General features: G+C 70.3%; 54 protein-coding genes (1 of these 54 cut by a window edge). 29 read left to right on the top strand and 25 right to left on the bottom strand.

The window, feature by feature from the left end:
* The first annotated feature begins 367 nt into the window (after window positions 1-367).
* Window positions 368-553: a 50S ribosomal protein L32 gene (gene rpmF / locus VP06_RS20510; RefSeq protein WP_048425702.1), complete on the top strand. Its 186-nt coding sequence runs from the start codon at window positions 368-370 to the stop codon at window positions 551-553.
* Between the two features lie 153 nt (window positions 554-706).
* On the opposite strand, the gene VP06_RS20515 is transcribed toward rpmF, so the two are convergent.
* Window positions 707-1,519, bottom strand: a complete 813-nt coding sequence (locus VP06_RS20515) for a transporter substrate-binding domain-containing protein (protein ID WP_245291251.1) — start codon at window positions 1,517-1,519, stop codon at window positions 707-709.
* 400 nt (window positions 1,520-1,919) lie between these two features.
* Between VP06_RS20515 and VP06_RS20520 the strand changes: the two genes are divergently transcribed.
* The 6 genes from VP06_RS20520 to dps all read left to right on the top strand — a co-directional run bounded on the left by VP06_RS20520 (window position 1,920) and on the right by dps (window position 8,977).
* Window positions 1,920-2,729: an FTR1 family iron permease gene (locus tag VP06_RS20520; protein ID WP_048465640.1), complete on the top strand. Its 810-nt coding sequence runs from the start codon at window positions 1,920-1,922 to the stop codon at window positions 2,727-2,729.
* A gap of 114 nt (window positions 2,730-2,843) precedes the next feature.
* Complete coding sequence (locus VP06_RS20525; protein ID WP_048465641.1) at window positions 2,844-3,491, top strand: glutathione S-transferase family protein; 648 nt, start codon at window positions 2,844-2,846, stop codon at window positions 3,489-3,491.
* A 237-nt stretch (window positions 3,492-3,728) separates the two neighbouring features.
* The gene (gene ilvC / locus VP06_RS20530; protein WP_048465642.1) at window positions 3,729-4,748 is read left to right on the top strand and encodes a ketol-acid reductoisomerase; all 1,020 of its coding nucleotides are present in this window, start codon (window positions 3,729-3,731) and stop codon (window positions 4,746-4,748) included.
* A gap of 515 nt (window positions 4,749-5,263) precedes the next feature.
* Window positions 5,264-6,667 (top strand): alpha/beta hydrolase, encoded by a 1,404-nt coding sequence (locus VP06_RS20535; RefSeq protein ID WP_048465643.1) that lies wholly within the window; start codon window positions 5,264-5,266, stop codon window positions 6,665-6,667.
* Window positions 6,664-8,223, top strand: coding sequence for a GMC family oxidoreductase (locus tag VP06_RS20540; protein ID WP_048465644.1), 1,560 nt, complete (start codon window positions 6,664-6,666; stop codon window positions 8,221-8,223). Before VP06_RS20535 ends, VP06_RS20540 begins: the two co-directional genes overlap by 4 nt.
* A gap of 199 nt (window positions 8,224-8,422) precedes the next feature.
* Entirely contained in the window at window positions 8,423-8,977 is a 555-nt protein-coding gene (dps, locus tag VP06_RS20545; RefSeq protein ID WP_048465645.1) for a DNA starvation/stationary phase protection protein Dps, read from the top strand.
* 508 nt (window positions 8,978-9,485) lie between these two features.
* On the opposite strand, the gene ilvN is transcribed toward dps, so the two are convergent.
* Entirely contained in the window at window positions 9,486-10,028 is a 543-nt protein-coding gene (gene ilvN / locus VP06_RS20550) for an acetolactate synthase small subunit (RefSeq protein WP_048465646.1), read from the bottom strand.
* An 18-nt stretch (window positions 10,029-10,046) separates the two neighbouring features.
* On the bottom strand, window positions 10,047-11,825 hold the full coding sequence (locus VP06_RS20555; protein ID WP_048465647.1) for an acetolactate synthase 3 large subunit: 1,779 nt from the start codon (window positions 11,823-11,825) through the stop codon (window positions 10,047-10,049).
* A 512-nt stretch (window positions 11,826-12,337) separates the two neighbouring features.
* Here VP06_RS20555 and VP06_RS20560 point away from each other — a divergent pair.
* Together VP06_RS20560 and VP06_RS36525 are read left to right on the top strand one after the other, a co-directional pair.
* Window positions 12,338-13,015 (top strand): LabA-like NYN domain-containing protein, encoded by a 678-nt coding sequence (locus tag VP06_RS20560; protein WP_048465679.1) that lies wholly within the window; start codon window positions 12,338-12,340, stop codon window positions 13,013-13,015.
* 82 nt (window positions 13,016-13,097) lie between these two features.
* Window positions 13,098-13,259 carry a hypothetical protein gene (locus tag VP06_RS36525; protein ID WP_156295696.1) on the top strand — a complete coding sequence of 54 codons (162 nt, stop codon included), beginning with the start codon at window positions 13,098-13,100 and terminating at the stop codon, window positions 13,257-13,259.
* A 134-nt stretch (window positions 13,260-13,393) separates the two neighbouring features.
* Here VP06_RS36525 and VP06_RS20565 read toward each other — a convergent pair whose 3' ends face one another.
* Window positions 13,394-14,317, bottom strand: a complete 924-nt coding sequence (locus VP06_RS20565; protein ID WP_048465648.1) for an NAD-dependent epimerase/dehydratase family protein — start codon at window positions 14,315-14,317, stop codon at window positions 13,394-13,396.
* The gene (locus VP06_RS20570; protein WP_048465649.1) at window positions 14,314-15,321 is read right to left on the bottom strand and encodes an MraY family glycosyltransferase; all 1,008 of its coding nucleotides are present in this window, start codon (window positions 15,319-15,321) and stop codon (window positions 14,314-14,316) included. The genes VP06_RS20565 and VP06_RS20570 overlap by 4 nt, the downstream gene beginning before the upstream one ends.
* 597 nt (window positions 15,322-15,918) lie before the next feature.
* On the opposite strand from VP06_RS20570, the gene VP06_RS20575 reads away from it, so the two are divergent.
* The gene (locus VP06_RS20575) at window positions 15,919-17,226 is read left to right on the top strand and encodes a substrate-binding domain-containing protein (RefSeq protein WP_048465650.1); all 1,308 of its coding nucleotides are present in this window, start codon (window positions 15,919-15,921) and stop codon (window positions 17,224-17,226) included.
* A gap of 127 nt (window positions 17,227-17,353) precedes the next feature.
* On the opposite strand, the gene VP06_RS20580 is transcribed toward VP06_RS20575, so the two are convergent.
* Together VP06_RS20580 and VP06_RS20585 are read right to left on the bottom strand one after the other, a co-directional pair.
* A complete protein-coding gene (locus VP06_RS20580; RefSeq protein ID WP_156295697.1) occupies window positions 17,354-18,244 on the bottom strand; it encodes a hypothetical protein in 891 nt (296 codons plus the stop codon).
* A 159-nt stretch (window positions 18,245-18,403) separates the two neighbouring features.
* Complete coding sequence (locus VP06_RS20585) at window positions 18,404-20,422, bottom strand: protein meaA (protein WP_048465652.1); 2,019 nt, start codon at window positions 20,420-20,422, stop codon at window positions 18,404-18,406.
* Between the two features lie 202 nt (window positions 20,423-20,624).
* On the opposite strand from VP06_RS20585, the gene ccrA reads away from it, so the two are divergent.
* From ccrA to VP06_RS20600, 3 genes are all read left to right on the top strand, one after another.
* Window positions 20,625-21,920, top strand: a complete 1,296-nt coding sequence (gene ccrA / locus VP06_RS20590; RefSeq protein ID WP_048465653.1) for a crotonyl-CoA carboxylase/reductase — start codon at window positions 20,625-20,627, stop codon at window positions 21,918-21,920.
* 104 nt (window positions 21,921-22,024) lie between these two features.
* Window positions 22,025-22,627 (top strand): 3-isopropylmalate dehydratase small subunit, encoded by a 603-nt coding sequence (gene leuD, locus VP06_RS20595; protein WP_048465654.1) that lies wholly within the window; start codon window positions 22,025-22,027, stop codon window positions 22,625-22,627.
* A 164-nt stretch (window positions 22,628-22,791) separates the two neighbouring features.
* Complete coding sequence (locus tag VP06_RS20600) at window positions 22,792-23,991, top strand: lytic murein transglycosylase (protein ID WP_048465655.1); 1,200 nt, start codon at window positions 22,792-22,794, stop codon at window positions 23,989-23,991.
* Window positions 23,992-24,034: 43 nt separating this feature from the next.
* Here the strand turns inward: VP06_RS20600 and VP06_RS20605 are convergent, their stop codons facing one another.
* The 12 genes from VP06_RS20605 to VP06_RS20660 form a co-directional block, all read right to left on the bottom strand.
* The gene (locus tag VP06_RS20605; protein WP_245291252.1) at window positions 24,035-25,255 is read right to left on the bottom strand and encodes a CynX/NimT family MFS transporter; all 1,221 of its coding nucleotides are present in this window, start codon (window positions 25,253-25,255) and stop codon (window positions 24,035-24,037) included.
* A gap of 141 nt (window positions 25,256-25,396) precedes the next feature.
* Entirely contained in the window at window positions 25,397-25,822 is a 426-nt protein-coding gene (locus VP06_RS20610) for a helix-turn-helix domain-containing protein (protein WP_048465656.1), read from the bottom strand.
* A complete protein-coding gene (lnt, locus tag VP06_RS20615; protein ID WP_048465681.1) occupies window positions 25,819-27,519 on the bottom strand; it encodes an apolipoprotein N-acyltransferase in 1,701 nt (566 codons plus the stop codon). The genes VP06_RS20610 and lnt overlap by 4 nt, the downstream gene beginning before the upstream one ends.
* Before the next feature lie 46 nt (window positions 27,520-27,565).
* Entirely contained in the window at window positions 27,566-28,606 is a 1,041-nt protein-coding gene (locus VP06_RS20620; RefSeq protein WP_048465657.1) for a hemolysin family protein, read from the bottom strand.
* Between the two features lie 33 nt (window positions 28,607-28,639).
* Window positions 28,640-29,107: an rRNA maturation RNase YbeY gene (ybeY, locus tag VP06_RS20625; RefSeq protein ID WP_048465682.1), complete on the bottom strand. Its 468-nt coding sequence runs from the start codon at window positions 29,105-29,107 to the stop codon at window positions 28,640-28,642.
* A gap of 83 nt (window positions 29,108-29,190) precedes the next feature.
* Window positions 29,191-30,321 (bottom strand): PhoH family protein, encoded by a 1,131-nt coding sequence (locus VP06_RS20630; protein ID WP_048465658.1) that lies wholly within the window; start codon window positions 30,319-30,321, stop codon window positions 29,191-29,193.
* 11 nt (window positions 30,322-30,332) lie between these two features.
* Window positions 30,333-31,727: a tRNA (N6-isopentenyl adenosine(37)-C2)-methylthiotransferase MiaB gene (gene miaB, locus VP06_RS20635; protein WP_048465659.1), complete on the bottom strand. Its 1,395-nt coding sequence runs from the start codon at window positions 31,725-31,727 to the stop codon at window positions 30,333-30,335.
* 68 nt (window positions 31,728-31,795) lie between these two features.
* Complete coding sequence (locus tag VP06_RS20640; RefSeq protein ID WP_048465660.1) at window positions 31,796-32,665, bottom strand: lysophospholipid acyltransferase family protein; 870 nt, start codon at window positions 32,663-32,665, stop codon at window positions 31,796-31,798.
* A 200-nt stretch (window positions 32,666-32,865) separates the two neighbouring features.
* Entirely contained in the window at window positions 32,866-33,348 is a 483-nt protein-coding gene (locus tag VP06_RS20645) for a GNAT family N-acetyltransferase (RefSeq protein WP_048465661.1), read from the bottom strand.
* Between the two features lie 11 nt (window positions 33,349-33,359).
* On the bottom strand, window positions 33,360-34,058 hold the full coding sequence (gene tsaB / locus VP06_RS20650; RefSeq protein ID WP_048465662.1) for a tRNA (adenosine(37)-N6)-threonylcarbamoyltransferase complex dimerization subunit type 1 TsaB: 699 nt from the start codon (window positions 34,056-34,058) through the stop codon (window positions 33,360-33,362).
* Window positions 34,059-34,327: 269 nt separating this feature from the next.
* Window positions 34,328-34,894, bottom strand: a complete 567-nt coding sequence (locus VP06_RS20655; protein ID WP_048465663.1) for a NifU family protein — start codon at window positions 34,892-34,894, stop codon at window positions 34,328-34,330.
* A gap of 132 nt (window positions 34,895-35,026) precedes the next feature.
* Window positions 35,027-35,530, bottom strand: a complete 504-nt coding sequence (locus VP06_RS20660) for a universal stress protein (RefSeq protein ID WP_048465664.1) — start codon at window positions 35,528-35,530, stop codon at window positions 35,027-35,029.
* A gap of 489 nt (window positions 35,531-36,019) precedes the next feature.
* Here VP06_RS20660 and VP06_RS20665 point away from each other — a divergent pair, with 489 nt between their 5' ends.
* Genes VP06_RS20665 through VP06_RS20680 form a run of 4 tightly spaced genes read left to right on the top strand, consistent with a single transcriptional unit; the run spans window position 36,020 to window position 39,544 of the window.
* Window positions 36,020-36,574, top strand: coding sequence for a SiaB family protein kinase (locus tag VP06_RS20665; RefSeq protein WP_048465665.1), 555 nt, complete (start codon window positions 36,020-36,022; stop codon window positions 36,572-36,574).
* Between the two features lie 11 nt (window positions 36,575-36,585).
* Window positions 36,586-36,972, top strand: coding sequence for a DUF1987 domain-containing protein (locus tag VP06_RS20670; RefSeq protein WP_048465666.1), 387 nt, complete (start codon window positions 36,586-36,588; stop codon window positions 36,970-36,972).
* Window positions 36,969-37,880: a GGDEF domain-containing protein gene (locus VP06_RS20675; RefSeq protein WP_245291253.1), complete on the top strand. Its 912-nt coding sequence runs from the start codon at window positions 36,969-36,971 to the stop codon at window positions 37,878-37,880. Before VP06_RS20670 ends, VP06_RS20675 begins: the two co-directional genes overlap by 4 nt.
* Entirely contained in the window at window positions 37,877-39,544 is a 1,668-nt protein-coding gene (locus VP06_RS20680; protein ID WP_197093244.1) for a SpoIIE family protein phosphatase, read from the top strand. The genes VP06_RS20675 and VP06_RS20680 overlap by 4 nt, the downstream gene beginning before the upstream one ends.
* 48 nt (window positions 39,545-39,592) lie before the next feature.
* Here VP06_RS20680 and VP06_RS20685 read toward each other — a convergent pair whose 3' ends face one another.
* Window positions 39,593-39,880, bottom strand: coding sequence for a GCG_CRPN prefix-to-repeats domain-containing protein (locus tag VP06_RS20685; RefSeq protein ID WP_197093245.1), 288 nt, complete (start codon window positions 39,878-39,880; stop codon window positions 39,593-39,595).
* A gap of 281 nt (window positions 39,881-40,161) precedes the next feature.
* On the opposite strand from VP06_RS20685, the gene rplS reads away from it, so the two are divergent.
* Window positions 40,162-40,563 (top strand): 50S ribosomal protein L19, encoded by a 402-nt coding sequence (gene rplS / locus VP06_RS20690; protein ID WP_048465667.1) that lies wholly within the window; start codon window positions 40,162-40,164, stop codon window positions 40,561-40,563.
* A gap of 117 nt (window positions 40,564-40,680) precedes the next feature.
* Here rplS and VP06_RS20695 read toward each other — a convergent pair whose 3' ends face one another.
* Entirely contained in the window at window positions 40,681-41,052 is a 372-nt protein-coding gene (locus VP06_RS20695; protein WP_245291254.1) for a hypothetical protein, read from the bottom strand.
* A gap of 122 nt (window positions 41,053-41,174) precedes the next feature.
* Here VP06_RS20695 and VP06_RS20700 point away from each other — a divergent pair, with 122 nt between their 5' ends.
* From VP06_RS20700 to VP06_RS20715, 4 genes are all read left to right on the top strand, one after another.
* Window positions 41,175-42,395, top strand: a complete 1,221-nt coding sequence (locus VP06_RS20700) for a GNAT family N-acetyltransferase (RefSeq protein ID WP_048465668.1) — start codon at window positions 41,175-41,177, stop codon at window positions 42,393-42,395.
* 85 nt (window positions 42,396-42,480) lie between these two features.
* Window positions 42,481-43,842: a serine hydrolase domain-containing protein gene (locus VP06_RS20705; protein ID WP_048465669.1), complete on the top strand. Its 1,362-nt coding sequence runs from the start codon at window positions 42,481-42,483 to the stop codon at window positions 43,840-43,842.
* 133 nt (window positions 43,843-43,975) lie between these two features.
* Window positions 43,976-45,145, top strand: coding sequence for a M20 aminoacylase family protein (locus tag VP06_RS20710; protein ID WP_048465670.1), 1,170 nt, complete (start codon window positions 43,976-43,978; stop codon window positions 45,143-45,145).
* A 203-nt stretch (window positions 45,146-45,348) separates the two neighbouring features.
* On the top strand, window positions 45,349-45,780 hold the full coding sequence (locus VP06_RS20715) for an HIT family protein (protein ID WP_048465671.1): 432 nt from the start codon (window positions 45,349-45,351) through the stop codon (window positions 45,778-45,780).
* A 125-nt stretch (window positions 45,781-45,905) separates the two neighbouring features.
* Here VP06_RS20715 and rpsD read toward each other — a convergent pair whose 3' ends face one another.
* The 3 genes from rpsD to murI all read right to left on the bottom strand — a co-directional run bounded on the left by rpsD (window position 45,906) and on the right by murI (window position 48,401).
* Window positions 45,906-46,523, bottom strand: coding sequence for a 30S ribosomal protein S4 (gene rpsD / locus VP06_RS20720; protein WP_048433566.1), 618 nt, complete (start codon window positions 46,521-46,523; stop codon window positions 45,906-45,908).
* 167 nt (window positions 46,524-46,690) lie between these two features.
* Window positions 46,691-47,512, bottom strand: a complete 822-nt coding sequence (locus VP06_RS20725) for an alpha/beta hydrolase (protein ID WP_048465687.1) — start codon at window positions 47,510-47,512, stop codon at window positions 46,691-46,693.
* A gap of 19 nt (window positions 47,513-47,531) precedes the next feature.
* A complete protein-coding gene (murI, locus tag VP06_RS20730; protein ID WP_048465672.1) occupies window positions 47,532-48,401 on the bottom strand; it encodes a glutamate racemase in 870 nt (289 codons plus the stop codon).
* A 196-nt stretch (window positions 48,402-48,597) separates the two neighbouring features.
* On the opposite strand from murI, the gene egtB reads away from it, so the two are divergent.
* The 4 genes from egtB (at window position 48,598) to VP06_RS20750 (ending at window position 52,407) form a co-directional block, all read left to right on the top strand.
* The gene (gene egtB / locus VP06_RS20735; RefSeq protein ID WP_048465673.1) at window positions 48,598-49,845 is read left to right on the top strand and encodes an ergothioneine biosynthesis protein EgtB; all 1,248 of its coding nucleotides are present in this window, start codon (window positions 48,598-48,600) and stop codon (window positions 49,843-49,845) included.
* Between the two features lie 65 nt (window positions 49,846-49,910).
* On the top strand, window positions 49,911-50,906 hold the full coding sequence (egtD, locus tag VP06_RS20740; protein ID WP_048465674.1) for an L-histidine N(alpha)-methyltransferase: 996 nt from the start codon (window positions 49,911-49,913) through the stop codon (window positions 50,904-50,906).
* A gap of 7 nt (window positions 50,907-50,913) precedes the next feature.
* Window positions 50,914-51,615 carry a vWA domain-containing protein gene (locus VP06_RS20745; RefSeq protein ID WP_048465675.1) on the top strand — a complete coding sequence of 234 codons (702 nt, stop codon included), beginning with the start codon at window positions 50,914-50,916 and terminating at the stop codon, window positions 51,613-51,615.
* A gap of 42 nt (window positions 51,616-51,657) precedes the next feature.
* The gene (locus VP06_RS20750; protein ID WP_048465676.1) at window positions 51,658-52,407 is read left to right on the top strand and encodes a DnaJ domain-containing protein; all 750 of its coding nucleotides are present in this window, start codon (window positions 51,658-51,660) and stop codon (window positions 52,405-52,407) included.
* Window positions 52,408-52,684: 277 nt separating this feature from the next.
* On the opposite strand, the gene VP06_RS20755 is transcribed toward VP06_RS20750, so the two are convergent.
* Window positions 52,685-54,172: a D-alanyl-D-alanine carboxypeptidase gene (locus VP06_RS20755; protein WP_048465688.1), complete on the bottom strand. Its 1,488-nt coding sequence runs from the start codon at window positions 54,170-54,172 to the stop codon at window positions 52,685-52,687.
* A gap of 329 nt (window positions 54,173-54,501) precedes the next feature.
* On the opposite strand from VP06_RS20755, the gene VP06_RS20760 reads away from it, so the two are divergent.
* The 3 genes from VP06_RS20760 to clpA all read left to right on the top strand — a co-directional run.
* Entirely contained in the window at window positions 54,502-54,894 is a 393-nt protein-coding gene (locus VP06_RS20760) for a phasin family protein (protein ID WP_082167525.1), read from the top strand.
* 479 nt (window positions 54,895-55,373) lie between these two features.
* Window positions 55,374-55,751: an ATP-dependent Clp protease adapter ClpS gene (gene clpS / locus VP06_RS20765; RefSeq protein WP_048433572.1), complete on the top strand. Its 378-nt coding sequence runs from the start codon at window positions 55,374-55,376 to the stop codon at window positions 55,749-55,751.
* A gap of 37 nt (window positions 55,752-55,788) precedes the next feature.
* A protein-coding gene (clpA, locus tag VP06_RS20770; protein WP_048465677.1) for an ATP-dependent Clp protease ATP-binding subunit ClpA crosses the window boundary here: on the top strand, window positions 55,789-56,245 show its beginning. The gene runs 2,021 nt beyond the window's last position; only the first 457 of its 2,478 coding nucleotides appear in the window; its start codon is at window positions 55,789-55,791; its stop codon lies beyond the right edge, outside the window.

The raw sequence follows: 56,245 nt of genomic DNA on the forward strand, positions 1-56,245 counted from the left end.
GTCTGGGCCAGGGCGGGACCGGCAGCCAGCACGGCGGCGAGGGCCAAAGCGCGCGGCAGGGCGCGGGTCAGGCGGGGAAAACGGGTCATCGGGACGCTCCGATCGTGCCGCCCAGGGGTCGGGCTTCGGTTCCCGAGCGGCAGGGCCATCATGCAGCCTCCGCCGTTGAACGGCGGCTTAATGGATGGAGGCGGGGCACGAGGTCTTGAGGAAAGGCTTTGCTTTGAGGTCAGGTTTCTTGCGCCGCTCCCCTAGCCAGGGCGGCGCGTCTCCTCTATAGACCGCGCTCCGATCAGGATCGCGACGCGCGCGGCGGCTCCGCCCGGGGCAGCCTCGCGCCTGTTTTGTTGCACGGGAAGTAGTTTCAATGGCCGTTCCGAAGCGAAAGACCTCTCCGTCGCGGCGCGGCATGCGCCGTTCCGCCGATGCCCTCAAGGCCCCGACCTATGTCGAGGACAAGGATTCCGGCGAGCTGCGCCGCCCGCACCACATCGACCTGAAGACCGGCATGTATCGCGGTCGCCAGGTGCTGAAGGTCAAGTCCGACGCGTGATCCGGCGTGGCGGCGCTCATGGCGCCGCCGATGACCGGCACGGGATGACGGCGCCCCTCGCGGGCGCCGTTCTCGTTTGGGCGACCGGATGAGGGGATCGCGGGCTCGATTGTCAACGGTTGTCCCCCGGACGGCCGTGAGGGCCGCCCGCCGTCACTTCATGTTGGCGTCGACGATCCGGCCGAACTCGCCCGAGGCTTTGGTCAGGTGGAGCCACTGGTCGACATAAGCCTTGAACACCGTGTCGCCGCGCGGCAGCAGGAAGCCCATCTCGCCGTACTGGAGCGGTTGGTCGGGATTCACCGCGCACAGGCCCGGATGCAGCTTCTCCTGGAGCTTCACCTCGACGGACTCGGCGACCATGACGTCGGCGCGCTTGTCCGCGATCTCCTGCCAGATGATCCGGTTGTCGGGGAAGAGCTGGATCTGCGCCTTGGCGAGGTTGGCGCGGGCAAACCGCTCATTCGTCCCGCCGGGATTGACGACGACGCGGGTCGAGGGCTGGTTGATCGCTTCCGTCGTCTGGTACTTGGCCACGTCCTCGCACCGCACGATCGGCGCCTTGCCGTTCACGAGGTACATCTCGCTGAAGAAGACCTCGCGCTGGCGCGGCAGCGTGACGGAGATGCCGCTCATCGCGATGTCGCACTGGCTCTTGAAGTCGGCGAGCAGATTCGACCACTTGGTCTGGATGAAGACCGCCTCGGCATCGAGCGACTTGGCGAGCGAGCGGCCGAGATCGATGTCGATGCCGACGAAGTCGTTGGCGCCATCGGCGCGATACGAGAACGGGCGGTAATCGCCGGTCGTGCAGACCTTCAGGACCTTGCGCTCGATGACCTGGTCGAGGCGTGACGGCCCCTCGGCGGCCAGGACCTGCGTCGCCGCGAGCGCCAGCACCGCGCCGGCCACCAGCCGCGCCATCGACGATACCCCATCCATGAATCCCGCCATGAATCCCGCCATGAATCCCGCTCCCCGTCACACGCATCCTGCGAGACGGAACCGTAAGGAGGCGGATGGCGACCGTCCAGATTGGCGCGCGGGCCCGTGCATGCAGGGCGAGGGTCGGGACGGGCCACGCCCAGGCAGCCCGGGTGCCGCCCGCCATCCGTGGCGCAGGACCGGGCGCGATCACGCCGCGGCCGCCTCCGCCCTCGAACCGCATCGGCAAACATCCAGGCATCATCGTCCAGATCACCGCTGAGGCGATACTTCCGGCGCAGGCGCAGTCGAGCGACCTGCGAGCGTTTCTGTTTGTTTCGACTCAGATTAGAATGATACAAAACAAGAAAATCGGGTTTGAAAGCCGCGCACGCCTCGCCTAAGACGGCGACCATCGGACGATGCGAGCGAGGACTCCCCCATGGCAGACGGATCCACCTTCGTGCAGGCGTTCACCATCCTGTTCCGGGAAGGGCTGGAGGCGCTGCTGGTGGTGGCGGCGCTCGCGGCGTTCCTGCGCCGGGCCGGCGCCGCGGAGAAGATCCGCCCGGTCTATGCCGGGGCCGGCCTCGCGGTGCTGGCGAGCTTCGGGATGGCCTGGGTGTTCGAGGCGTTCTTCGACGGGAACCACAACGACCTGATCGAGGCCGGCGTCATCATGGTCGCCGCCGTGCTGATGTTCACGATGAGCGGCTGGCTGTTCCTGCGCCAGGACCCGGCGGCCTGGAAGGCCGAGATCAACCGCATGGCCGCGCGGGCGATGACCGCCGGGACGCTCCTGTCGCTCGCCGGTATCGCCTTCCTGGCGGTCTTTCGCGAGGGCGCCGAGACGGTGCTGTTCCTGCACGCCCTGGCGCGCACCGCCGGCGGCTTCGATGCCTCGCTCCTCGGCGGCCTGACGGTCGCCGCGGCCGCGCTCGCGGTGGTGTTCGTGGCGATGCAGTGGCTGGCGCTCCGGCTGCCGCTGCGCCCGGTCTTCCTGCTCACCTCGGCCTTCCTGTTCGTCATGGGCCTGCGCATGGTCGGGGCGGCGATCCAGGAATTGCAGGAGCAGGTGCTGGTGCCGGTGCACAATGACGGCGTGCCGGATCTCGTCACCACCCTCGGCTTCAACGGCAGTTGGGAGGCCCTGGCCGTGCAGGGCGGGATCGTGCTCTGCGCCCTCGTCTGGCTCGTGATGCAGCGTGCCCGTCCGGCCGCCGCCGTGGGGCGCCCGCCCGTTTCCGCCTGAGGACCGCCCGAAATCCTGCATCCGCGGCGGTACCGCCCGGCTCCGGCCTGGCGTAAGGGACGAGGGCGCCCGCCCCGCAGGGCCGGGGCGGCGCGACCGCGCCGGGAGGCTCCCTTGTCCGACACCCTCACGCTCTACTACTCGCCGGGCGCCTGCTCGCTCGCGCCCCACATCGCGCTCGAAGAGACCGGCGTGCCGTTCGAGGCGGTGCGGGTCGATTTCGCCAGCGGGGAGCAGCGCGGCGGCCGCTACCTCGCGATCAACCAGAAGGGCCGGGTGCCGGCGCTCGCCGAAGGCGAGTGGGTGCTGACCGAGAACCCCGCCATCCTGCGCTACATCGCGCGCAAGCACCCGCAGGCGGGCCTGTGGCCGGAAGACCCGCGGGACGAGGCGCGGTGCGCCGAGTGGCTGGCCTGGATGTCCTCCACCATCCACCCGGCCTATGCCCATATCCGCCGGGCCGAGCGCTACGCCGGCGATCCGGCGGCGATCGAGGACGTGAAGGCCAGGGGCCACGAGACCTGCGCCGATCTGTGGACGATGATCGAGGTCGGGCTCTCCCGCGGTGGCTGGGCCGCCGGCGAGCCGTACAGCGTCGCCGATCCCTATCTGCTGGTGTTCTGGCACTGGGGCCGCGGCCAGGTGCTGGGCTACGACATGGCGCGCCAGTTCCCGTACTGGACCGATCACGCCCGCCGCATGGCCGAGCGTCCCGCTGTGCAGCGCGCCTTCGCCCGCGAGGGACTGCCGCTCCCGGCGTGAGGCGTCGGGCGGCGGCCGTCGCCCCATCCGGAGGCTGCCTCCGGGCGGGGATGCGCGGGCGCCCCTTCGGCACCCGCACCATTCGTTGCCGCGTCCGGAACGGACCAGTCATGTGCGCGTTCGCGCGCATCCCCCCTTCCTTGAGGCGAATCACGCCGCTACAAGCCGCCGGTCGCACGGCCGCTCCAGCGCCCGGAGCGTTCGCAATTCTCGCCATCTGTACAAGGGGGAGCCGCCATGCGGGTCTATTACGATCGTGACGCCGACATCAATCTGATCAAGGGCAAGAAGGTCGTCATCGTCGGCTACGGCAGCCAGGGCCATGCCCATGCGCTGAACCTGCGCGACTCGGGCGTCAAGGACGTGGTGATCGCGCTCCGCAAGGGCTCGGCCAGCGCCAGGAAGGCGGAGGCCGAAGGTTTCAAGGTGATGGAAGTCGCCGACGCCGCCCGCGAGGCCGACGTCGTCATGATGCTGACCCCCGACGAGTTGCAGGGCGAGATCTACCGCGACTCGCTCCAGGGCAACATGAAGCAGGGCGCCGCCCTGCTGTTCGCCCACGGCCTCAATGTCCACTTCAACCTGATCGAGCCGCGCGCCGACCTCGACGTGCTGATGGTCGCCCCGAAGGGCCCCGGCCACACCGTGCGCTCGGAATACCTGCGCGGCGGCGGCGTGCCGACCCTGATCGCCATCGCGCAGGACGCGAGCGGAAACGCCCACGATCTCGGCCTGTCCTACGCCTCGGCCAATGGCGGCGGCCGCGCCGGCATCATCGAGACCACCTTCAAGGAAGAGTGCGAGACCGACCTGTTCGGCGAGCAGGTCGTGCTCTGCGGCGGCCTCGTCGAGCTGATCAAGGCCGGCTTCGAGACCCTGGTCGAGGGCGGCTACGCCCCCGAGATGGCCTATTTCGAGTGCCTCCACGAGGTGAAGCTGATCGTCGACCTCATCTACGAGGGCGGCATCGCCAACATGAACTACTCGATCTCGAACACCGCCGAGTATGGCGAGTACGTGACCGGCCCGCGCATCATCACGCCCGAGACCAAGGCCGAGATGAAGCGGGTGCTCACCGACATCCAGAACGGCACCTTCACCCGCAACTGGATGCTGGAGAACAAGGTCAACCAGACCTCGTTCAAGGCGACCCGCGCCCGCAATGCCGCCCACCCGATCGAGGAAGTCGGCGAGCGCCTCCGCGGCATGATGCCGTGGATCAAGGAGAAGGCCCTGGTCGACAAGGCCAAGAACTAACCAGTCTCAACGCCGCGGCCCCTCGGACGGGCCGCGGCTCACCCTGCGGACGCCGCGCGGACAACGCCTTCCGCGCGGCGTTTCGCGCGTCCGGGTCTGCCGGACCGCGCAAGTGGATCCGGCAACCGGCGCAGAAGCGGCGGCGCTGCCGGCCGCTGTGGCGAGATCTGCCACCCATCGGCGCGGTTCTTTCTGCCGCCATCCAGGATGAGGCGACGATTCCTGGGCCCTGTTTGGGAAAATTTAACATAGATTAAATGGGCAGTGACGTCGCGAGCACTCACAATGCTCCGCGATGAACGAGACGAAGAGATCGTCATTTGGCCCCGCTCGGGACGAGCGATCGACTGTCGAACCCGCCTTTCGCCGTGTCTCCGACCGCATCGAGACGGTCCGGGAGGCGTTCCGGCGGCCGCTCGGGTGGATCGATGACTCGGCACATCATCCCGGGGTGCTGCAAGGCGCCGCGGGCAACGTGCCGTTGACGCAAGGCAGGGCCGCGCGATCTCGCCGGCATGATCGATCATCCCGTCCTCTTCTGCCTGCACGTCCTCGGCGGCAGCGCCCGCATGTGGCGCCCCCTCGCGGAGCGTCTCGGGCCTCACCGGCGCTGCGTCGCCATCGACCTGCCGGGCTTCGGCGACGAAGCCGCGTCTCCGGGCGGCCCCGTCGCCGCCATGGCCGACCACGTCGCCGCCCATGTCCAGGCCGAGGCTCCGCCCGGGCCGTGGCTCCTCGTGGGCAACAGCATGGGGGCGAAGATCGCCCTGGCGCTCGCCCGCCGCAGCGAGGACGGCGATCCGGCGCTCTCCGGCCTTGCCGGGCTGGTGCTGCTGGCGGGCTCGCCGCCCGCACCTGAGCCGATGGCGGAGGAGCGCCGGCAGGCGATGATCGCCTGGGTCGATGCCGATCCGGAGACCCGCCGGCGGGAGGCCGAGGCTTTCGTGTCGGCCAATGTCGGCGCGCCGCTGCCGCCCGAGGATCACGCCCGGATGGTCGAGGACGTGCTGCGGGCCAATCCCCAAGCCTGGAAAGCCTGGCTCGCGAGCGGCGCCGACGAGGATTGGCGCGGGCGCATCGGCACCCTCGGCACCCCGGCGCTCGTGGTGAGCGGGGCACAGGACGGCGATCTCGGGCCGGAGGCACAGGCGGCTCTCACCCTGCCCCATCTCGCCCGTCATCGCCACGTCGTGGCGCCCGGCGCCGGCCACCTGCTGCCGCTGGAGCGGCCGGAGGAGCTGGCGGCGCTGATCCACGCCTTCCTGGACAACCCTCCCGAGACCACCGAGTCCCCAACCCTGCCGCCGGCTTTCGCGGCGCTGATGGGGTCGGACCGGGTCAATACCCGCCTGCGCACGACCCTGCGCGAGCGGATGCGCGAGCCGGACGGCCCGTTCTGCCTCAGGCCCGGCGAGCGCGCGACGCTCGCCGCCTGCCTCGACCGGGTGCTGCCGCAGCCCGGGCCAGGACGGATCGACCTCGCCCGCCGCATCGATGCCCGGCTCGCGACCGGCACCGGCGACGGCTGGCGCTTCGCCGCCCTGCCGCCGGACGCCGAAGCCTATTCCCGCGCCCTGCGGACCCTCGATGCGGCGGCCCGCGCGGCCCAGGGGCGTCCCTTTTCGGATCTCGACGGGCCCGACCAGGACGCGCTTCTCGATCACGCCGCCGCCGGACGCCTGCCGGCGGTTCCGGACGGGATCGCGCCGGAGCTGATGACCTGCTGGTTCGAGGAGCTGCGGGCCGAGGCGGTCCGCACCTGGCTCGCCCACCCGGCCGGCCTTGCGGCGATCGGTTTCACCGGCATCGGCGCCGGGGGCGACGATGCCGATGCGCTGCCAGGGTACCGCCTGACCGGCCTGAACGCGCGCGAATCCTGGGAAGGCCCGATCCTTGCGGCTGCGGGAGACGCCCGATGAACCTCCTTGGGCAGAACCGCTACGGCCTCGACGAGGTCGTCGACGCGGTCGTGGTCGGCACCGGGGCCGGGGGCGCGCCGCTCCTCGCCGAGCTGGCCGCGGCAGGGCTGTCGGTCGTGGCGCTCGAAGCCGGCCCCAACGTCGATCCGGCCGGGTACGGCTTCGACGAGACGCTGGCCGACGAGATCTACTGGACCGAGGAGCGCCTGAGCGGCGGCTCGACGCCGGAAGCCTTCGGCGGCAACAACAGCGGCACCGGGGTGGGCGGCTCGACCCTGCATTGGGGCGCCTTCGTGCCCCGGGCCGATCCGCGCGACTTCCGCCTCCACAGCGAGAGCGGCGAGGGTTGCGACTGGCCGATCGCGCAGGCCGAGCTGGTGCCGTTCTACGACCGCGTCGAGGCGTTCATCGGCACATCGGGCCCGACGCCCTATCCGTGGGACGGGGCCCGCCGCTTCCCGCTGCCGCCGGTTTTGCGCAACGGCCCGGCCGAGCTGATGGCCGCGGCGTGCAAGACACTCGGCATCACCGCCACCGACGCGCCCGCTGCGGTCGTCTCGCGCGACTTCACGCCCGGCGCCGACGTGCCGGAGCGCCGGGCCTGCATCCATTGCGGCTTCTGCCACCAGGGCTGCCGCACCCGCGCCAAGGCCAGCATGGACGTGACCTACCTGCCGCTCGCGGTGGCGCGCGGCGCCGAGATCCGCGCGGAGGCCCGGATGCACGGGGTCGAGCGCGACAAGGCCGGGCGGATCACCGCCGTGATCTACCGCAAAGGCGGGCGCGACCATCGCCAGCGTTGCGCCAACCTGATCCTGTGCGCCGGCGCCGTCGAGACGCCGCGGCTCCTGCTCCATCTCGATCTCGCCACCGGCAGCGGAGAGGTCGGCCGGAACTATATCGGCCACGTCGCCACCCAGGTCTGGGGCACCTTCCCGGACGAGGTCGGCATGAACCGGGGCTATCCGTCCTCGCTCATCAGCGAGGATTACACCCGTCCGAAGGGCGCCGACTTTGCCGGCGGCTACCTGATCCAGAGCCTCGGCGTCGAGCCGCTGACCTGGGCCAATTCGGTCGCCCGCGGCCGCGGCCTGTGGGGAACGGCGCTGACCGACTATCTGCGCGGCTACAACCGCGTCGCCGGCATCGGCATCAACGGCGAGACGCTGCCCTGCGACGCCAACGTCCTGACCTTGTCGGACGAGACCGACGCGCTGGGAATGCGCAAGGCCCATATCAGCTTCGGCTACGGGTCGAACGAGCACCGCCTCAACGCCCACGCCACCGCGGTCATGCGCGAGATCTGGGAGGCGGCGGGGGCCAGTGACATCTGGGTGCTGGACCGGGTCGCCCATACGCTCGGCACCTGCCGGATGGGACGAAGCCCCGACGCCTCGGTGGTCGATCCCGTCGGCCGCAGCCACGAGGTCGAAAATCTCTGGATCTGTGACGGCTCGGTCTTCCCGAGCTCGCTCGCGGCGAACCCGGCCCTGACCATCATGGCGCTGTCGCTGCGCACCGCCGGGGCGTTCCTGGGTTCCCGGCCATCCCGCTGAAATGCCGCAAGGGAGGGTTGCCCCGGGCGGGCTGTCCGGCCCGACACCCGGCCCTAGCTTCTCCCCCATCGCGCGGTTCCAAGCGAAACCGCCAACCGCCCCGGCCACGACGCCGGGGTGGATCGACAAGCCCCACCGCGCCATCGGAACGGCCGTCCCCCGGCTCCGTTGTCGCGGGACATCGACGGAGTTGACCGACATGACGGAGTCCAAGGGCAAGACCGGCCAGCCGCGCCAGCATGGCACCCGCAACGGCACCGATTCGAACGCCAAGCGCGTCTCGATCGAGACGCTGAACGCGCGCCTCGCCGACGGCATCGACCTGGCGCTCGCCGTCAAGCAGGCGCATTGGAACCTGAAGGGCCCGCAATTCATCGGCATCCACGAGATGCTCGACGGGTTCCGCACCGAGCTCGACGACCTGAACGACAAGGTCGCGGAGCGGGCGGTACAGCTCGGCGCCACGGCGCTCGGCACCGCCTCGGTGGTCGCGGCCTCCTCGACGCTCAGCCCCTACCCGACCGACGTCTACGCCATCGCCGACCACATCTCGGCTCTGATCGACCGCTACGCGGCCTATGCCAACGCCGTGCGCGAGAATATCGACCAGACCGACGAGGCTGGCGATGCCGGCACCGCCGACCTGTTCACCGAGGTCTCCCGCGCCGTCGACAAGCAGCTGTGGTTCCTCGAGGCCCATGTCCAGGAGCCGACCGGGGCGATGCGCGACGGAGACGGCAAGGGCGCGCGCTGAGGCGGGCGGGTTCGGTTGCCGGGGCGGGTGGATTTGCCCACGCTCCGGCGGCTCTGAACGCCCACACCCCTCTGCCCGCATGGGGGACAGCACGTGTGGTTCGCCTCTCCCGCCATGGGGGAGGCATTTTTGTACGCCGAGACCGGTATCGACAGCGAAGCCGCGCTCGATGACGCGGGGTCATGAATCATACCAACGGTCCAAGATGCTGACGCATCGATTCGATCTCGGGCAAGCCCGAGATCGACGGGGCCGACAACTCATCTCGAATTGTCGATATCAAACCAAAGATTTTGCGGAAATTCGAGAACGGACCCAAAGGTCAGTTTCAACGACCGCTGGTATTCTGCGCCGGGCGGAGTGACGATGTCCGGCAATACCGCGCTGGTAATGCTCGGCTTTGCCTTGTTCGTCTCGGTGACGAGCATTGCCACACTGAGTGACGCCGCTGACCACTTCGAGCGTCGAGGCGGGGCGCACCGGCACCCCGCCCGTCGAGTCACCTGCGCTACATCGGCTCCGGGCCGCGCCCCATGGCGGCGACGCCGGTGCGCGAGACCTCGACCAGCCCCACCGACGCCATCAGCTTGACGAAGCGGTCGATCTCGTCGGTCGAGCCGGTCAGCTCGAACACGAACGAGGTCAGGGTCGCGTCGAGGGTGCGGGCCCCGAAGGCGGCGGCGAGCCGCATCGCCTCGACCCGGTGCTCGCCCTTGCCGGCCACCTTCACGAGAGCCAGCTCGCGCTCGAGCGAATCGCCCTGGAGCGTCAGGTCCACCACCCGGTGCACCGGCACCAGCCGGTCGAGCTGGGCCTTGATCTGCTCGATGACCGCGTTGGTGCCCGTCGTCACGATGGTGATGCGCGAGATGTGCCGAGCTTCCTCGGTCTCCGACACCGTCAGGCTCTCGATGTTGTAGCCGCGGCCCGAAAACAGGCCGGCGATGCGGGCGAGCACGCCGGGCTCGTTGTCGACGATGACCGCCAGGGTGTGGCGGTTCACCGGCTCGACGCGGACCGGATCGGGATAATGGGTGTTCATGGCGTTCATCGTCTCAACCCTGCCCGTTCAGACCAGCATCTTGCCTTCGTCGGAGATCACGTCGCCCAAGTCAGCCCCGGTCTCGCCGAGGTAGTCCGAAAGCAGCATCTCGTTATGGGCCTTGCCCGACGGGATCATCGGGAAGCAGTTCTCGGTCTTGTCGACGATGCAGTCGAAGATGACGGGGCCGTCATAGTCCAGCATCTCGGCGATCGCCGCGTCGAGGCTGCCCGGATCGGAGCAGCGGATGCCCTTGGCACCGTAGGCTTCGGCGAGCTTGACGAAGTCGGGCAGGCTCTCCGAATAGCTCTCGGAGTAGCGCGAGCCGTGCAGCAATTGCTGCCACTGGCGCACCATGCCCATGTATTCGTTGTTGAGGATGAAGATCTTGACCGGCAGGCGATACTGCACCGCGGTCGACATCTCCTGGATGTTCATCTGGATCGAGGCTTCGCCGGCGATGTCGATCACCAGGGCGTCGCGATGGGCAAGCTGGGCGCCGATCGCCGCCGGCAGACCGTAGCCCATGGTGCCGAGGCCCCCCGAGGTCATCCAGCGGTTCGGCTCGTCGAACTTGTAATACTGGGCCGCCCACATCTGGTGCTGGCCGACCTCCGTGGTGACGTAGGTCTCGCGCCCCTTGGTCGCCTCGTAGAGGCGCTGGACCGCGTATTGCGGCTTGATGGTGGTGCCCGACGGCCAGTAGCCGAGGCATTCGCGCGCCTTCCAGCCGCGGATCTTCGACAGCCACTCGGTCAGGCGGCCCCTGTCGGGCTCCGGCGTCACCGCCCGCCACTCGCGCAGCATGTCGCCGAGCACCGAGGCGCAGTCGCCGACGATGCCGATATCGGCCTTGACGGTCTTGTTGATCGAGGAGGCGTCGATGTCGACGTGGATCTTCTTGGAGAAGGGCGAGAAGGCGTCGAGCCGGCCGGTGATACGGTCGTCGAAGCGGGCGCCGATGCACACCATGACGTCGCATTCGTGCATCGCCAGGTTGGCCTCGTAGGTCCCGTGCATGCCGAGCATGCCGAGGAACTGCGGGTCCGAGCCCGGAAAGGCGCCGAGGCCCATCAGCGTCGAGGTGACCGGGAAGCCGGTGGCGCGGGCCAATTCCCGCAGCAATTCCGAGGCTTCCGGCCCCGAATTGATGACGCCGCCGCCGGTATAGAAGACCGGGCGGCGCGCGCCGGCCATCAGCGCCACCGCGGCGCGGATTTTTTCGGGGTCGCCTTGCGTCTGCGGGTTGTAGGTCTTGTGGCTGTTGTCGATCGGGCGGCGGTAGAGGCCGCTGGCGAACTGGATGTCCTTCGGCAGGTCGACGACCACCGGGCCGGGCCGGCCATGCGAGGCGACGTAGAACGCCTCGTGCAGGATGCGCGGCAGGTCGTCGATCGATTTGACCAGGTAATTGTGCTTGGTGCAGCTGCGGGTGATGCCGACCGTGTCGCATTCCTGGAATGCGTCGGAGCCGATCAGGTGGGTCGGCACCTGGCCGGTGATGCAGACGAGCGGGACCGAATCGAGCAGCGCGTCGGTGAGGCCCGTGACGATGTTGGTGGCGCCCGGCCCCGAGGTGACCAGCACGCAGCCGACCTTGCCCGACGAGCGGGCATAGCCCTCGGCCGCGTGGACCGCGCCCTGCTCGTGGCGGACCAGGATGTGCTTCACCGACTCCTGGTGGAAGAGCGCGTCGTAGATCGGCAGCACCGCGCCGCCCGGATAGCCGAACAGGGTGTCGACCCCCTGATCCTGAAACGCCCGGATCACCATCTCGGCGCCCGTCATGACCTCGCCCGCACTCATCGTCACGCTCCCGCTCTTTGCTCTCGTCCGCGCTCTCGGGTTCGTTTCGGCAACAAAAAAGGGCCCCGAAGGACCCTTGCATGCGCCACCCTTGGGATGCCGGGCTGTCTTAAGCCCGCCCCGTCGGTGGCGCTTCCGCTACAATCAGGACTGCACGCATGCTGTCGAAAGCCTGCCCTTGAGAGAGTGGCGCGGACCCTACGCCCCGCATCGGGCAGGGTCAACCGGTTTCAAACCGGCCTTTCGGGCCGCTCATCAGGAGGGCCGCGGTGGCCGGTCCCGGCGCGGCCACGTCCAGCGGTTGTCCTCGCCCATCGGCGCACACCGCCGATCGTGGCTTGACAGGCGCCGCGACGCATCCTTAGCTGCTGGCATTGCGACCGCTATGCGGTGTGCGGCACCCGCGCTGATTGCCCCATCCTTATACTTAAGGGGCAGTTGCCTCGTTCGTGGCGGCTTTTCTCGCAAGTGATTCTTTTCGTGCGGCCGTACCGCACCTTCAAGGATAAATGATGCCCAATCCCCCACGCAGCGCCCTGTTCATCGATGGCGCCAACATCTACGCCACCACCAAAGCCCTCGGCTTCGACATCGATTACCGCAAGCTGCTCGCCGATTTCCGGGCGCGCGAGAATCTGGTCCGCGCCTTCTATTACACGGCCCTGGTCGAGGACCAGGAATATTCCTCGATCCGGCCGCTGATCGACTGGCTCGATTACAACGGCTACCGCGTCGTGACGAAGCCGGTGAAGGAGTTCACCGATTCGACCGGCCGCCGCAAGATCAAGGGCAACATGGACATCGAACTGACGATCGATGCCATGGAGCTGAGCCCCTATATCGACCACATGGTGCTGTTTTCCGGCGATGGCGACTTCAAGCCGCTGGTGGCGGCGATGCAGCGTCGGGGCGTGCGGGTGACCGTGGTCTCGACGGTGCAGACCCAACCGCCGATGGTCGCCGACGAGCTGCGCCGCCAGGCCGACGACTTCGTCGACATCGTGCAGCTGATCCCGCGCATCGGCCGCGACCAGGGCGAGCGGCCGGCGCGCGCGCCGCGCGCCCTTGGGCCGGACGGCCCGCGCGATCTGGCTCCCCGGGATCCGGGCGAGCGGGCGCCGCGCGCGGCCGTGAACCTCGAGAACCGCTACGGCATCCGCCAGCCCGACGAGGACGACGCCGAGGATTGATCCCGGCCCCGGCGCGGACATCACCGATGGAGTCCGGCCCGACGGAGCCGCCGGGCCGCTTTCGTGACCGGGGAGACGGCCCGTGGCGGATGAGGATGGCGCGCAGGAACCATCGCAGGACGACCGCAAGGCGCGCGACGGCGTCTCCTGGTGGGATCTGCTGGATCTGGTCGAGATCGTGGTCTGGATCGGGCGCGGGATCTGGGCCCTCTGCGCGCTGATCGCGAGCGTATTCGTGGATTAGAGCATTTTCCGACGAAGTGGATACCGTTTGGTCGCAGAAAATGCGGCACAATCAAAGAGCTGGAGAAGCTTCGCGATTGCAACGCGATCGTGAAGCGCTCTACCGGGGGGCACCCGGCTGCTGGCGCCCCGGGCTCAGCCGCCGGCCCGGGCCAGGGCCGCGAGGCCGTTGCGGGTCTCGACCGGCGCAGTCCAGCCCAGGGCCTCGAGGCCCGCCGCGCGGACGACGAGGGAGCCGGTCAGGCGCTCGCGCAACGCGCCGCGTCCCGTCAGCGCCAGGGCCGCGTCGAGGAGCGCTTGCGGCACCGGAACTAGGCCCGGGCGGCGATCGAGGCCGGCGCGCAGGGCCGCGATCATCTCCGGCACGCGCAGCGGTTCGGCCTCGCCGACGACGAGCGGGCGGCGCAAGGTTCCGGGCGCCCGCAGGACCGCATCGACGGCATCGCTCAGGGACTCGACCGAGACCAGCGAGCGCCGCCCGGCGAGGCCGCCGAGGGGGAGCGGGTAGGGCGCCCGGGCGAGCCGCATCAGCGCCGCCATGTTGCCGGTCTGGCCAAGGCCATAGACCAGCACCGGCCGCAAGGAGACGTGATCGATGTCGATCCCCGCCAGCGCCTCCTCGGCGGCGAGCTTGGAGCGGCCATAGGCGTCGGTCGGGGCCGGGGCATCGGCCTCGGTGAGGATGCCGGCCGCGGAGGGGCCGGATTGGGCCCGGATCGAGGACAGGAACACGAAGCGGCGCACGCGCGCCCTCGCCGCCGCCTGGGCGAGGCCGCGCGTCGCCTCGGTGTTGAAGGTCCGGTAATCATCCTCCGGCGCCCCCGACATCGCGTGGGCGAGGCCGGCCGAATGCACCACCGCATCGGCGCCGGTGAGCGCCGCCGCCATGTTCTGGGGCCGGGCAAGATCGCCCACCACCGCGCCGCTGATCCCGGGCGGCAGCTCCACCGGCCGGCGCAGCAGCACCCGCACGCGGTAGCCCCGGGCGCCCAAGGCTGCCAGGAGATGGCGGCCGATGAAGCCGGTCGAGCCGGTGAGGGCGACGAGGGGAGCGGTCATGTGGCGGCGTTCCGGATCGCGGGCAGGGAAAAGAGCCGGAGCAGGCCGGCGACGAGCCCGCCGCCGAGGGCAAGCGCGACGAGGGAGGTCGTCCAGCCGGGCACCGCGAGCGTCGCGGCGGTGAGGAGCGCCAGGGCGAGGTTGAGGACGAAGACCGATCCGACCACGAAGGGCACGGAGCGGCCGTTCGCGGTGGCGCGCTGGTAGAAATGGCTGCGATGCGCCTGCCAGACCGGCTCGCCGGCAAGCGCACGACGGCCGAGGGTCAGGGTCGCGTCGGCGAGGGAGTAGAGCGGCAGCAGGATCGCGGCGGCCAGGCCTCCCTCGCCGCCCTGCCCGGCCAGCCGGTAGAGCAGCCAGGCGACGACGAGGCCGATCGGCAGCGATCCGACATCGCCGAGGAAGAGCCGCGCCACCGGCCGGTTGAACGGGGCAAATCCGAGAAGCCCGCCGAGGAGCGCCGCCGCCACCAGGGTCGCCTCCTCCGGAAGATGGCCGGCGAGACCGAAGGCCAGGAGAGCGCCGAGAATCGGCACCATCTCGGCCACGGTCATCCAATCGAGCCCGTCCATGAAATTCGTGAGGTTGACGAACCACAGGCCGGCCAGGATCGCGAGGGTGCGTTCGAGCCAGAGCGGGACGTCAGGCACCAGTTGCCCGCCGGTGGCTGTGAGCACCAGCACCACGCAGGCCGCCTGAAGCGGCAGGCGCGCAACCACCGAGAGCGGCCGGATGTCGTCGATGGCGCCGACGAGCGCCAGGGCGAGCGTGCCGATGGCGAGGGCGACGACTTGGGCCGGGGGCGTCCCGGCCAGCAGGAAGACGGCCGTGAGCGCCGCCGCCACGACGGCGATGCCGCCGCCCTGCGGAGTCGGGATCCGGTGGCTCGACCGGGCGTTCGGCCGGGCGAGGGCATAGCGCTGGAGCAGCGGGCGCAAGGCGACGATCAGCCCGGCCGACAGGGCGGTAGCGAGGGGAACGGCGACGAGGGGGGTGAGCGGCATGCGGCGGGTGCGGACGGGACGGTTGCGCCACCCCTACCCTACCCGCCGTGCGGCAGCCAGACGGCGGCGCGTGCTGGCGAGGCGAACGGCTTGCCGGCCGGCGATGGCGGAGCGCGAGCGCCCGGAGTCCGGGCGGAGCGGTCGCGGCCCCGGGATGACGGGGAGATAGAAGGATCTGTCCTTCCGGGAAACCACCTCCTGCATTGATCCCTCGAGAGCAAAACACGTCGTCGCGGGCGCCCATGTCACACAATATTCATACAAGACAGACAATAATGTTAAATATAAATTTCGCGATCGCGACTCGCCATGGCACAGCATCTCAGGGTCGGAGTCAAATGGATCGCGGCCTACAGCGCCGCCACGATCATCTCGATTTCACCGTCCTGGTCTGAATCCAGGATCACGACCCAGGACGGGATGGTGATTATGGGCGAGATTGAGAATTCGCAGTCGGATCCTTACGTTGTCCGGACCCGTTACGGCACCGTCCGGATTCCGCAATCGTCGGTCAGGCAAGTCGAGTCCGTCGCGTCACCTTTGGGGGCGGCCTGCACGGCGCCACGCTGCGATCCGTCGAATGCCGACGCACGGCCTTTGCGGATCGTCGGGTCGAACACCATCGGCGCGGAGCTGGTGCCGAGCCTGCTGGAAGCCTATGCGCGGGGCTTGCGCGTCGACGATGTCCAGTGGCTCGACGGGCGAACACCCGAAGACCGCACCCTCATCGCCAAGGGTGCGGCCGGACCGGTCCTGCGGGTGGAGGTGGCGTCGCACGGGTCCGGGACGGCGCCGACCGCCCTCGCGGAGGGCAAGGCCGATCTCGGCATGATGTCGCGCGAGATCAGCAAGGACGAGTTGGCCAAGACCGCCGCTGCGGGCCTTGGAGACCTGGGCGCGCCGACCCAGCAGCACGTCGTCGCTCTCGACGGGTTGCTGGTGCTCGTCCATCGCGACAATCCTCTCTCGCGTCTGACGCTCGAAGACATCGCCGCCATCTTCGCCGGCGAGAAGACCGATTGGTCGGCGTTCGGCGGCAAGCCGGGGCCGATCACCCTGTACCGGCGCGCCGACAAGTCCGGAACGCTCGACACCTTCACCGCGCTCGTGATGAAGAAGCGCAAGATCGCCGCAAGCGCCAAGGCGTTCGAGTCGTCGGTCGAGCTGTCGGACGCGGTCGCGGCCGATCCGGGTGGCATCGGCTTCGTGGGCATTGCGTATGGACGCAATGCCAAGACGGTCTCGATCTCCCTCGAATGCGGGCTCAACTACACGCCGAGCGAGTTCTTAGTGAAATCGGAGGAATATCCGCTGTCGCGCCGCCTCCTGCTCTACAACGCCGCGAGCGCCTCCCATCCGCACCTGACCGACTTCGTCGAATTCGCCCTGTCCGACAAGGCGCAGCCGATCATCTCCCGCAGCCAGTTCATCGATCTCAGGATCGACGAGTCCGAGGACAGCTATGCCGACCGGCGGGTGTCCGAGGCGGCGCGCGACGTCGCGCAGGACCACACCCGTCTCGGACGGTTCGCCCGGGACCTCACTGGTGCGCGGCGTCTGTCCGTGACCTATCGCTTCCGAACCGCGGGGGCCGACCTCGATTCGAAGGCCGTGCGCGACATCGATCGCCTCGCCGAGTACCTCAAGCGCCCGCGCAACCTCCGGCGTCGCATCCTCGTCCTCGGCTATGCCGACTCGCGGGGCACCACGCAGCGCAAGATCGCGCTGTCCGAGCGGCGCGCGGCGACGGTCGCACAGGCGCTCACCGCCCGCGGAGTCCCATCCACGCAGCTCGCCGTCAGTGGCCTCGGCTCCTTCGCGCCAGTCGCGTGCGACGGGTCGACCAACGTGCCGAACGAGGACGGTCTGCGCCGGAACCGGCGCGTCGAGATCTGGATCAAGTGAACGCGGCGCGTGCCTGAGATCCGCCGCGCGATCGGCCAGAGCCTCACCCGATCAGGGTGAGATCGAGCGCTCTGGTGTTGCAGCGATGTCGGCGACGAGCCGGTCTCCACGGCACTCGGACAATGCTCTAAGGAGCAAGCAAGATATCCCCGCGGGACACACGCCGTGCGGGCCCGCCTTCGCCACAGGCAATCGCCGAGAAGCCGCCCCGGCGCTCGACGCGGAACATGCCGCGGCGCACCGACCAGATCTCGAAGAGCGGTGCGGCACTCGCGCCGTCGCCGCAATAACGGTCGGCGTTCAGACCGGATCCGGAGGGGCCGGGATCGAACACGACGTGATACGGGAGGCGGCCGCGCGGCGGCAGCGCACCGAGGGCGACCGTGTAGAGATCGACGTTCCGGCCCGGACCTAGCGGCAGGGACGCGAACCGGCCGACGCCGCGGCACGACCCCGACCGCTCGATCCAGGTGCAGGTGGGCGGGCGATCGGGCAGGACGGCTTCGTCGATCTGGAGCGAGAGCGGCGCCTCGCCATTCCAGACCAGCACGACCTTGAGGACCTGCTGCAAGCCCGGGACGTCGACGCGGACCTCACGGTCGCGCCCGTCGCCCGCTTGCCACCGGATCGGCGCTGGATCGCTGAAGAGCGGCATGATCGTGCCGAGCCGCCCGTCGGCATCGAATTGCGCCACCCGCTCCAGATGGTCGGTCCGGAAACGCAAGGTTGCGCCGGCACGGCACGGGTTCCAGATACGGATCTCGACCAGGCCATCCTCGGCCCGGGAGGGGATCTCGACGCGCTCCTCGCAGGCCCGAGACGGCTTGTCGTCATCGTGGTCCGCGCTGCCCGACCGGACATCGAGCGACAGGCCGGCGACACGGTCGTGCGTCCGGATGGCGGCGGCCGGTCCCGCGCCGAGGAGCAGCGGCGCGGTCAGGACCAGGCCGCGCAGGGCACCGATCGATCGTCTGCCGTTCAGCGTGGCCGTCATCCGGGCCACGTGTCTGGTGACCATGCCGAGAGCCTTGCCGGTTTGCCAGGAGCGTGGTGCCGTCCAGACCACGCGGCGGGAGCGGGAGCCCTCCGCGTGGCTTCACGAGACGATAGCGCCCAACCGTGACGGCTCTAAGAGACTCGGCAGGACCAACCTGCGCGAGGCCCGCGAGTGCCGCCGTCAGAACACCTCTTCCCGCCGCGGTTCCGCGGCCGAAGCCTCACGCTTCGCGATCGACCGCTCGACCACCTTGGCAAGGCCGACCATGATCGTGTCGAGGGCGTAGTCCTTCGGGGTGTAGATCGCGGCCACGCCCATGTTCTTCAGCACCAGCTCGTCCTCCGGCGAGATGATGCCGCCGACGACGACCGGGATGTGGTCGAGCCCTTCCTGGCGCAGGCGCGCCCGGACCTCGCGCACCAGCGGCACGTGCGAGCCCGACAGGATCGACAGGCCGATGATGTGGGCATTGCGCTCGCGGGCCTTGGCGACGATCTCGGACGGGGTCTGGCGGATGCCGTCATAGGTCACGTCGAAGCCGACGTCGCGGGCGCGGAGCGCGATCTGCTCGGCGCCGTTCGAGTGGCCGTCGAGGCCGGGCTTGCCGACGACGAGCCGCGGCGTCTCGCCCAGCCGCTCGCCGAGATCGGCGATGAGCAGCCGGGCCTCCTCGGCGGCTCCCGAGGTGACGGTCTCGGGGGTGACGCCGGTGGGGGCGCGGTACTCGCCGAAGACCTGGCGCAGGCGCTCGCCCCATTCGCCGGTGGTCACGCCGGCCTTGGCGCAGGCGATCGAGGCCGGCATGACGTTGCGGCCCTCGCGGGCCGAGGCTTCCAGCGCGTCGAGCGCCGCCGCCACGGCCGCCGCATCGCGCTGCGAGCGCCAGGTCTTGATGCGGTTCTGCGCCTCCATCTCGACGGTCTCCGAGACGGTGAAGATGGCACCGTCGCCGGCGGTGAGCGGCGAGGGCTCGCCGTTCTGGAACTTGTTGACGCCGACCACCACCTGCTCGCCGCGCTCGATCGCGGCGATGCGCCGGGCGTTCGATTCGACCAGCGCCCGCTTCATCAGCCCGGTCTCGATCGCCGTCACGGCGCCGCCGAGCGCCCCGATCCGGGCCAGCTCCGCCCGGGTCTCGCTTTTCAGCGCCTCGACCTTGGCGTCGATGACGACCGAGCCGTCGAAGATGTCGTCGTATTCGAGCAGGTCGGTCTCGAAGGCGAGGATCTGCTGCATCCGCATCGACCATTGCTGGTCCCAGGGGCGCGGCAGGCCGAGCGCCTCGTTCCAGGCCGGCAGCTGCACCGCGCGGGCGCGGGCGCGCTTGGACAGCGTGACGGCCAGCATCTCGATCAGGATACGGTGAACGTTGTTCTCGGGCTGCTGCTCGGTCAGCCCGAGCGAGTTCACCTGCACGCCGTAGCGAAAGATGCGCTTGCGGGCGTCGGTGATGCCGTAGCGGTCGCGGGTGATCTCGTCCCAGAGATCGCAGAACGCCCGCATCTTGCAGATCTCGGTGACGAACCGCATGCCGGCATTCACGAAGAACGAGATGCGGCCGACCACGTCGGCGAAGCTCTCCTCGTCGAAATCGGGATCGTCCCGCACCGTGTCGAGCACCGCGATGGCCACCGCCAGCGCGTAGGACAGTTCCTGGACCGGCGTCGCCCCCGCCTCCTGGAGGTGGTAGGAGCAGACGTTCATCGGGTTCCACTTCGGAACCTGGCTCGTCGTGAACAGGATCACGTCCTTGGTGAGCCGCAACGACGGCCCGGGCGGGAACACGTAGGTGCCCCGCGACAGGTATTCCTTGATGATGTCGTTCTGGGTCGTGCCCTGGAGGGCCGAGAACGGCGCCCCCTGCTCCTCGGCCACTGCGAGGTACAAGGCCAGCAGCCAGGGGGCCGTGGCGTTGATGGTCATCGAGGTGTTCATCTGGGACAGCGGGATGTCCTGGAACAGGGTCCGCATGTCGCCGAGATGCGCGATCGACACGCCGACCTTGCCGACCTCGCCGCGGGCGAGTTCGTGGTCGGGGTCGTAGCCGGTCTGGGTCGGCAGGTCGAAGGCGACCGAGAGGCCGGTCTGCCCCTTGGCGAGGTTGCCGCGGTAGAGCGCGTTCGACTCCGCCGCCGTCGAATGGCCCGCATAGGTGCGGATGATCCACGGCTTGTCCCGCTTGACGTCCGGCTCGCCCATCTGCGCCCTCGTCCCTCGTTGTCCGGCTGTGCCCGCGGGCCCGGATGCCCGCCGCAAGCCAGAATGGTAACCGTACCCGGCTTGACCGTCACCCATGACGTAAGGCCGACAAGTCTGCCACGTCGCCAAAAGGGCTATTGAGGCCCTTTGGAACGGCGCTAGAATCCACGGTGCAGTGCATCATACCAAGGGAGGGTCCGCAATGGCCGCGAGCGCCGCGCTGGAACCGGTGGCAAAGAGTGGGCCCGAGCTGAAGGATCTCTACGAGATCGGCGAGATTCCGCCGCTCGGCCACGTCCCGGCGAAGATGTATGCCTGGGCGATCCGCCGCGAGCGCCACGGGCCGCCGGAAACCTCGATGCAGATCGAGGTCCTGCCGACCTGGTCGATCGGCGACGACGAGGTGCTCGTCCTGGTGATGGCTGCCGGCGTCAACTACAACGGCGTCTGGGCCGGCCTCGGAGAGCCGATCTCGCCGTTCGACGTCCACAAGGCCGATTTCCACGTCGCCGGCTCCGACGCCTCGGGCATCGTCTGGGCGGTCGGCGCCAAGGTGAAGCGCTGGAAGGTCGGCGACGAGGTCATCGTCCACTGCAACCAGGACGACGGCGACGACGAGGAGTGCAACGGCGGCGACCCGATGTTCTCGCCGTCCCAGCGCATCTGGGGCTACGAGACCCCGGACGGCTCCTTCGGCCAGTTCTGCCGGGTGCAGTCGCGCCAGCTGATGAAGCGGCCCCAGCACCTGACCTGGGAGGAGAGCGCCTGCTACACGCTCACGCTCGCCACCGCCTACCGGATGCTGTTCGGCCACGCGCCGCACACGATCAAGCCGGGCCAGAACGTGCTGATCTGGGGCGCCTCGGGCGGCCTCGGCGTGTTCGGCGTGCAGCTCTGCGCGGCGGCCGGCGCCAACGCCATCGCGGTGATCTCCGACGAGTCGAAGCGCGACTACGTCATGAGCCTGGGCGCCAAGGGCGTCATCAACCGCAAGGAGTTCAACTGCTGGGGCCAGCTGCCCAAGGTCAACTCGCCCGAGTTCAACGAGTGGACCAAGGAAGCCCGCAAGTTCGGCAAGGCGATCTGGGACATCACCGGCAAGGGCAACGACGTCGACATCGTATTCGAGCATCCGGGCGAGGCGACCTTCCCGGTCTCGGCTCTGGTGGTGAAGCGCGGCGGCATGGTGGTGTTCTGCGCCGGCACGACCGGCTTCAACATCACCTTCGACGCCCGCTACGTCTGGATGCGGCAGAAGCGCATCCAGGGCTCGCACTTCGCCCACCTGAAGCAGGCGGCGGCCGCCAACCAGTTCGTGATCGACCGCCGGGTCGATCCCTGCATGAGCGAGCTCTTTCCCTGGGACAAGATCCCGGAGGCCCACACCAAGATGTGGAAGAACCAGCACGCGCCGGGCAACATGGCGGTGCTGGTGAATTCGCCGCGGGCCGGCCTGCGGACCTTCGAGGACGTGCTGGAACTGTCGGGGTCGCGCTGACGCCGCGCACGCTTCCCGCCGGTTCGGCGACTTGCTAGAACACCTCCGAACTGACGCCGCGCGGGACCATACCCCGCGCGGCGCGCATCGCGGACGACGCATCAATGGAAAAGTTCACCGTGCTGGAGGGCGTCGCGGCGCCGCTGCCGATCGTCAACGTCGACACCGACCGAATCATTCCCAAGCAGTACCTCAAGACGATCAAGCGCACCGGCCTCGGCAAGGGCCTCTTCTCCGAGATGCGCTACCGCGACGACGGCTCGGAAAACCCCGACTTCGTCCTCAACCAGCCGGCCTACCGCAACGCCAAGATCCTGGTGGCGGGCGACAATTTCGGTTGCGGCTCCTCGCGCGAGCACGCGCCCTGGGCGCTCGCCGATTTCGGCATCCGCTGCATCATCTCGACCAGCTTCGCCGACATCTTCTTCAACAACAGCGCCAAGAACGGCATCCTGCTGATTACCGTGAAGCCGGAGGATCTGGAGAAGCTCCTCGACGATGCGAATCGCGGCGCCAATGCGACGCTGACGATCGACCTCGAGAACCAGGTCATCAAGGGGCCGGACGGCGGCACCCTCGCCTTCGACATCGATCCGGCCCGCAAGCACAACCTGCTGAACGGTCTCGACGATATCGGCCTGACCCTCGAGAAGGCGCCGGCGATCGACGCCTACGAGAAGACGCTCGCCGAGCGGCCCTGGGCCTGACGCCGGAGCTGCCACGGCGGCCACGACGCGGTCATCCCGCGCGACCGGGAGGCGCTTCGCCGCGGCCGGCAATCCCCCGGCCTGCGATTCCATCAGGATTTTCTTAACCCTGATGCCGCCCCATTCGGGTGGTTGGATCGCAGAAACGGGAGAGACTTCTGCTCATGACGCGGCGCGCGACCCTCAAGGCCGCCACCCTGCTCTGCCTCGCCGGATTCGGCCTGCCGCAGGCGGCGCTGGCGGATTTCCGCTCCTGCCTGGCCGGGATCGGCCAGGATGCGGCAGCGGCCGGCGTGTCTCCGGCGGCGTTCCAGGCGGCGACGGCCGGCATCACCTTCGACGACAAGGTGATCGAACTCTCCCAGGCCCAGCCCGAATTCAAGACCCCGATCTGGGACTACATGGCGGCCCTCGTCGACGACGAGCGGGTCGAGGACGGCCGCGCCGCCATGCGCCAGCATGCGAATGCGCTCGCGCAGGCCGAGGCGCGCTATGGCGTCGACCGCTACACCATCGCGGCGGTATGGGGCGTCGAATCGAATTTCGGCAAGAATCTCGGCAAGATGCCGCTGGTGCAGTCGCTCGCGACCTTGGCCTGCGGCGGCACCCGCCGGCGCGAGTTCTTCCGCGGCGAGCTGATCGCCACCCTCAAGATCATCAACCGCGGCGACATCGCGCCCGAGCGCCTGAGCGGCTCCTGGGCCGGCGCCTTCGGCCAGACCCAGTTCATGCCGACCACCTACCAGCGCCTCGCCGTCGACCTCGACGGCGACGGGCGGCGCGACGTGGTCGATTCGGTGCCGGACGCGGTCGGCTCCACCGCCAACTTCCTGCGCGTCGCCAAGTGGCATAACGGCCAGCCCTGGGGCTACGAGGTGCGGCTTCCCCCCGGCTTCAACGTCTCGGCCGCGGGCCGCAAGAACAAGAAGCCGGTCGGGCATTGGGCCTCGCTCGGCGTCACCCGGATCGACGGCCGGCCGCTCTCGGGCGAGGGGCCGGTGGGCATCCTGGCCCCGGCCGGCGCCAACGGCCCGGCCTTCCTGGTGACGAAGAACTTCGACGCGATCTATTCCTACAACGCCGCCGAATCCTACGGTCTCGCCATCGCGGTCCTGTCGGACCGGCTGCGCGGCAAGGGCGGCGTGCAGACCGCCTGGCCGACCGACGACCCGCCGCTGTCGCGGGCGGAGCGGCGCAGCCTCCAGAGCGCGCTCACCGCCCGCGGCTACGATGTCGGCGAGCCGGACGGCAAGGTCGGCGCGAAGACCCGCCAGGCGATCAAGGACATCGAGCGCCAGCTCGGCATGCCGCAGACCGGGCGGCCCGGCGGCAAGGTCCTGGAAGCGCTGCTGCGCAGCAACTGAGCCCCTCGCGCCCCCGGCATCAATCCCCGGGGGCGCCGAACGATCAGATCCGCACCGTCCGGTCCCGCGCGGCCAGCCACCCGAAGCTCCCGGCCGCGAGGCACAGCCCGGCATAGAGCGCCGCCGGCAGGCCCCAGCCACCGCTCAGGTCGTGGGCGATGCCGACGAGGAACGGCCCGAGCGCCGCGCCGCAATAGCCGACACCCTGCGCCATCGCGGACAGCTCGGCCGCGGCGCGGGGATCGCCGGCCCGGAGCACGATCAGCGTCAGGGCGAGGCCGAAGCAGCCGCCGAGGCCGAGGCCCATCAGCAGCGCGAAGCCCCAGGCGAGCGCCAGCGGCCCGACGAGCAGCCCGGTGAAGCCGACGAGGGGAAGGCTGATGACCAGCACCACCCAGGGGCGCTGGTCCGGCCGCCGCGCGGCCAGGGTCGGCACCAGCAGCGCGAGCACGCCTTGCGCCAGGGCCGAGACCGAGGCGACGAGGCCCGCCGCCACGAGGTCGAAGCCCCGGTCGACCAGGGCGGCGGGCAGCCAGCCGAACACGATGTAGGCGAGCGACGATTGCAGGCCCATGAAGGCGGTGACCTGCCAGGCCAGCGGGTCGCGCCAGAGCCGGCCGGACGGGCGTGCGGCCGAGGCGTCGGGCAGCGGCCGGGCGCGCACGAAGGGCAGCCAGCAAGCGGCGGCCACCAGGGCAGGCGCCGCCCACAGCATCAGCGCTCCCTCCCAGCCGAGGCCGAGGGCATGGCGCGCCGGCACCGTGAAGCCGGCCCCGGCGGCGGCGCCGAGGCAGAGGAGCGCGGTGTAGAGGCCGGTCATCAGCCCGGCCTGATCGGGAAAATCGCGCTTCACGATGCCCGGCAGGATCACCCCGACGATCCCGATCGCTGCCGCCGCGACCACCGAGCCGAGGAAGAGCAGCGGCAGGCCGCCGAGACCGCGCAGGACGAGGCCGAGCGCCATGACGGCCAGCGCCGCCAGCACCCCGGCATCCGGCCCGATGCGCCGCACCACGGCCGGCGCCAGGCGGCCGAACACCCCGAGGCACAGGACCGGCAGGGTGACGAGGGCGCCCGCCAGGGCCCCGGAAAGGCTGGTCTCGGCCCGGATGCCCGGCAGGAGCGGGCCGACGCTCGACAGGGCGGGCCGGAGATTGAACGCCACCAGCATCAGCCCGAGGCCGATCAGGACCGGGTGGAAGCCCGCCTCCCTCCGGTCCGGCCGGGCGGTCCCGGCGCCGGGCTCCCGTTCGATGGTCCGCACGACTGTCCTCCCTGTCGCACTTGCGCGCGCGTTCGCGGCTGTTGCGCACGAGGTCGTCGCACGCTCGCATTCGGGAGGGTCATAGCGTCCTGGTCGCCTGAGGGGCACCGGATCCTTTGCAACCCCGGCCCCCCGGGATCGTCACACCGGTCCGTCAGTCGAAGACGGGGTAGCGCCGATCGCCTCGACAAGGCTGATGATGCGCCGGCGCAACTGGTTGTCGCCAATGCGCTGGAAAGCGCGCACCAGTTGCAGATCCTGGCTGGTCCAGAACAGGTCGTGGGCGGCGGCCTCGCCGGTGGGCTTCACGGCAGCGTCCTCGCTCGGTGTACCGTCCTGGCGCGGCGCGCCTTCATAGAAGAAGCTGACCGGCACGCCCAGCATATCGGCGATCTGGCGCAGCCGGCTCGCGCTGATCCGGTTGGTGCCCTTCTCGTATTTCTGGATCTGCTGGAAGGTCACGCCAAGGGCATCGCCCAGCTTCTCCTGGCTGACGCCGACGAGAAGCCGTCTGACTCGTACCCGATGCCCCACATGACGATCGACCGGATCCGGTGCCTTTTTCACATCGACGCTCCGCGGGGCGGTGGCGGCGCACGGCGATGGCGCGCCAGCAGGGCCAGGAGACCGCACCCTAGAAGCAGGACGGTGAAAAAGACATCGCCGAAACGTCCGTATGGCGGCCTTTCCCTAAGGTTTCTCGGAAGGTTGCGATCGAGCACCCCCTCGGTGCCGACCGACAACATGCCGGTCACCCTTCCGTAAGGATCGACCACGGCACTGATTCCGGTATTCGCGGCGCGCACCAGAGGAATGCCTTCCTCTACGGCCCGCAGACGGGCCTGGGCGAAGTGCTGGCGCGGGCCGGGCGTGTCGCCGAACCAGCCGTCATTGGTGACGTTGAGCAGGAGGCCGGGCCGCTCCCGATGCGAGGCGACGGCGCCGGGAAAGATCGCCTCGTAGCAGATCGAGGGCGCCACCGGCGGCAGGCCCGGCACCGCGAGGGGCAGCGGCTCCTCGCCCTCGCCCGGGGTGAAGCCGCCCGGAACCGCCACGAACTGCTTGAGACCGAGCGTGCGCAGCAGGCCGTCGACCGGCCCCGGCAGGTACTCGCCGAAGGGCACGAGGTGGAGCTTGTCGTAGCGGCCGCCGACGAAGCCGTCCTGCCCGATCATGAGGATGGAATTATAGAAGTGCAGCCGCTCGCCGGGCAGCGGCTCGTCGGCCCGCGCCGCGCCGGTGACGAGGAGCGTGCCAGGCGGCAGCGCGCTGCCGATCCGCCGCAGCGCCTGGGGATCGCGCTGGATCAGGAACGGGAACGAGGATTCCGGCCAGATCAGGTGAGTGACGTCGCGCAGGCCCTGCCGGTCCGGTGCGGTGGCGCTGTCGCTGAGGCCGAGATAGCGCTCGAGGATGCCGTCGCGGTTGCGCGGGTTGAAGCGGGCATCCTGCGGGATGTTGGCCTGGACGAGGCGCAGGCGCACCCCGGGCACCTCCGGCATCGGGCCGGACGGCACCCGCAGCGCCCCGCCGGCCGCGAGGCCGACGAGGAGGAGGAGCGCGCCGGCCGGCGGCCCGCGCCGCCGCGCCGGCCCGCCGGCATCGGCCAGGGTGGCGGGGGCGGCGCAGACCAGCACCGCCAGGACGGTCAGCCCGTAGAGCCCGACGACCGAGGCGGCCTGCATCAGCCAGAGGTTCTGGCCCAGCGCCATGCCAAGGGTGTTCCAGGGAAAGCCGGTGAGGAGATGCCCGCGCAGCCACTCGGCGGCGGAGATCCCGAACGCCAGGGCGGCGATCCGGCCAGGCCCCGACGACCACAGGAGCCGGGCGGCGGCGAAGCCGGCGCCGTAGAAGAGAGCCAGCGCCGCCGGCAGGCCGAGCACGCCGAGCGGCATCAGGTAGGCGAACTGATCGGCCTCGACCAGGAAGGCGGCGCCGAGCCACCACAGGCCGGCCGTGAGGTAGCCGAAGCCCCAGGCCCAGCCGATCGCCCCGGCGGCGAGCGCGGTGCCGGCCCTCCGGCCGAGGCGCGAGGAGGCGGTGGCCGCCCCGTCGAGCAGCCAGACCGCCGGCACCAGGGCGACGCAGAGGGCGGGCAGAAACCCGAAGGGCGGCATCGCCAGGGCGCCGCAAGCGCCGGCGATCCAGGCCAGGGCCAGCCTGACCCAGCCGGAGGCGAGGGTGACCCGGTGGGCGAGCGGCGCGAGGCCGAAACGCGGCGCCGGGGCGGCGAGCACCGCCCCGTTGGTGTCGATGTCGTGCATGGGCGGGCTCGCGGGGCGGCGCCACGAGAGGGCGCCGCGGGTCGGATCAGGCGGCGGAATCGGCCCGCAGGCCGGCCTCGCCATCGGGCGGCGGCAGGGCCAGGGGCGTGGCGGGCCCTTCGAGCCGGGCGAAGCCGCGATGCATGCGCAGGCGCTTGATCCGCCGCGGATCGGCGTCCAGCACCTCGACCTCGAAATCGCCCGGCACGGCGATGACCTCGCCCCGGGCCGGGACGCGGCCCGCGATGGTGACGATCAGGCCGCCCAGGGTATCGACCTCCTCGGCCGCCTCCCCCACCGCCGCCACGAAATCGACCCCGGTCGCCTCGGCGACGTCATCGAGGCTGGCGCGGGCATCGGCGACGAAGATCCCGCTCTCGCCGTCGACCTTGAGGACGCGGTGGCCCTCGGCCACGTCGTGCTCGTCCTCGATGTCACCGACCACGACCTCGATCAGGTCCTCGATCGAGATCAGACCGTCGGTGCCGCCATACTCGTCGATGACGAGGGCCATGTGGGTGCGGCTGGCCTGCATGCGGGCGAGCAGGTCGATCGCCGGCATGGAGGGCGGCACGAACAGCACCGGCCGCAGGATGCGGGTCGTGGCGAGCGTCGCCGTCAGGTCGACCTCGGCCAGGTTGGGCAGGCGGCCGCCGCCGGCCTCGGCGCGGCTCGCCATGTAGTCGACGAAGTCGCGGATGTGGACCATGCCGCGGGGATCGTCGAGGTTCTCGCCATAGACCGGCAGGCGGGAATGGCCGGCACTACGGAAGACCTTGAGCAGGTTGCCGAGCGCCGTGTCGATCGAGACCGCCACCACGTCGGCGCGGGGGATCATCACGTCGTCGACCCGGACCCGGTGCAGGCTGAGCACGTTCTTGAGCATCGCCTGCTCGACCGGGGAGACCGGGTGGTCGCCGTTCTGCATCTCGGCGAGGGCGTCCGAGAGGCCGTCGCGCTGCGCGTCGCGGGTCTTCAGGTGAAAGATGTTGAGGAGGCGATCATACCAGGGTTCGCGCCCCGGACTGTCGTCTTCCGGGATCGCCTGCGCGGTCGCGGCGGCGCTGCGACTTCGATCGTTGCTCATGTCTCTCGCGTCTGGGGTGAGGACGTCCGCGGCTCAAGCGGCCGCGTCGCCATACGGGTCCGGCACGCCGAGGCGCCGCAGGGCTGCGACCTCCAACGCCTCCATGGCGTCGGCCTCGGCGTCGCCGAGTTCGTGGTCGTGACCGAGGAGGTGCAGCGTGCCATGAACCACGAGATGGGCGAGGTGGTGGCCGAGGGGCTTGGACTGCTCCCCACTCTCGCGCAGGAGTGTGTCATACGCAAGAACCACGTCGCCGAGGAGGCGCAGGCCCCCGCCATGCGGCTGCTCGTTGGGGAAGGACAGCACGTTGGTCGGCTTGTCCTTGCCGCGCCAGGTCCGGTTCAGCTCCTGCACCGCGGCATCGTCGGTCAGGACGATGCTGATCTCGATCGGTCCCTCGGGCGGCACGATGGCCAGCGCCGCCTCGACCGCGCGGGCGACGAACCCGTCGAGATCAGGCGCGACCTCCTCCCAGCGCGGGTCCTCGACGGCGACGTCGATCTCGTTCCCGTCGGCGGTCCCGTGCCCTCGGACCTCGTCCTCTTGCGTTCCGTTCTGTCGGGTCCCGTTCGTCTCGGTCTCGTTCACGGCAGCGGCCCCCGGCGCGACGGCGTCGGCCGCTGGGGCGGCTCGTCGCGATTTTCCTGCGCATCGGCCTCGTAGGCCGTGACGATCCGGCGCACCAGATCGTGGCGCACCACGTCGACGTCGCGAAACGTGACGCGGCCGATGCCCTCGACGCCGTCGAGGATCCGCACCGCCTCGACGAGGCCGGATCTCTGGCCCGGCGGCAGGTCGATCTGGCTCGGATCGCCGGTGACGATCATGCGCGAGTTCTCGCCGAGCCGGGTCAGGAACATCTTCATCTGCATCGAGGTGGTGTTCTGCGCCTCGTCGAGGAGCACCACCGCGTTGGTCAACGTGCGCCCGCGCATGAAGGCGAGCGGAGCGATCTCGATCATGCCAGTCTGCAACCCGCGATCAACGTGGCGCGCCTCCATGAAGTCGTAGAGCGCGTCGTAGATCGGCCGCAGATAAGGATCGACCTTCTCGCGCATGTCGCCGGGCAGGAAGCCGAGCCGCTCGCCCGCCTCGACCGCCGGGCGCGACAGGATCAGCCGCTCGGCATGGCCCTGTTCCAGGAGCGAGACGGCGTAGCCGACGGCGAGCCAGGTCTTGCCGGTGCCGGCCGGCCCCTCGGCAAAGACCAGTTCGTGAGCGCGCAGGGCCTTGATATAGGTGTCTTGCGCGGCATTGCGGGCCCGCACGGCGCCGCGGCGGCGGGTGGCGATCTGGTCGAAGGACGGGCGCTCGCCATTGGCCGGTGCCTCGGCGGGCGAGAACAGGTTGCCCTGGAGCGAGGATTCCTGGATCACCCCGTCGACGTCGCCGAGGCTGAGCGGGACCCCTCCCCCGTCGCGGACGCGGGCATAGAGCAGCTCCAGCACCCGGCGGGCGCGCTCGGTCGAATCGGGCGGCCCCTTGACCACGACATGGTTGCCGAGGGCAGTGGCCACGACCCCCAGGCGCCGCTCCAGATGGGCGACGTTCTGGTCGAACTGGCCGAAGACCAGGCTCGCCAGGCGGTTGTCGTCGAAGGTCAGGGCGACCTCGGCCGCCTCGCTCAGGCCCGCCACCGCCCGGGGGGCGAGGCCACGCTCCCGCACGGGCTCTCGCCCCTTCGGGCCGCGCCCGCCCGCCTCTCCCGTCGCCATCCTGTCGTTCCTCACGCGGCAGCCGGTGCGGCCGCAGGGGCTGTCGTTGCGGCCAGGCCGGCCGTTGCTGGGGGCATCGCCGATTCGCCGATCGCCTCGCCGAACAGGCTGTTCGAGCCGGCCCGGGTGATCCGCACCGGGATCACCGTGCCGATCGCCGCGACATCGCCCTCGATCTGCACCGCCTGGAGATAGGGCGACTTGCCGGCGACCTGGCCGGGATGGCGCCCGGGCTTCTCAAGCAGCACCGGCACGGTCCGGCCCACCGTGGCGTGGTTGAAAGCCTGGCGCTGGCGTTCGAGCAGCTCTTGCAGCTCGGCGAGTCGGGCGCTCTTCACCGCCTCCGGCACCGCGTCGGCGCTCTCCGCCGCAGGCGTCCCGGGGCGCGGGCTGTACTTGAACGAGAAGGCGCTGGCAAAGCCCATATCGGCGATCAGCCGCATCGTCTCGGCATGGTCGGCGTCGGTCTCGCCGGGAAAGCCGACGATGAAGTCGGAGGAGAGCGCAATGTCGGGCCGGGCCGCCCGCACCCGGTCGATCAACCGGCGATAGGTGTCGGCATCGTGCTTGCGGTTCATCGCCGCGAGGATCCGGTCGGAGCCCGACTGCACCGGCAGGTGCAGGTAGGGCATCAGGGCCGGCAGGTCGCGATGCGCCGCGATCAACGCCTCATCCATGTCGCGCGGGTGGCTGGTGGTGTAGCGCAACCGCAGGATTCCCGGGATCGCCGCAACGCGGTGGAGAAGCTCGCCGAGGGTCCAGTCGCGCCCGTCCGGACCGGTGCCGTGATAGGCGTTGACGTTCTGGCCGATCAGGGTCAGCTCGCGGGCGCCGGCAGCGGCCAGCCGCTCGGCCTCCGCCACGATCTTGTCCACCGGGCGCGAGATTTCCGCCCCGCGGGTATAGGGCACGACGCAGAAGGCGCAGAACTTGTCGCAGCCCTCCTGCACGGTCAGGAAGGCCGAGACGCCCGGGGTGCGCCGGGCCGGCAGGTGGTCGAACTTGTCCTCGACCGGGAACTCGGTGTCGACGACCCGGCCCTCCCTGGCCGCCGCCAGCAAAAGCGGCAGGCGGTGGTAGCTCTGCGGGCCCACCACCACGTCGACGCCGGGCGCGCGGTTGAGGATCTCGCGGCCTTCGGCCTGGGCGACGCAGCCCGCCACCACGACCGTCGTGGCGTGTCCGGCCTCCGCCCGCTCGCCCTTCAGCACCCGCAGGCGGCCAAGCTCGGAATAGACCTTCTCCGCCGCCTTCTCGCGGATGTGGCAGGTGTTGAGGACGACGACATCGGCCTCCTCGACGGTGCCGGTCTCGACGAAGCCCTCGCGGCCGAGCAGGTCGACCATCCGCGAGGCGTCGTAGACGTTCATCTGGCAGCCGTAGGATTTGACGAACGCTTTCTTCAACGAACCGGCCCTGAGCGGAGATGATCGGATGCGGCGGGGGCGGCCCGTGCGGGGCCGCGTCCCATCATTTAAGCCGTCGCGGCCGGAATGAGAATAGGCGGCACCTCGTGCGCGGGCTGCGGGATGGGTCCCGGCTCGGGCGCCGGCGGGCGGCCGGTGACCGCCTCCTGCAACGCCCGGCGCACCGTGGCTTCCGCAAGGGCGGTCGCGACCTTGCGGTCGGTCCCGGCCGAAAACGCGATCGGCTGGCCCCAGGTCACGGCCACGTCGATCGGCCCGCGCTCGAAGAACAGCTTGACGCTCGGCCCCAGCTCCATGTCGCCGTACCAGGCGATGTCCGGGCGCTCGGCCCGGGTCAGCGGCAGGCCGTTGCGGCGCGTATAGGCGATGCAGAGCGGCTGGAGCCGCACCCGGTCGAGCCCGCCTTCGGTGATCGCCGCCCGGGCGGCGCCGACGAGCGAGGTGCGGAACGGCAGGAGCCGGGTGCCGTCCCCGGTTGTGCCTTCGGCAAACAGCACGATCAGCTCCCCGGCGCGCAGGCGCCGGCTCATCTCGGTATTGACCACCGCGGTGTGGCGCTTGCGGGCCCGATCGATGAACACCGTGCGCTGGAGGCGCGCGAGCGTGCCGATCACCGGCCAGCCGGCGATCTCGGACTTCGCCACGAAGGAGAGCGGCCGCACCGCCCCGAGGACCGGAATGTCGAGCCAGGAGATGTGGTTGGCGATGACGAGCGCCGCCTCGCCCGGCGCCGGCGGGGTGCCGGTCACGGTGAGGCGCACCTGGAACAGGCGCAGGAAGACCTGATGCAGCCAGACCGGCGCATGCCCGGCGAACCGGCCGCGCCCGAGCTTCAGGGCGAGCCAATGCGGCCCGGCGAGGAGCGCGAAGGTGAGGGCGTAGGCGAGGAGCCGCAGGCCGGCGACGAGATACGTCATGGGTTCGACGGCGGGGCGCTCTGCTCGGAGAGGTATCGGTGCGGGCCGCGCGGTCGGGGCCGCGCTTCGCGCCGCATATCAAGTCCGGCCCCGAGCGTCCACCGCCCGAGCTGCCCCGTCGCCAACAGGGCGGTCCGGGGACGGGCGGGGCCGCAGGCTTCCCCTCTCCCCGCGCCCGTCTTCGACCTGGTCCGGAGTCCCTATCCCAACGCCGCCTGCATCATGATGGCGTTGGCGCGGCCGCCGTCGGGCCTTGCGTAGTAGCTCGCGCGCCGACCGGTCTCGGCGAAGCGGTGACGGCGATAGAGGGCCAGCGCCGGGGCGTTGCCGTCATCGACTTCGAGATGGACCCGGCGCACGCCGGCATCCTCCAGGGCGACGAGATGCGACCGGAGAAGCTGGCGGCTCAGGCCCGCGCCGCGGGAGGCGGGGCCGAGCACGATGGTGAGAATCTCGGCCTCGTCGAGCACCTGGCGCGACAGCACGAAACCGCCCAGCACCGTGCCGAGCATCAGGGCATGGGCGACATGGCCGCGCTCGCACAGCATGCGCTCGAACTCGTCCGCCTCCCAGGGCCGCGCGAAGGCGGTGGCGTGGAGCGCCGCGAGCTCCCCGGCCCGGTCGGCCGAAGTCAGGGGCGCGACATGGGCGGTCGGTGGGGAGCGGAACGGCATCCACTTCATCGGAGTCTCCGTCAGCGGCGGGCGAGGCGGGCATGGTCCTGCGGCTGGGCGTCCGGCCCGCGCAGGTACAGGGGACGGGCGAGCGCCTGGGCCGGGTCGGCGACGAGGCCGAGGGAGGCGACCCAGGCGACGTCGGGGGCGACATGGCCCTCCGGCACCACGGCGTGGTTTCCCAGGGCGGTCGCGGCGGCGGCGAGCGCCGGAGCGGCGGAGCCGGCGAGCGCCGCGGGGCCGTGCCCGAGGAGCCGCACGGCGTCATGCAGGGGCAGCAGGGTCGGCGGCACGGCGATGCCGCCATCCTGGCTCAGGGCCTGGAAATAGACGTGGCCGTGGCGGGCGTCGATCGCGGCGGCGAGCAGGTAGCCCTGGCCGAGGAAATCGTCCTCCGCGGCCAGCAGCGGCGCCAGCAGGGCCGACAGGGTGGTGACGCCAACGACCGGGATGCCGCAGGCGAGACCCACCGCGCGGGCGGCCGAGAGGCCGACCCGCAGGCCCGTATAGGAGCCGGGCCCCACCGTCACGGCGACGCGGTCCAGGCTCTCGAACCCGCCCTCGACCCGGGCGATGACCCGCTCGACGAGCGGCAGCAGCGCCTCGGCATGGCCACGGGCGAGATCCATCGTCTCCTCGGCCAGGGGCTCGGGCGAGTCGTCCGCCATGATGCAGGCCGCGCAGCGCTCGAGCGCCGTATCGATGGCCAGGATCCGCATCACCGTCAGGCTCCGCCCTCTCGCCTTCCGCGGGTTGGAACGCCGCGGCCGGGTCCATGCCGCCGGCCACGCCGGGCCGCTCGTCGGCCCGCCGCTGGAATCCCAGCCTGGCACAGACAGGTTAACACAAGAAGGACCGCCCCGCAGATGCTGGGCGGCCCGGTTCGCTTCAGCCTTTAGATCATCCTCCGCCGGAGAGGAAACCGCCCGGCGGAAGAAACGGTCGTCCGGCACCGCCGATCGCGCGGCGGTGCCGGACCGCCTCGCCTTTACGCGACCGCCTGGACCTCACGCACGTCCGGCAGGAAGTGGCGGAAGAGGTTCTGCACGCCCTGGCGCAGGGTGGCGGTGGAGGACGGGCAGCCCGAGCAGGCGCCCTTCATCTCCAGGAAGACGACGCCATCGCGAAACCCCCGGAAGGTGATGTCGCCGCCATCGCCCGCCACCGCCGGGCGCACCCGGGTCTCGAGCAGGTCCTTGATGGTGGCGACCGTGTCGGCATCGGCCTCGTCGAAGAACTCCTCGGCGGCCTCCTCGGGGGCGTGGCCGGCCTCGAGGACCGGGGCCCCCGACATGAAGTGCTCCATGATGGCGCCGAGCACCGCGGGCTTGACCTGCGGCCAGCCGGGCTCGCCCTCGGCCTTGGTCACCGAGATGAAATCGTGGCCGAGATAGACGCCGGCGACGCCGGAGACGCCGAACAGGGCGCGGGCGAGCGGCGAGCGCCCCGCGGCGGCCTCGTCCCGCGCCTCGAACGTGCCCTCGGGCAACACGACCTTGCCGGGCAGGAACTTCAGGGTGGCGGGGTTCGGGGTGGCTTCGGTCTGGATGAACATCGGTGATCCTCGAGACGTTCTCTGCGCCGGTTCAAGGCCGGCCGGGAACGGCGCGGAGGCTCCTGCGGAGCCGTCGCGCCTGCCCGCAGATGTGGACCCGAACGCGCGAAAGCTCAATGGAGCAGGCCGCGCTCATCCGGCGAGCGCCGTGATCTCCGCCTCGCTCAGGGCGCCGGGCACGATCACGACCGGGACCGGGAAGCTGCCGGCGCTGCGCCCGGCGATCGAGGTGACGAGGGGGCCGGGCCCGTCGCTGCCGGCGGCGGCGCCGAGCACCAGGAAGGCGATGTCCTCGTCGGACTCGATCTGGTGCAGGATCGCGTCGGCGCGCTCACCGGTGCGTACCACCAATTCGGGATCGACGCCCGCGGCCTGCCGCGCCGCCGCCGCCAGGGCCTCCAGGCGCTCCATCGTCTCGGCTTCGGCCTCAGCCCGCATCGCGTCGCCGACGCCGAGCCATTCCATCGTCTCGGGCGGTTCGGCCACCGCCAGCATGACCACACGGGCCCCGAGCCGCGCCGCCCGGCGCACGGCGAAGTGGACGGCGCGGTCGCATTCCGGCGTCTCGTCGACCAGCACCATGAACTTCAGACGATGCCCGGCCTCGAAGGACCGACGCCGCTTGATCCCGACCATGCCCGGACGCGCTCCGCCGACCGGCCGATGCTGCTCCCGCAGGCGGCCGCCCGCAAGGGGGCGCCCGGCGCCGCTTGCGGGCCGCGGTCGCCCTGCGCGGCGCCGCAACCGCGACTCACCGGGACGAATCGGCCGGGGACATCCCGGAAAGGCCCGGCGCCCGCATCCCCGAAAGAGGGCATGGTCGCAGCGCAGCCGAACCGCCCGAAATGTGTCCCAACGGCATGGTCGCCGCCAGCTGCACAACCTGAATGCAAACCGCGGGTTTTTTCAGCATATTCTGGATGGAGAATCACCGTGCGACGATCGGACGGTCCGATTTTCGACGAAGCGAGAGAGGACTTTCCTGCGGCAACGAAGTAACAGTTCGGTGAGCCCATGTGCGCTAACATCTCGGCCGAGAGTGTCGTCCGGCCGCCGTTCAGCCCGAACCGCGTGCGACCGGGGCGACGGGGTCCAGACCGGTGGTGTCCCTGGCGGGAGAGAGCGGTGCTCGCATCTGACTTCCTGGCGTTCCACGAGGCGTCCCGGCGCAACGGGATCATCCTGTCGTTCGGCGGCGACCTGTCCGAGAACGTGCTGTTCTCCCTCGGCGAGGTGCTGAAGCTGCGGATGCAGCAGGGTGCCACCGACGCGGCGGTGTCCAAGCGCGTCTTCTCGATCTTCGTCGAGCAGGCCCAGAACGTCATCCGTTACTCGGCCGACAAGCTCGTGCCGCACGGCTCGCCCGCCGGCAGCATGGTCAGCGCCGGCCTGATCGTGGTCGGGATCGAGGACGGGCGCTTCTTCGTCGCCTGCGGCAACGAGGTGCCGGGCGAGCACGTCACGGCGCTGCGCGCCCGGCTCGATCACCTCGTCGGCCTGTCGGGCGAGGAGTTGAAGAAATACTATCGCGAACGGCTGCGCCAGCCCGCCGACGAGGGCAGCCTCGGCGGCAGCATCGGGCTGATCGAGATCGCCCGGCGCTCCAGCGCCCCGGTCGAGTACGACTTCCAGGCACGCGGCGACGACCGCTGCTTCTTCTGCCTCAAGGCCTTCATCTGAGGCACGCGACGATGGACCGGATCCAGATCCCCGCCACCAGCCGCTCGCCGCTGGTCGATTTCGACTTTCCCGCCGGGCGCCTGCTGCTGCGCGGAGAATCCTACCCCGAGGACGCCGCCGCCTTCTACGGCCCCCTGCTCCAGGCCCTGCGCGCCTGTCTGGAGGAGGAGGCGACGCCGCTGACCTTCGAGGTGGCCCTGTCCTACTTCAATTCATCGAGCGCCAAGGCGTTGATGAATCTGTTCATGCCCCTCGAGGAGGCCGCCGAGGAGGGCCGCGCGGTGACGATCCGCTGGCTCTACGCCGAGGGCGACGACACCATCGCGGAAGCGGGCGAGGATTTTGCGGCAGATTTCTCGCACGCCCAGTTCGAGATGGTGCAGGAGACGACGGCATGACGACCAGGGCGGCTCCGGAGCGTGCGGCGATGACCGACGGTGAGGCTCCCCCGGAGCCTGACACAGGCGAGAAGGGCGACGGGGCCAAGCGACCCGGCGTGCCGGGCAACGTCTTCAGCCTGTTCGACAACGAGGAAGCGATCCTCGACCGGACCGAGGTGATGCTGACCCAGCTCGCCGCCGTGGCGGACGGGGTGAAGGTGCTGGCCGAGGCGTATCGGCGGGGCTACCGCGAGCAGCGCCGGCTGGTGCGGCTGAGCGACCGGATGCAGGCCGACCTTCAGAAGGCCAACAAGCGCCTTGCCGAACAGCAGCGCGACCTGCAATCTCTGAACGAGGCGCTCTCGGGCGAGATCGAGACCAGCGCCCGGCTGGAGGCGGAGCTGCGCCGGCTCGCCGATACCGACCCGTTGACCGGGGCGCTGGCCCGCCGGCGCTTCCTGGAGGTCTGCGCCCGCGACTGGCCGCGCCGCCCGGGGCAGAGGGCGTGCCTGCTGATGCTCGACCTCGACCGGTTCAAGCTCGTCAACGACAGCCATGGCCACGCCGCCGGCGACGCGGCGCTGATCGCCTTCGTGACCGCCTGCCGCTCGGCCCTGCGCTCCCTCGACACGGTCGGTCGGCTCGGAGGCGAGGAATTCGCGGTCCTCCTGGTCGAGACCGACCTTGAAGACGGGGCGGTGATCGCCGAGCGGATCCGCGCCGCCGTGGCGGCGCATCCGGTCGCCACCGAAGGCGGGCCGATCGGCATCACGGTGAGCATCGGCCTCGCGGCCGCCACGCCGGAGGAGAGCGTCCAGGCCACGATGCGCCGGGCCGATGCGGCGCTCTACGCCGCCAAGCACGGCGGCCGCAACCGGGTGGAGCGGGCGCAGACGAGTCCCGCCGCGGCGGACGCCGCCCCTTGAGCGGCGAGCCCCTGGCACAGGGCGCCCCCCGCCGCGGCGGATCCCTGCGGGGCGCCGGGCCGCTGCGCCGGGGCGACGCGCCGGCCGATCTCGGCTTCACCGGGGTACCGACGACGCAGGATGGCGGCGCCGACACGATGCGCCCGGGCGCCCTGCGCGGCGCCGCCCGGGGCCGCAACCTCGACGGCCTCGCCCATACCCTGTTCCTGCGGCTCTCGCCGGTGATCGCCGCGGTGGTGCTGACGACCCAGGTGGTGATCGCCTGGGTCAATTACGGCGACCAGATCCGCCTCTCCGGCGAGCGCGCGCAATTGATGGCGGACATGACCGCCCGGGCCCTCGCCCATCCGGGATGGACCACCGATTACGCCCGCCCGCTCCAGGCCGTCGGGCTCGATCCCGCCTTCCGGTACGCGGTCCTGCGCGATGCCTCGGGGAATGTGGTGGCACGGCTCGGCGAGGAACCGCGAGGCCGCAACTTCGAGCGCATCCAGGTCTCGGCCGAGATCGATCCCGGGACGGCGGCGCAGCCGGCCGGCAGCCTGACCCTGGTCCTGTCGGCGGAGGACCTGCGGGCCAATGCCGAGAAGCAGTTCGTGATGGTCCTCGGGGCCAGCCTGGTGCTGATGCTGGCCTTCGCCCTGGCCCTGCGGCTGGCGGTGGGACGGCACGTGCTGGTCCCCCTGCGCCGGCTCCTCTCCGCCATGGGGCAGGTCGAGCACAAGGAGTGGGTGACGGTCGACCTCGCCGGCCGACGCCGGCCGAGCCGCGAGATCGCCGACATCTCCGCCGCCTTCAACCGCATGGTGGAAGGGTTGCGGAGCGGCGACGAGGCCCGCAACCTGCTGGCCGAGCTGGAGCGCACCCATGCGCGGCTGGCCGAGGCGAACGGCCTGGTGATGGAGAGCCTCGGCTATGCCCGCCGCATCCAGCAGGCGGTGCTGCCGGGGCCCGATGCCACGCTGGGGGAAGCCGGATTCGAGGTCGCGGTCCTGTGGGAGCCGCTCCATGTCGTCGGCGGCGATTACTACTGGATCGAGGAGATCGACGGTCTTGCCATCGTGGTGGTGGCCGATTGCACGGGCCACGGCGTGCCCGGCGCCTTCCTGACCCTGATCGTGGCGACCGCCCTCGACCGGATCCTGCACGACCGGGGCCTGCGCCGGCCGGACGAGATCCTGGCGGTCCTCGACGGCGTGGTGCGGACGCGGCTGCGACAGGACGGGACCGCCTCCGACGGATCGGATGACGGGCTCGATTGCGGGATCTGCGTCGTCGACCGGGCGAACGACACGCTGGATTTCGCCGGCGCCGGCCTCGCCCTGACGGTGCTGGCCGAGGGCGAGACCACCCGGGTCAAGGGCCGGCGCCACGGCCTCGGCTACCGGCGGACCGGGCGGGAGGAACCGTTCGCGGCCATCCGCCTCCCGCTCCGCGACGGCCAGACCTTCTTCCTGATGACGGACGGAGTCAGCGACCAGATGGGCGGCCCGTCCCGGCGGCTCCTCGGCCATCGAGGCGTCGCCGAGATCTTGCGCCGGCATCGACGCCTGTCCCTGGCCGAGCAGGTCTCGGCCCTGGAGGCGGCGCTGGCCGCCCATCGCGGGCCGGAGCCGCGGCGGGACGACATGGCCCTGGTGGCGTTCCGGCCGAGATCCGGTTGAGCGAGGCGGGGATCCCGCAGGAACCCCGCCCGAATCACGCGCCGCCGGTCAGAACCGGCAGACCCGCCGCGGCCCGTAGGGCGTCGGACGGACGAAGCAGCGGCGGCCATAGACCCGCGGCGGAGCGTAAGCGGGACGGCCGTACATCGGCCGGCAGCGACCATAGGGACCGCGGGCGAAGCCGGGGCCGCAGCCCTGGGCGACCTGCGTCACCGGCGCCTCGGGGGCGAGCAGACCGCCGAGGCCGGGCCCGGCCGGGGCGGCGCTCGCGGGTGCGGCCGCGAGACCGCCGAACGCCAGGGCTGCGAGACCGACGATCTTCCAACGCATCAGCATGGCGGAGGGTCCTCAATAGGGTCCGCGGGGCGACGTCGCCCTCGGACACGAGGTTCGTGGAGCGGCGGGCACCGAGAATCTGTGCCACGCCGAGCCGAGATAACACGCTCGGCGCCGTTCGGTTCCTGGCAGGCCGCTCTGCGTCACGAAAATTGCCGTGCCGGCGCGTGTCGACAAATCGCGGCGATTCCTGTAGGGAGCCGGCAACTCACAACAGGACGCCGAAATCCTGACGCCGGATCCCATCCCGGGGCGCGGCGGCGACGGCAGGAGTTTGACCGATGAACATCATCCAGCAGCTCGAGCAGGAGCAGATCGCTCAGCTCAACAAGACGATCCCCGACTTCGAGCCCGGCGACACGGTCATCGTGAACGTCAAGGTGAAGGAAGGTGAGCGCAGCCGCGTTCAGGCCTACGAAGGCGTCGTGATTGCCCGTTCGGGCGGCGGCATCAACGAGAGCTTCACCGTCCGCAAGATCTCGTATGGCGAGGGCGTCGAGCGCGTCTTCCCGATCTACTCGCCGAATATCGATTCGATCAAGGTGGTCCGGCGCGGCAAGGTGCGTCGCGCCAAGCTGTATTACCTGCGCGACCGCCGCGGCAAGTCGGCCCGTATCGCCGAGCGCGCCGAGCGCGGCGCCGAGAAGGGCAAGACCAACAAGAAGACCACCGCTGCGGAGTGACATCCTCAGCGATCACGCTGTGAGTGCCACAAGAGGCCGCCTCCCCTCCCGGGTCGAGGCGGCCTTTTCGTGTCGGCCAGCCCCCGGCCCGCATGTCGGCGACCGGCTGTCGCTCGCTCAGGCCCGGCCGCGCCACCACGCAACCACCCGGAGCCATCTGGCCTCGAGCCACCGGGCCGACCGTTCGAGGGACGGCTTCATGCCCGGCAGATCCTCGCTGAGAAGGGCGAGGCCGAGCGGCAGCATCCATAGGCCGAAGACCGGGAGCACCGCCAGGAAGCCGCCGAGGATCAGCAGCAGGGCGGCCGGGATGCGGACCCAGCGCCGGGACGGGGCACGCAGCCAGGCGATGGACTCCCCCACCCGCCGCGGCAGGAGGTCGAGCAACTGGGCGATCCGGTCGTCCCAGGCTTGCGCCAGCGGGTTCGCGGAACCGTTCGGCACCGCCGCCGGGACTGGCGGGCGCGTGGTGGTGTCGTGATGGATCATGGCAAGACACAAAGCGGCAAGGCGGCCGGACGGTTCCCCACAGCCCCGTCGCGGCGAGGGTCGGCTCCTGCGAGGCCGCGCCGCATTGCCGAGCCCCCGGCCGCGGCCTACCTTCGCGTATCATGGAAAAGACCGGCGAAGCAGGGTGCGGCGCCACCCCGACGACGGGCACCTTGCAGGTCCGCGTCGTCCAGCGCATCTCCGAGATCGCGGCGGCCGAGTGGGACCGCTGCGCCGTCTCGGCCGAATCGCTCGCGGGCGCGGCCGAGAGCCACAACCCCTTCGTCAGCCACGCCTTCCTGTCGGCGCTGGAGGAGTCTGGGTGTGTCGGTGGCCGCACCGGCTGGCTGCCGCTGCACGTCGCCGCCGAGCGCGACGGGCAGGTCATCGGCTACGCCCCCTGCTACCTGAAATCCCACTCGCAGGGTGAATACGTCTTCGATCACGGCTGGGCCGACGCCTTCGAGCGCGCCGGCGGCCGCTACTACCCGAAGCTCCAGGTCAGCGTGCCGTTCACGCCCGTCACCGGCCCGCGCTTCCTGATCGCCCCGGGCGAGGATCCCGAGGAGGCCACCGCCGCCCTCGTCGCGGGGTTGCGGGCCCTGCGCCGGCAGGTCGAGGCGTCGTCGATCCACGCGACCTTCCTGCCCGAGGCGGAGGCCGAGCGGGCCGGCGCACTCGGCTTCCTGCGCCGGGTCGACCAGCAGTTCCACTGGGACAATGCGGGCTACGCCACCTTCGACGATTTCCTCGCCGCGCTGGCCTCGCGCAAGCGCAAGGCGATCAAGCGCGAGCGGCGCGACGCCCTGGCGGCCGGGCTCACCATCGAATGGGTCACCGGCTCGGACCTGACCGAGGCGCATTGGGACGCCTTCTACCGGTTCTACATCGATACCGGCTCCCGCAAATGGGGCCGTCCCTACCTCAACCGGCGCTTCTTCTCGCTCATCGGCGAGCGCATGCCGGAGCGCATCCTGCTGGTGATGGCAAGGCGCGAGGGGCACTACGTGGCCGGCGCCATCAACCTGATCGGCGACCGCGCCCTCTACGGCCGCAACTGGGGCTGCATCGAGGACCATCCCTTCCTGCATTTCGAGGTCTGCTACTATCAGGCGATCGACTTCGCGATTGCCCGCGGGCTCGACCGGGTCGAGGCAGGAGCGCAAGGGGAGCACAAGCTCGCCCGCGGCTACCGGCCGGTCCTCACCCGCTCCGTCCACGACATCGCCGATCCATCCCTACGCGCGGCCATCGCCGATTACCTCGCCCGCGAGGCATGCCACGTCGAGGCGACGGCGGAAGCCCTCGACGAGGCAACGCCGTTCCGGAAAGGCGAGAGCTGACCGGCACCGTAGCGCCAGGCTCGGGAGGCCGCTACGCTCACCCCACGGGGCCCGGCAAGAGGTTCCGGTTCGGGAGAGAGATGCCATGTCGATGAGCGAGGGAGGGCGCGGGCGCGCGTCCCGCCGGTTCCTGCTGGGCTGCCTCGGGGCAGTCGTCACCGCGCTGGCCACGCCGGCGCTCGCGGATCAGGCTTTGAGGCCGCGCAGCGGCGAGGCCCTGGCGCCGGCCCGGCCCGAGGAGGTCGGGCTGTCCTCCGAGCGGCTCGGCCGCATCAAGCAGGTCATGGAGGAGGAGGTGGCGGCCGGTCGCCTGCCCGGCGCCGTGGTGATGATCGCCCGGCATGGCCGCCTCGCCTATGCCGAGAGCGTCGGCTTTCGCGACAAGGCCGCGGGGGCGCCGCTCGCGAAGGACGCGATCTTCCGCATCTACTCGATGACGAAGCCGCTGACCTCGGTCGCCGCCATGACGCTCATGGAGGATGGCCGGCTTCAGCTCACCGACCCGGTCTCGAAATACCTGCCCGAGTTCAAGGAGCTGAAGGTGGCGGCAAGCCGCCCCAACGCGCTCGGCGAGTCCGCGCCCGATCTCGTGCCGGCCGAGCGTGCGCCGACCGTGCAGGATCTCCTGCGCCACACCGCCGGCCTCGCCTATGGCGAGATCACCACCAACCCGGCGGTGAAGGCGGCCTATGCCAAGGCCGGATTGTTCAAGCCGGATTTCGACTACAACACCACCGACCTCACCCCGGAGGAGTTCACCAGCCGGATCGCGAGCGCGCCGCTCGCCTACCAGCCCGGCACCGTCTGGCAGTACAGCCTGGCCGTCGACGTGCTCGGCCGCGTGGTCGAGAAAGCCTCGGGCCAGCGCCTCGGCGACTACCTGGCCGAGCGGGTCTTGCGGCCGCTGAAGATGAGCGAGACCGGCTTCTCGGTGCCGGCCGACAAGTCCGGGCGGATCGCCCAGTCCCTGCCGACCGATCCCGCCACCGGCGCGCCGAACCGGCTCATCGACGGCGCGGTGCCGAAGAACGATTCGGGCGGGGCCGGCGGTTACGGCACGGCAGCCGATTACCTGCGCTTCGCGCAGGCGCTCCTCGATGGCGGCAGCCTTGACGGCGCACGGGTGCTCAGCCGCACCAGCATCGAATTGATGACCGCCGACCATCTAGGCGACCGGATCAAGCCGGTGGTCAGCCCTGGCGAATTGCTGATGGGCGTGCCCGGCTACACGTTCGGCCTCGGCTTCATGGTGCGCAAGGACGCCGGCACCGCCGGCGTGCCAGGCTCGAAGGGCGAGTTCATGTGGGCGGGCTATGCCGGCACGTTCTTCTGGGTCGATCCCAAGGAGGATCTGGCGGTGGTGATGATGACCCAGGCGCCGGGCCCGAGCCGGGCCTATTACCGGCGCGAGATCAAGCAGCTCGTCTACGGTGCCATCGCCGATTGAGACGCCTGGGCGCGGAGAGGCATGCATCCGCGCCCCTGGACTCGGGCGGGACCGCATCTGAGGATGCGCCCCGCCCATGGTCCCGCGTGACGCGGGCTCGACCTCACACCGCTTCCCGGAGCGTTTTTGCCGCATGTCCCCGATCGACCGCATCGCCGCCGACCTCGACGCGCTCACCGCCATCCGGCGCGATTTCCATGCCCATCCCGAACTCGGCTTCGAGGAGGTCCGCACCTCCGGCATCGTGGCCGAAAAACTCGCCTCCTGGGGGATCGAGGTGCACCGCGAGATCGGCCGCACCGGCGTGGTCGGGGTGCTGACGGGCCGCGGCACCAGCACCCGGCGCATCGGCTTGCGCGCCGACATGGATGCCCTGCCGATCGAGGAGGCGACCAACCTCCCCTACCGCTCGACGGTACCGGGCAAGATGCACGCCTGCGGCCATGACGGCCACACCACGATGCTGCTCGGCGCGGCCAAGTACCTGGCCGAGACCCGCGACTTCGACGGGACGGCGGTGTTCATCTTCCAGCCCGCGGAAGAGGGCCTGGGCGGCGCCCGCGCCATGCTGTCCGACGGGCTGTTCTCGCGCTTCCCCTGCGACGAGGTCTACGGCCTGCACAACAACCCGAGCGGGCGCACCGGCGAACTCTCGGTGCGACCCGGCCCCGCCATGGCGGCGGCGGACTTCTTCGACATCCGCATCATCGGCCGCGGCGCCCACGGGGCGCAGCCGAACCGCGGCATCGATCCGGTGGTGGTCCAGGCCGCCCTGGTCCAGGCGCTCCAGACCATCGTCAGCCGCAACGCCGACCCGCTGCAATCGGCGGTGCTCTCGATCACCCAGGTCCATGCCGGCGCGGCCTACAACGTGATCCCGGAGGAGGCCCATCTCGCCGGCACGGTCCGCACCTTCGACGACGACATCCGCGCCCTGGTCGCCAAACGCATGCGCGAGATCTGCGCTGGCGTGGCAGCGACCTTCGGAGCCGAGATCGCGATCGAGATCCGCGACATCTTCTCGGTCCTGCGCAACAGCGAGGACCAGACCCGCGCCGCTGCCGAGATCGCCACCGAGTTGTTCGGTGCGGCCAAGGTGGACACGGCGCCGGAGCCCAAGATGGGCAGCGAGGACTTTGCGGATATGCTGCACGCGGTGCCGGGCGCCTATGCTTGGCTCGGGGCGAAGGCCGGGGCGAACCTGCACAACGCAGCCTACGACTTCGACGACGCGATCATCCCGCTCGGCGCGGCGTATCTGGCGCGGCTGGTCGAGCGGCGCTCGGCGGCGGCAGCCGGCTAATACCAACGGTCGAAAGAAAACGACCTTTGGTGCCGTTCTCGAATTTTCGCTAAGCCTCTGGCTTAATATCGAAAATTCGAGTTGGATCAACGGCCCGATGCGTCAGCATCCTGGGCCGTTGGTATAAGAGCCGGTTCCGGTCGCGCGGCGGGTCGGATAAGGGTCTCCGCCACGCCGCGCAGGCGTCGACAGGGACACGTGCGATGACGGATACCGCCTACGACCCCCAGAACATCTTCGGCAAGATCCTACGGGGCGAGGTGCCCTGCCACAAGGTCTACGAGGACGAGCACGTCATCGCGTTCATGGACGTGATGCCCCAGGCCGATGGCCATACCCTGGTGGTGCCGAAGGTGCCGAGCCGCAACCTCCTCGACGCGGACCCTGCCACGCTCGGCCACCTTTACGCTGCGGTTCAGACCGTGGCGCGGGCCGCCAAGGCTGCCTTCGCGGCCGACGGCGTCGCGGTCTACCAGTACAACGAGGCGGCGGCCGGCCAGACCGTCTTCCACCTCCACGTCCACGTCCTGCCCCGCCACGACGGCGTCGCGCCGCGCCGGCACGTCGAGGGCATGGCCGATCCGGCATTGCTGGCGCAGCATGCCGAGAAGATCCGGGCGGCGCTCCAGGGCTGACGATGCCTCCCGGCGCGTCATGCGCGCCGGACGCTTGCAGAAATGCCCAACTTGCACAATGACAAAGCAGAAAAGCCGCCCTTGCGGGCGGCTTTGCAACACTCTCGGTTCCTGCGTCGCGCGGATCAGCGCGAGTAGAACTCGATGACCAGGTTCGGTTCCATCTGCACCGGGTACGGGACCTCGGACAGGGTCGGCACGCGGGTCATGCGCGCGGTCATCTTGCCGTGGTCGACCTCGATGTAGTCGGGCACGTCGCGCTCGGCGAGCTGGCTCGCCACGACGACGATCTCGAGCTGCTTGGACGATTCCTTGATCTCGATCACGTCGTCCGGCTTGACGAGGTAGCTCGGGATGTTGACGCGAACGCCGTTCACCCGGATGTGGCCGTGGTTCACGAACTGGCGGGCGGCGAAGGGGGTCGCCACGAACTTCGAGCGGTAGACCACCGCGTCGAGGCGGCGCTCGAGCAGGCCGACCAGGTTCTCGCCCGAGTCGCCGCGCAGGCGGATCGCCTCGGCGTAGTAACGGCGGAACTGCTTCTCGGTGATGTTGCCGTAATAGCCCTTGAGCTTCTGCTTGGCACGCAGCTGCGTGCCGAAGTCGGACATCTTGCCCTTGCGGCGCTGGCCGTGCTGGCCCGGGCCGTACTCGCGGCGGTTCACGGGGCTCTTCGGGCGGCCCCAGATGTTCTGGCCCATACGGCGATCGAGCTTGTGCTTCGCCTGAACGCGTTTCGACATCGCGTGTCCTCTGAGAACTGATCACATCACATATGAGAGGAACGCGCCCTCCTCCCCCCGTAAACCGGGGCGACAGAGCAGCCGTGACGAGCCGCTCGCGGGTGCGCAAATGTTTTCGGGGCCCCGAACCGGAGCCCCGCCAACCGGGCGCTCTTAGGCGACAAAGCTTACTTGGTCAAGACTCCGGGACCGGCCCGGAACCGCGCCTCGGCCTCGACGTCCTGGCTGCCGAGGATCGCGACATGGTCGCCCGGGACCTCGACGAAGTCGGCCCGCGCCGCTGCGCGGGCGAGGCGGGCGCCGTACTTGGCGGGGATCACCGGGTCGGCATCGCCGTGGACGATCAGGATCGGCACCGCCACGGCGCCGATGATCCGGTCGGAATGCCAGGAATCGGCGAGCAGGCCCGTCGGCAGGAGCCGGAAATGATGGCGCGCCATCGCGGTCATCGAGTCGAACGGCGCCTCGAGATAGAGGCCGAGCACGCCGGACGCTCCCGCCCGGGCCGCCACCGCGACGGCGACCGCCGCGCCCAGGGAATGGCCGTGCAGCAGCACCGGGGCACCGGGCGCGCGCCGCCGCGCCTCGGCGAGGGAGGCGAGCCCGTCGGCGATCAGGCCGGCTTCGCTCGGGCTGCCCGTCGAGCCCGGATAGCCGCGATAGGCCGGCGCCATCACGCCCCAGCCCCGCGCCCGCCAGGGCCCGGCGGCGAAGCGCTCGGCATGCCACTCCGGCAGCGAGGCGTTGCCGTGGAACGTCACCACGACGCCCGTGCCGGGGGCCGGCGGCAGCCAGAGCGCGCGCAGGCGCTCGCCGTCCGGCGTCGGCACGGTGATCGTCTCGATCTCCGGCGGCAGGCGGGCGCCGGTCGCCGGCACCGGACCGCCCTGCCCCGGATAGAGCAGGCCGCGCTGGAACCACCAGAACGCCGCCACCACGGCGCCGTAGAGGGCCAGCAGCACCAGAAGCAGGCCGGCCGCCAGCCGCATCAGGGTCACGGGTCCGGCCTCACTGGAGGATGAGCGGCATCGCCTCGACGGCGAGGTCGGCGATGCCGCGGTCGGCCAAGGCCATCCGCAGGGCGGGCGTCAGGCGGGCGCCGCTGGTGAAGGTCGCCTGGACCGGGCCCGGAGGCTCGTCGTCGTGAACCGGATTGCCGAGAAGCTGGACCATGCGCCGGGCGACCGCCGGTGCGGGGTCGATCCAGGTCACCGGCCAGGGGGCGATGGCCTCGTAATGGGCGAGCAGCAGGGGATAATGCGTGCAGCCCAGCACCACGACATCGGTGCGCCCCGCCGGCATCTCGACGAAGCACGGCGCGATCTCGGCCAGCACCTCCCCGGAGGAGACCGGCAGGCCGGACAGTTCCGCCTCGGCCAGGGACGCCAGCCCCGTCGCGCCGACGAGGGTGACGGCGCAGCCGCTGGCATAGGTCTCGATCAGCTCGCGGGTGTAGTCGCGCCGCGCCGTCCCCGGGGTGGCGAGCACGCTGACGAGACCCGAGCGGGTCGCCGCGGCGGCGGGCTTGATCGCCGGCACCGTGCCGACGAACGGCACCGAGAACCGCGACCGCAAGGCCGGCAGCACGAGCGTCGTCATGGTGTTGCAGGCAATCACGACGAGGTCCGGCGCGTGCAGGGCGATCAGGCGCTCCATCACGGTGAGGACCCGCGACAGCACGACCGGCTCGGCAAGGCCGCCATACGGGAAAGCGGCGTCGTCGGCGGCGTAGACCACACGGGCGTCGGGCCGGGCACGCCGCACCTCGGCGAGGACCGTCAGGCCGCCGAGGCCGGAATCGAACACGAGGACCACCGGGGCACGGGTGATCGGCGCCAGGGGCGCCGCGGCTGTGCCGGCCATCAGATCGAACCGCATGGGAGGTTTTGACCGAGAGGGAGGAATGTTGCCGGCGAGAGTCCGGCGCGCCCGTTAAGGCTTGGTCACTGCGGCGGCAAAATGGCCCCGCTCGTCCCGCAGCCCACAAGCTGCGCGGTAACGCCGCGCTGGAGAAACGAGTTTCCTCGACCCACGTTGACTGTGGGCAATCGTTCTACGCATGAGGGAAGATCCGATGGCAGTGACCGCGCAGGTCCCCGACGCGCGCACCGCGTTCCCTCCGCCCTCGGTCGAGGCCCGCCCGGTCGACCGGGGGGCCTGGATCGCGGCGTTCCGCCACGTGCGCGACGAGACCGAGCGCCGTGCCGCCCCGCTCTCGCCGGAGGACCAGCAGGTCCAGTCGATGCCGGATGCGAGCCCGACCAAATGGCACCGCGCCCACACGACCTGGTTCTTCGAGCAGTTCCTGCTGAAGCAGCACGTGCCGGGCTACAGGGTGTTCGACGAGCGCTTCTTCTACCTGTTCAACTCCTATTACGTGCAGGCGGGTCCGCGTGCGCCGCGGATCAGCCGCGGGCTCGTCACCCGGCCGACCTGCGACGAGGTCGCGGCCTATCGCACCCATGTCGACGCCGCCGTCGCCGACCTGATCGCAGGCGCCTCCGAGGCGCGGATCGCCGAGATCGTCGCGATCGTCGAGATCGGGCTGCACCACGAGCAGCAGCACCAGGAGCTGATGCTCACCGACATCCTCCACGCCTTCGCGCAGAACCCGCTGCTGCCGGCCTATGACGCAGGCTGGCGCTGGCCCGCCCTGTCGCAGCGGTCAGGCCGCGTGACGCTCGAAGGCGGCGTGGCCCAGATGGGCCACGCGGGCTCCGGCTTCCGTTTCGACAACGAGGAGCCGCGCCACGACGTGCTGCTGCGGCCGGTCGATCTCGACCGCGCCCTGGTCACCAATGGCGAGTGGCTGGAATTCATGCAGGATGGCGGCTACGCCAAGCCCGAGCTGTGGCTCTCCGACGGGTTCGTGGCCGCACAGACCGAGGGCTGGGAGGCCCCTGGCTACTGGCGGCAACGGGACGGCGTGTGGTCGAGCATGACGCTCGCCGGGGTGAAGCCCGTCGATCCGGCCCTTCCGGTGACCCATGTGAGCTACTACGAGGCCGATGCCTTCGCCCGCTGGGCCGGGCGCGACCTGCCGACCGAGGCCGAATGGGAAACGGCGTCGGACGCGCTCGACGCCGCCTTCGGCCATGTCTGGCAATGGACCCGCAGCGCCTATTCCGCCTATCCGGGCTACCGCCCGCTGCCGGGGGCGCTCGGCGAGTATAACGGGAAGTTCATGGTCAGCCAGTTCGTGCTGCGCGGCGCCTCGGTGGCGACGCCCCAGGGCCACAGCCGGCCGACCTATCGGAACTTCTTCTATCCCCACCAGCGCTGGCAGTTCACCGGCCTGCGTCTATCTGACTACGGCGTGTGAGGCGCGACCGGACGTGCCTTGAGACGGGCATCCCGCTTGGTGCCCCACCCGACCTTCGGAGCCAGATGCCCGTGACCGCCCCGCTTCCCCACCTCGTGCCGAGCAGCCCCCCCGACGAGCAGACCGACCGCAGCTTCCTGCGGGACGTGCTCGCGGGCCTCGGCGCCCCGCGCAAGCACCTGTCGGCCAAGTATTTCTACGATCGGCGCGGCTCGGAGCTGTTCGAGGCGATCACCCGTCTGCCGGAATACTATCCGACCCGCACGGAACTCGCGATCCTCGACCATGACGGCCCCGAGATCGCCGCCGGGCTGCCGCCGGGCGCGGCGCTCGTCGAGTTCGGCAGCGGCTCCACCGCCAAGGTCCGCCGCCTGCTGCCGCACCTGACCGATCTCGCGGCTTACGTGCCGATTGACGTCTCGGAAGAGTTTCTGCGCAGCGAGGCGGAGGAACTGGGCCGCGACTTCCCGCGCCTGCGCATCGAGCCGGTGGCGGCGGACTTCACCAAGCCCGTCACCCTGCCCGACGACCTGAAGGACGCGCCCAAGGTGGGCTTCTTCCCGGGCTCGACGATCGGCAATTTCGAGCCCGAGACGGCGGCCGCTCTCCTCGGCAGCTTTGCCCGGACGCTCGGCGCCGGCGCCACGCTCGTCGTCGGCATCGACCTCGTGAAGGACAAGGCGGTGCTGGAGGCGGCCTATGACGATTCCGCCGGCGTGACGGCCGCCTTCAACCTCAACCTGCTCACCCGCATCAACCGGGACCTCGGCGCCGATTTCGACCTCAACGGGTTCGCCCACCAGGCGTTCTTCGACGAGAATCTCGGGCGGATCGAGATGCATCTGGTGAGCAGGCGCAGCCAGCTCGTCACCGTGGCGGGCGTGCCGTTCCACTTCGCCTCCGGCGAGACGATCCACACCGAGAACAGCTACAAGTACACGGTCGCGGGCTTCCGGGCCCTCGCCCGGAGCGCCGGCTGGGAGCATGCCCGGGTCTGGACCGACCCGGACGGGCTGTTCTCGGTCCACGCGCTGACCGCCAGCACCATCCGGCGGCACTGAGCCGCCCATGGGCGGGTCCGGCCGCGACCTCGATCGGGCGCAGACCGCGGCGATCGACGCCTTCCTGGAGACGGCGCGGCAGGTCGCCCCGCCCTCCGGCGACGCGCCGCGGCTGATCTTCGCCCTCGATGCCACGATGAGCCGGCAGCCGACCTGGGATCTCGCCTGCGGGGTCCAGGCGGGCATGTTCGAGGCGACGGCCCGGCTTGGCGGGCTCGCGGTCCAGCTCGTGTATTTCCGGGGTTTCTCGGAGTGCCGGGCCTCGCGCTTCGTCGCCGATGCGCGGGCCCTCACCGGCCTGATGCAGAGCGTGACCTGCCAGGGCGGCCAGACCCAGATCGGGCGCGTGCTGCGCCACGCCCGCAACGAGGCCGGACGGGGTCCGGTCAAGGCCCTGGTGCTGGTCGGCGACGCGATCGAGGAGGATCTCGACGACCTCTGCGGCGTCGCCGGCGAACTCGGCCTCCTCGGGCTGCCGGCCTTCTGCTTTCACGAGGGGCCCGACCCGGCGGTGGCCGCCGGTTTTGCCGAGATCGCCCGGCTCAGCGGCGGCGCGTCGGCCCGCTTCGATCCCGCGGCGCCGGAGGTGCTGGCGGCGCTCCTGCGCGCCGCCGCGATCTACGCCACCCGGGGACTCGACGGATTGCGCTTGGCCGCGCATGAGGATGCGGCGGCGCGCCGGCTCCTCTCCGGCATGACCGGCAGTTAGGCTCGGCGTTTCTGCACGCGATCGGAGGGTGATGGACTACGCATGATCGCCCTCGGCCTCGGTATCCTGGTCCTCGTCGGCCTGTGGTGGCTCGGCCGCCACTACGCAACCGCGAACCCCGCGACGATCGCGCGGGTGATCCGCCAGGCCGGCGGCTGGCTGGCGCTCGCCGCCGCGGCCATCCTGTTCCTGCGCGGGCGCTTCGACATGGCGGGTGCGCTCGGCCTCGGTGGCGCCTGGCTGCTCGGCTGGCGCCAGGGGTCTCCCCTGCCCTTCGGCCTGGGGAGGATGGGCAATTTCGGTGGCAAGTTCGGTCTCGGCGCCGCTCCACGGGCGGACGCCGTCTCGCGGGTCCGCTCCGCCCTGCTCGAGATGGAGCTGGATCATGCCAGCGGGGCGATGCGCGGCACGGTGCTGGCCGGGCCGCTCGCCGGACAGGCCCTCGATTCTCTGCCGCTGCCGCGCCTCGTCGCCCTCCTGTCCGAGTGCCGCATGGGCGACCCGGACGGCGCCCGGCTGCTAGAGGCGTATCTGGACCGCCGGTTTGCCGGATGGCGCGTAGACGCTGAGGCTGATCGCGACCCGGGGACGCGCCGCGCGGCGCAGCCAGGGCCGATGACGGAGGAGGAGGCCTATCAGATCCTGGGGCTTCAGCGCGGGGCGCCCCTCGAGGAGGTGCGCCGGGCGCACCGGACTCTGATGAAGCGGCTTCACCCGGACCAAGGGGGGTCCGATTACCTGGCGGCCCGTGTCAACGCGGCCAAGGACTTTCTGCTCAACCGACATCGCTGATACTCCACGCGCGTGTCGACGAAGCCGCGGCAGGACACGCCGCAGCGGGGGATAGTGTTCTCAATGGTGCCGAATCTGGCGCGGGATCCCCTCGCCCGAGTGGGAAAGGGTAACGCGCACCCTTTCCTGCCTCGTAGCGGACCGCCCTGCCCTTCCGGGGCAGCGAAACCCGTGCGAGAGAGCGTCACGATTGCGTCGCGATCGCGAAGCTTCTCTCGCTTCTTGATTTTGCTGCATTTTCTACGACGAACCGGGATCCGCTTCGTCGGAAAATGCTCTAGCTCCGGGTCGCGAAGCAGGTGAAGCCGTTGCGCTTGAGCGCCCGGCAGGCATCCTGCGCCGCCTCCGCCTCCGAGAAGCCGGAGAAGCGGGCGCGGAACAGCGTCGTGCCGCCATGGGTCACCTTCTCGGTGAAGGGCGCGGCCTTGCCGAGTGCCCCGCCGCTGCGCTGGCGCGCCTCGGCCAGCATCGACTTCGCCTTGCCCTCGTCATCCATGGCGCCGAGCTGGATCACCCAGGGCGTCACCGTGACGGGCTTGGACGCCGGCACGGCGGCTTCGCGCGGGGCCGGGGCCCGGGCCTCGCCGGGCTCGGAGGCCGGCAGGCGCGAGGCGTATTTGGTCCCGGCCGCCGGGAAGGCCGCCGCCGCCGGAGGTGCGTAAGCCTGAGCGTTCGACGGGACGGCGCCGAGCCCCGCCGCGCGCCATTTCGGCGAGGATTGCGGCGTGGCGCCGCCCCTTGGCGCGATGTCGAGGGGCTGGCCGGTGGAATTCGTGGTCTCGACCGCCTCGTCGTCGTCGGCGCTGGCGACGAGGGTGCGGGTCGCGACTGGACGCTCGGCGACCACGGCCGGGCGCGGCCGCTCGGCCACCTCGACCACCGGCGGCGCCGTGCGGGCACCCGCATAGGCCACCGGCAGGTTGGCCCGCACGAGCTTGGTCATGATCGTGTCACGGCTCGCCACCGACTTGCCGCCGAGCACCACCGCCACGATGTGGCGCTCGCCGATCCGGGCCGATGTCATCAGGTTGAAGCCCGAATCGCGGGTGTAGCCGGTCTTGATGCCGTCGACGCCCTCGACCCGGCCGACCAGATGGTTGTGGTTGCCGATCACCCGGCCGTGGAAGGCGAACGAGCGGGTCTGGAAGTAGCGGTAATAGCGCGGGAACCGCTCCTGGATCGCGCGGGCGAGAATCGTCAGGTCGCGGGCGGTGGTGATCTGGTCGGCATCGGGCAGGCCGGAAGCATTGGCGTAATGGGTCCGCGTCATGCCGAGCGCATGGGCCTTGCGCGTCATCATCTCGGCGAAGGCGGCCTCCGAGCCGGCGATGTTCTCGCCGATGGCGCAGGCGATGTCGTTGGCCGACTTCGTCACCAGCGCCTTGATCGCCTCCTCCACCGTCACGGTCGATCCCGCGCGCACGCCGAGCTTGGAGGGCGGCATCCGGGAGGCGTTGGCCGAGACGGTCAGCGGCGTGTCGAGGTCCATCTTGCCGCGCTCGAGCTGCTCGAACAGCAGGTAGAGCGTCATCACCTTGGTGATCGAGGCCGGATGGCGCAGGGCATCCTCGTTCACCGCATGCATCACCCGGCCGGTCTTGGCATCCACCACCATCGCCGCATAGGGCGGGTTGTAGCCACCGCCGCCGCCATGATGCACGCGGCGGCGCGCCTCGGCGGGCGAGGCGGTGAGCGCCGTCAGCACCGCCGCGGCGGCGAGCACGGCCGGCAGCGCGGGACCAGATTGGCCGTGAACGCAACGCATCGCGCACATACCCCACTCGATTCACGAGGGCGCCTGCGACATGGGCGGCGCCCCTTGCACCGGCGGCCCTCCGCAACGAGCGGCGTGGCGCACCGGCATCACTGTCAATCAGGCTAGGCGGGCGCGGTTACGCTCCGGTTAATCGCTGGCAAATTCCACTGCTCGCATTCGCCGAATTGTGCGACGCACAATATCCCTTGACGAATTTTGTGCGCCGCACATATTGCAGGTCAGCGGGGCGCGACGCGCGGGTGCCCTGCCGAAGCCCTGACCACCGCGCGAGGAGGGGCGCCTCCCCGGGGCGCCGCCACACCATGAACCAGCAGACCATCAGCCAGCAGGCCGAAGCCGCCCAGAAGTTCGGCAAGGATGGCATGGACGCGATGCTGCGCAGCTTCGGCACCCTGTCGAAGGCCAGCCAGGCGATCGCCGTCGAGGCGACCGACTTCGCCAAGCAGTCCTTCGAGCACGGCACCGCCACCCTCGAGAAGCTCGCCGGCGTGCGCTCGCTCGACAAGGCGCTCGAGATCCAGACCGAGTACATGAAGACCTCCTACGAGCGTCTCGTGGCTCAGACCACCAAGATGACCGAGCTGTACCAGAACCTCGCCAAGGAGATGGCGAAGCCGTTCGAGGGCTTCGTCGCCAAGGCCCAGGAGCAGGCGTTCGCCGGCATGAAGAAGGTCGAGGACGAGGCCGCCAAGCTCCAGCACGCCGCGTAATACCAACGGCCGAAGATGCTGACGCATCCGGCCGTTGACTCCATCTCGAATTTTCGATGCCAAGCCAGAGGCTTGGCGAAAATTCGCGAACGGCACCAAAGGTCGTTTTCAACGACCGTTGGTATAACGCCGGCGTCCCGTGGGTGGCTGCAAGGGCCACCCCGGCGTGCTCTGGGTGGCCCTTGAGCTACCCTCACGATCACTCGCGAGTGCAACCGCGACCGGCACGGGCTCCGTGCCGGTCGCGGCCGTTTCAGGCCCACCCGAGGCCGGGCCCGAGCGATTCGGGTCCTTGCAAGAAGGCTGCACGACAAGAGCGCGCAGCCGACTGGCGAAGCGCCGCCTCGGCCTATAGATTAGGCTCGGCACCGGCAGCCGACGTGATAGGCTGCCGCTCCGGGCCACCGCGTTGAGCCCCCCGCGAGAGGGAGGCCGGTGCCGGTGGCGCGGTCGCCCAGAGCGAGGTCGGTACGATTCAGATGGCTCAGGTCCCGAGGCAGGGAGAACCCTCCACCAGGCCGGTCGCGGCCAATCCCCGCGCCCCCGGCAACGGCGACGGGCGATCGGGAACTGCCGTGATCACGCGGACGAAGCCGCGCACCAAGCGGCCCAACCTCTACCGCGTGCTCCTCCTCAACGACGACTACACCCCGATGGAATTCGTGGTCCATGTCGTCGAGCGATTCTTCAACAAGTCGCGCGAGGACGCGACCCGCATCATGCTGCACGTCCATCAGAATGGCGTCGGCGAGTGCGGCATCTTCACCTACGAGGTCGCCGAGACCAAGGTGACGCAGGTCATGGACTTTGCGCGGAAACATCAACATCCTCTGCAATGCGTCATGGAAAAGAAATAGGCACCAGCCAAGACAGGCACCAGCAAAGAGGCCCGCTTTGCCCAGCTTCTCACGCAGCCTTGAACAAGCTCTTCACCGCGCCCTGGCGCTGGCGGGCGAGCGCCGACACGAATACGCCACGCTCGAGCATCTCCTGCTGGCCCTGGTCGACGACCAGGACGCGGCCGCAGTCATGCGGGCCTGCAACGTCGACGTCGACCTTCTGAAGCGCAATCTCGTCGAGTACATCGACACCGAACTCGCCAACCTGACGGGCGACGGCCGGCAGGACGCCAAGCCGACCGCCGGCTTCCAGCGCGTGATCCAGCGCGCGGTCATCCACGTGCAGTCCTCAGGGAGGGAGGAGGTCACCGGCGCCAACGTGCTGGTGGCGATCTTCGCCGAGCGCGAGAGCCACGCCGCCTACTTCCTGCAAGAGCAGGACATGACCCGCTACGACGCGGTCAACTACATCAGCCACGGCATCGCCAAGCGCCCCGGCCTGTCCGAGGGCA

The organism is Methylobacterium aquaticum, assembly GCF_001043915.1.
Taxonomy (GTDB): domain Bacteria; phylum Pseudomonadota; class Alphaproteobacteria; order Rhizobiales; family Beijerinckiaceae; genus Methylobacterium; species Methylobacterium aquaticum.

Bases quoted from the DNA above. Each gene is read 5' to 3' on its own strand.
- VP06_RS20670 (WP_048465666.1), top strand. From the start codon at position 36,586: ATGGACCGGATCCAGATCCCCGCCACCAGCCGCTCGCCGCTGGTCGAT.
- VP06_RS20695 (WP_245291254.1), bottom strand. From the start codon at position 41,052: ATGATCCATCACGACACCACCACGCGCCCGCCAGTCCCGGCGGCGGTG.
- VP06_RS20745 (WP_048465675.1), top strand. From the start codon at position 50,914: ATGGGCGGGTCCGGCCGCGACCTCGATCGGGCGCAGACCGCGGCGATC.
- VP06_RS20715 (WP_048465671.1), top strand. From the start codon at position 45,349: ATGACGGATACCGCCTACGACCCCCAGAACATCTTCGGCAAGATCCTA.
- VP06_RS20620 (WP_048465657.1), bottom strand. From the start codon at position 28,606: ATGAGCAACGATCGAAGTCGCAGCGCCGCCGCGACCGCGCAGGCGATC.
- VP06_RS20600 (WP_048465655.1), top strand. From the start codon at position 22,792: ATGACGCGGCGCGCGACCCTCAAGGCCGCCACCCTGCTCTGCCTCGCC.
- VP06_RS20580 (WP_156295697.1), bottom strand. From the start codon at position 18,244: ATGGTCACCAGACACGTGGCCCGGATGACGGCCACGCTGAACGGCAGA.
- egtD (WP_048465674.1), top strand. From the start codon at position 49,911: ATGCCCGTGACCGCCCCGCTTCCCCACCTCGTGCCGAGCAGCCCCCCC.
- VP06_RS20515 (WP_245291251.1), bottom strand. From the start codon at position 1,519: ATGGCGGGATTCATGGCGGGATTCATGGATGGGGTATCGTCGATGGCG.
- ilvC (WP_048465642.1), top strand. From the start codon at position 3,729: ATGCGGGTCTATTACGATCGTGACGCCGACATCAATCTGATCAAGGGC.
- VP06_RS20630 (WP_048465658.1), bottom strand. From the start codon at position 30,321: ATGGCGACGGGAGAGGCGGGCGGGCGCGGCCCGAAGGGGCGAGAGCCC.
- VP06_RS20555 (WP_048465647.1), bottom strand. From the start codon at position 11,825: ATGAGTGCGGGCGAGGTCATGACGGGCGCCGAGATGGTGATCCGGGCG.
- VP06_RS20585 (WP_048465652.1), bottom strand. From the start codon at position 20,422: ATGGGCGAGCCGGACGTCAAGCGGGACAAGCCGTGGATCATCCGCACC.
- VP06_RS20750 (WP_048465676.1), top strand. From the start codon at position 51,658: ATGATCGCCCTCGGCCTCGGTATCCTGGTCCTCGTCGGCCTGTGGTGG.
- VP06_RS20540 (WP_048465644.1), top strand. From the start codon at position 6,664: ATGAACCTCCTTGGGCAGAACCGCTACGGCCTCGACGAGGTCGTCGAC.
- rplS (WP_048465667.1), top strand. From the start codon at position 40,162: ATGAACATCATCCAGCAGCTCGAGCAGGAGCAGATCGCTCAGCTCAAC.
- VP06_RS20645 (WP_048465661.1), bottom strand. From the start codon at position 33,348: ATGAAGTGGATGCCGTTCCGCTCCCCACCGACCGCCCATGTCGCGCCC.
- dps (WP_048465645.1), top strand. From the start codon at position 8,423: ATGACGGAGTCCAAGGGCAAGACCGGCCAGCCGCGCCAGCATGGCACC.
- clpS (WP_048433572.1), top strand. From the start codon at position 55,374: ATGGCTCAGGTCCCGAGGCAGGGAGAACCCTCCACCAGGCCGGTCGCG.
- VP06_RS20655 (WP_048465663.1), bottom strand. From the start codon at position 34,894: ATGTTCATCCAGACCGAAGCCACCCCGAACCCCGCCACCCTGAAGTTC.
- VP06_RS20535 (WP_048465643.1), top strand. From the start codon at position 5,264: ATGATCGATCATCCCGTCCTCTTCTGCCTGCACGTCCTCGGCGGCAGC.
- VP06_RS20675 (WP_245291253.1), top strand. From the start codon at position 36,969: ATGACGACCAGGGCGGCTCCGGAGCGTGCGGCGATGACCGACGGTGAG.
- VP06_RS20560 (WP_048465679.1), top strand. From the start codon at position 12,338: ATGCCCAATCCCCCACGCAGCGCCCTGTTCATCGATGGCGCCAACATC.
- lnt (WP_048465681.1), bottom strand. From the start codon at position 27,519: ATGCACGACATCGACACCAACGGGGCGGTGCTCGCCGCCCCGGCGCCG.
- VP06_RS20710 (WP_048465670.1), top strand. From the start codon at position 43,976: ATGTCCCCGATCGACCGCATCGCCGCCGACCTCGACGCGCTCACCGCC.
- ilvN (WP_048465646.1), bottom strand. From the start codon at position 10,028: ATGAACGCCATGAACACCCATTATCCCGATCCGGTCCGCGTCGAGCCG.
- ccrA (WP_048465653.1), top strand. From the start codon at position 20,625: ATGGCCGCGAGCGCCGCGCTGGAACCGGTGGCAAAGAGTGGGCCCGAG.
- leuD (WP_048465654.1), top strand. From the start codon at position 22,025: ATGGAAAAGTTCACCGTGCTGGAGGGCGTCGCGGCGCCGCTGCCGATC.
- rpsD (WP_048433566.1), bottom strand. From the start codon at position 46,523: ATGTCGAAACGCGTTCAGGCGAAGCACAAGCTCGATCGCCGTATGGGC.
- VP06_RS20705 (WP_048465669.1), top strand. From the start codon at position 42,481: ATGTCGATGAGCGAGGGAGGGCGCGGGCGCGCGTCCCGCCGGTTCCTG.
- VP06_RS20685 (WP_197093245.1), bottom strand. From the start codon at position 39,880: ATGCTGATGCGTTGGAAGATCGTCGGTCTCGCAGCCCTGGCGTTCGGC.
- VP06_RS20570 (WP_048465649.1), bottom strand. From the start codon at position 15,321: ATGCCGCTCACCCCCCTCGTCGCCGTTCCCCTCGCTACCGCCCTGTCG.
- egtB (WP_048465673.1), top strand. From the start codon at position 48,598: ATGGCAGTGACCGCGCAGGTCCCCGACGCGCGCACCGCGTTCCCTCCG.
- VP06_RS20700 (WP_048465668.1), top strand. From the start codon at position 41,175: ATGGAAAAGACCGGCGAAGCAGGGTGCGGCGCCACCCCGACGACGGGC.
- VP06_RS20640 (WP_048465660.1), bottom strand. From the start codon at position 32,665: ATGACGTATCTCGTCGCCGGCCTGCGGCTCCTCGCCTACGCCCTCACC.
- VP06_RS20755 (WP_048465688.1), bottom strand. From the start codon at position 54,172: ATGCGTTGCGTTCACGGCCAATCTGGTCCCGCGCTGCCGGCCGTGCTC.
- VP06_RS20660 (WP_048465664.1), bottom strand. From the start codon at position 35,530: ATGGTCGGGATCAAGCGGCGTCGGTCCTTCGAGGCCGGGCATCGTCTG.
- VP06_RS20565 (WP_048465648.1), bottom strand. From the start codon at position 14,317: ATGACCGCTCCCCTCGTCGCCCTCACCGGCTCGACCGGCTTCATCGGC.
- VP06_RS20520 (WP_048465640.1), top strand. From the start codon at position 1,920: ATGGCAGACGGATCCACCTTCGTGCAGGCGTTCACCATCCTGTTCCGG.
- murI (WP_048465672.1), bottom strand. From the start codon at position 48,401: ATGCGGTTCGATCTGATGGCCGGCACAGCCGCGGCGCCCCTGGCGCCG.
- rpmF (WP_048425702.1), top strand. From the start codon at position 368: ATGGCCGTTCCGAAGCGAAAGACCTCTCCGTCGCGGCGCGGCATGCGC.
- VP06_RS20725 (WP_048465687.1), bottom strand. From the start codon at position 47,512: ATGCGGCTGGCGGCCGGCCTGCTTCTGGTGCTGCTGGCCCTCTACGGC.
- tsaB (WP_048465662.1), bottom strand. From the start codon at position 34,058: ATGCGGATCCTGGCCATCGATACGGCGCTCGAGCGCTGCGCGGCCTGC.